Below are 57,671 nucleotides of genomic sequence, written 5' to 3' on the forward strand. Positions count from 1 at the left end.
GGCTACACAGGTGCGCACGGGGTAGGGTGCTTTAAAATAAGTAATATACAGCTGGTTGAACGTGTTGAACTGCGTCATGCTGCTCAAATAAACAGTAACGCTAAAAACTCTTTCTTTATCGCTGTTAGCGCTGCGAAGCACCTGATCTAGATTGGTAAACAGTTGAAGTACTTCTTGCTCAAATGATGGTGGAAGCTGGCCTGCCTGGTCTAGGCCTAATAGGCCGGATGTATAAACGATGCCTTGTTGCAGTACAAAATCGCTATAGGGCTTTACTGGCTCTTTTGTGCTCGTTTGCGCGGCTAGCTGCATGCTTATTAAGCTGCAACATAATGCCAGACAGGTTATTAAAATGTTAGTTTTCATCGGAATAAATCATTTTAAAAGGTAAGGAAGCTTACATGTTTGTTCATTTCTTTTAAGGTTGGCAAACATGTAGCTTCCATTTTATTATTTTCACAAACCATACTCGCTTATCAGAAAAGCCATCGCGGTCATAGCTACCGCTCCTAAAGTTACTTCCCGATAGTTGAGCTTATCGAGGGTATCCAACTCACTGTGGTGAATATGAAATAGCCGATGGGATGCGCAATCTAAACTCAGCAATACCTTCGATAAATCTTTCATGGCGGCAATGTCTACACCTCTATGCTGTGCAAGGATGCGCCCCATGCCATATTGCGATAATAGCGGACTATAAGCCTTGATCTGATTCACGGCTTGTGGGTCGCCATCAATGCGAAATCCAACCGGTTGAAAACCTCCAGCGTCAGACTCGATGGATGCAAGGTGTTTCTCCTTGTTTTCTCTTACCGCAGATGCATATTTACTGCCGCCATGTGCGCCAGACTCTTCGTTCATATAGAAGATAAAGCGAATGCTTCGTTTGGGTTTGGACGCCAGGGTCTTAAATAAGCGCAAGGCCTCGATGGTCTGCGCAATGCCCGTTGCATCATCGCTGGCACCTTCACCCACATCCCACGAATCAATATGTGCGCCGATGGTGATAAATTCATCTGGGAATTCTTTTCCGGTTATTTCGGCAATGACATTGTTTGAAACGATTTCGGGCAAGGTGCTGCAGTGCATCTCTAAAGAGAATCGGAGCGTGGGATCGTCTTTAAGCGTTTGACTCAGCAGGTCGGCGCTGCGCGTGCCGAGTGCGGCAGCAGGAATCTTATTGATCCCGTCTGCATACTGCATGGCACCGGTATGTGGAGCATCATCTTTGGCAAGTGTAAGTGAGCGTACCAAAGCCCCTATAGCCCCTTTTTTGGCGGCTTCAATGGCGCCTATGGAGCGCTGATCAACAGCTTCCAGATAGGCATCAAATGGATCGATTTTAGTGGCATCCATGGCGCGGTTGTAGAAAACGAATTTGCCTTTTACTTTATCTGCCGGTAAGGCCGACAATTCCGCCCATGATTTCACTTCAACAACTTCGGCACTTAGCGTGCCCTTGGTGGCCACTGATCCACCAAAGGCGAGTACCTGCATCGGCTGCATATGGTCAGCCGTTTGGAAAAAAGCTTTCTCTTTTGGGCCTCTTTTCCATACGGGTATCTTGACGGCTTGTAAATACACGGTGTCGGGCTTCAATGCTTCCAGCTGCAATTTGATCCAGTGCACTGCTGCTTCTGCCTGTGGCGACCCGGAAATTCGGTGGCCGATCTGTTTGGTTAGATGGTGCAAATGTGCGGGTATGGGCGCATTTGTTAGCGACTCATCGAAAAAATGTGCAATGGTAGCTTTTTTATCTTCGGGCGTCGTTTGGGCTGAAAGATTCTTGAAAAGAAGAAAAACAGCGGCGACGCAAATCCAGTACTTCATGTGTTTCATAGATGTTTTGTTTTACTGTCCCTTACCTGTTGGGTCGATTGTATAGTTGATGGGATACCAGTGGTAACCATTTCCTTCCTTTTTGATGTGCCCGATCCCGGGATAGGAGAGATGGTCTGCCGCGATCCAGTATTTGTTTTGGGCAGCATCGGTAAAGGCCTTTTTGCGTGTCATTGCGGCCTGGTCGGGATCGATGTCGTACACAATTCTTACGTCTGGATTGGGGAATTGTACCGCGGCTGAATGCAAGAGATCACCCCAGAACACGATTTTTTCGTTTTTGCTCACCAGCTGATAAAAGGTATGTCCCGGCGTATGTCCTTGAGCAGCCAGCGGTGTCAGACCTGGAAATAGCTCTTTACCGAACGTAAAGGTTTTGACTTTTCCTGCCTTCACATAAGGAAGGATTTTTTCACGGGCTTGTTCGAAATATACTTTCTTATCTGCCGGTGCTTTTTTATAACTTTCGTCGCCTAACCAAAAATCCAATTCGGTTTTGCTAACATATACCGTGGCATTGGGGAAAACCATTTTGTCGCCATCCATCAATCCGCCTGTATGATCGGTATGGATATGTGTCACCAGAATGACATCGATTTTCTTCGGGTCATAGCCCGCTTTCAAAAGGTTGCGGGGCAGATGGCCTAAGGATGGCCCGTATAAGTCGGAGGTTCCGGCATCTACCATCATCAGTTTGTTATCTAATTTAAATAAATAGGCGTTTACGGATGCTTCGTTTTCATCGGTTTGAAAGTTCTCGGAAGTAAGATGATCAATTTCTTCATCTGTGGTATTTATTAATAGGTCTTTAAGAACCTGATTAACACTGCCGTCTGAGAGTGCAGTGATTTTAACATCACCCAATACCATCTCGTAGTTGCTAGGCTGCGCTAAGTACGAGAGGATTTGCTGTGCGGACAGCTCAGCATGGATGCCTACAAAGAGGCTGAACAGGGTGCCGAATAAAATATTTGAACGTGTAATTTTCATTGTTAATGTTTTTTAAATTAAAAAGTCGAATGCTGCGCGCAAGCATGAGCCTACAAAGCTAGGGGCATAGGGACTGATAAACAAGTACGTACTTGATTGTAGCATAGGTACAAAAAAGTACCTATGGCTATAAAATAACAAATTGTTTTACCTTTGTATATAAATAACTAACAAGCTATGTACGAGCGTAAGATTCCAAAAAATATAGATTGTGGTGTGGCAGCAACCATGGATATTATTGGCGGGAAGTGGAAGCCCTGCCTTATTTTTAATATCATGAACGGGCATAGGCGGCCCAGCCAACTACAACGGCTTAATCCGCTGGCCACCAGAAAAGTGCTCAACCAGCAATTAAAAGAGTTGGAAGAGCGGGATGTCATCAGGCGGGTAGTGTATCCCGAATTGCCGCCGAAGGTAGAGTATTTTCTAACGGATTTTGGAGAATCATTGATTCCTGTAATTAAAGTGATCGATCAATGGGGCGAAGAATTGTTACAACGTCAGTTGGTGGAAGCGCGCTGATACAAGCATTTGTTCACCGTTCATTACGATCATTTCATCGCCTGTTAAGGCAGTTCTAGCGAAATCTCGCGCCTTGTTTACCCTGTCTACTTATTTTTGGTGCCAGCCATTAAAGACAACGGGCAGCCTACATAAAAATCTCTTGGGTATGAAAAATTCAGAAAAAGCTAATCCGAAAAAGCACATCGTTGTGGTAGGTGGTGGTTTTGCCGGATTGAACTTCGCAAAAAAAATCGCTAATAACAACTTCTATGATGTTACTGTTTTAGATAAGAACAACTATAATTACTTCACTCCGTTACTTTATCAGGTAGCAACCGGTTATCTTGAGCCATCGAGTATTAGTTATCCCTTTCGAAAATTATTCAGAAATAAAGGTGTAAAATTCAGACTGGCGGAAGTGGAGAAGGTGGATACGGATAAATGCCTATTGTATCTTAACAACGGTGAAATAGCTTACGATTATGTAGTGTTTGCTGCCGGGGCCAAAACAAATTTTTTTGGCAATGAGGACGTGAAGAGAAGGGCCTTATCCCTTAAAGGGATGGATGATGCTATTTCCATGCGCAACGAATTGATTAGAACAATGGAGAAAGCTGCCATTGAAACGGATTTGGAGGAACGTAAGCGACTTTTAACTATCGTAATTGTAGGAGGAGGAGCAACGGGTGTGGAGATTGCCGGTGTATTGGCAGAAATGAAAAAATTTATAATAGAGAAGGATTACCCTGAGTTTAAAGGGGCAGAGGGTGATATCCATGTTGTAGATGGAAATACCAGTTTGTTAGCACCAATGAGCGAGAAAACGCATAAAGCAGCTTACAGTACACTCAGAAAATTGGGCGTAAAAGTGAAGCTACTCACGCATGTTTCGAACTATCAGGACGATAAGATAACGTTTTCTGATGGGGCTTTTGTTGAGGCGAAAACAGTGATATGGTGCGCAGGTGTTACGGCCAATATTGTTGATGGGATTCCTAAAAGTAGCTTAGGCATTGGAAACCGTATGAAAACAAACCAATTTAATCAGGTGCTCGGTCTTGATAATGTATATGCCGTGGGCGATATTAGCGTGCAGGAAACCGATCCGGTTTATCCTAAAGGGCATCCGCAGCTGGCCCAACCGGCTATTCAACAGGGAGGGCACCTTGCAAAGAATCTTAAGGCAATGGCACAAGGGAAGGCGCTCACGCCATTCAAATATTTTGATAAGGGGGATATGGCTATTATTGGACGGAATTATGCTGTTGCAGACCTCTTTAAACATAAACTTCACTTTGGAGGCTTTTTGGGATTAATGAGCTGGTTGTTTATTCATATCGTATCGTTAGTCAATTACAATAATAAGATTAAGACATTTTATGATTGGGTAGTTGCCTATTTAACGCGTGACCAGCATTTGAGAATGATTTTTACAGAAACAGAAAAGAAGGGACAAAGAAGGGATATGAAAAATGATAGTGAGGGTATGCCCGTATAAAAGCAAGAAATGAAGGTGGTTGTTGGATAAATTGTAAAATGGTTCTTCAATGGATGGAAGCTTAATTGTCATCTACGTGTTATAACAAATATTCAAGAAAATTTTAAGTATTTGGTAATAAGTAATTCATACCCTGTTTGCTGTTACTTACCTTATTGTAAGTTGTTGACTATACGTTGTTTATAATGTTTTTTTGTAGAAAAAATAGAACGATGAAACCATCATGATTTTACAAACCACCTAGTGGGATGAATGATCAGATAGTTTCATCACCATTAACAAACAAATTTATAAGGATGAAAAAAAACATTTTGATTACAGGTGGTTCGTCAGGCATAGGTGAAGGGCTTGCCCGTTATTTTCATAGCAAAGGATGGCAAGTGTTAATTACCGGTCGTAATATGGAACGTTTAGCGGCCCTGAAAAATGAGCTGCCTCAGCTGAATACAATAAGGTACGATAGTTTGAAACAGGGGCAGGAGCAAGAGATTGTTGATTTCATTCGAAAGGAATGGGATAGTAAATTAGATGTGCTGGTGAACAATGCAGGGCATGTGGCTTTGACACCATTAGAGGGAGTTGATGAAGAGTCTTTGGAAGAAATGTACCGCGTGCACCTAATAGCGCCGACGATGCTTACTGCTGGCTGTCTTGGTTTTCTCGAAAAAACAAAAGGGCAGATAGTTAACGTCAGTAGCAGTCATGGTATTAAAGCCTTTCCGCAGCTAAGCGCTTACGGTTCTGCAAAAGCAGGTTTGAATATGCTGACAAAGATATGGGCCCTTGAGTTGGCTCCCTTGGGAATTCGTGTTAATTCGATCGCTCCGGGGCCGACGGATACACCAGTGCTGGCACATGCTGGGTTATCTGAGGAAATTATAGCGGCAATACATAGAGAAGAGGTGGAGTTGGTGCCGTTACGCAGAAGGGGAAGTGTAGAAGACATGGTTGCTAATGCGGCACTATTAATTGACTCGGGGTCAACTTGGGTGACAGGTGTTGTGCTTCCAATTGATGGCGGGGTGTCTGTGAATTAGCAATTCAGGCTAAGTTCTTTAAAAAAGAGCTTTGCCTGTTCAATGCTTTATCCAATACCGGTAATTCAAATTGTCCTTATTAAAAGGAAGGCCTGCCATCGTATTGGTTTCTGTCGATTTTTCATTCTAATAGCGGAGTTGAAAAATGTACAAATAGAAGCGTCATCCGTCCATTTTACTGATAGGGTCTATAGCCGACTTTTGTAGAAATTAAATTCAGAAAAAAGATGAAAACAGTTAATTATTCAAAAGGCAAAGTGGCATTAATAGTAGCGGTCGTTTTAGCTAATCTAGCCGTGGTGGCTCCGCAAGCATTTGCACAAGAAAAGAAAGTTAAAAATGTAGTGATCGTTCATGGTGCATTTGCAGATGGGTCGGGATGGAAAAGTGTGTACGATATCTTATCTGCTAAGGGTTATAATGTTAGCATTGTGCAGAACCCATTGACATCCTTAAGTGATGATGTTGAAGCTACAAAACGGATGTTAGACAGGCAGGATGGACCCGTGGTGTTGGTTGGTCATTCCTGGGGTGGTACGGTAATTACGGAAGCAGGTAATCACAGTAAAGTAGCGGCTTTGGTATATGTGGCGGCGCACCAACCAGATCAGGGTGAAAATACGATACAGTGGGCACAGTCTCTACCTACGCTTCCGGAGAATGGTATTCTTCCTCCGGATGACAGGGGTTACGTTTATTATGATAAAGCAAAATTTCATGCCGGCTTCGCGGCTGATGTTCCTGCAGAGGAGGCAGCCTTTATGTTCGCATCGCAACAACCAATAAAGGGGGCTGGTTTTGTGGAGACGATTACCAAAGCTGCCTGGAGAACGAAGCCGTCTTATGGTATCGTAGCAACCGAAGATAAAAGTATTAACCCTGATATTGAACGGAACTTATACAAACGTTCGGGTACAAAAACGGTTGAAGTGAAAGGTAGCCATGTGGTTTTTATGACACATCCGGACGAAGTTGCTGGTGTAATCATCGCTGCGGCAGAAAATAAATAGGTACAGCCCAATCGTTATCATATTGTTAAGCCTGGATTTACTCATTGAGTAAATCCAGGCTTTTTTATATTTCAGCTAAGTGGCTAAGTGTGGCTACTTGCTAGCTGGCTGCCGCGCTCATTAATCGGTAACATAGGCGACTGCTGAATAGGCTGCTTTTGCAAATTGCCTTCCCCATATCGCAGTACATTCCTGTACAGCAAAGGGGAAAGGCTGGCTTTGTTTTTAAAGTATTTGCTGAAGTGGTATTCATCATGGAAGCCAAGATTAAAAGCAATTTCTTTTATAGGTTTTTCGGTTAGATAAAGCTCTCTTCTCGCCTCGAGCAGTATTCGTTCACCTATTAGCGCTGTGATGGTTTTGTTGCAGTGTGTTTTAACAATTCTACCCAATGTTTTTACCGAGACATTCAGTAGTGCGGCATATTCACTTGGGTTGTGGAATTTTTTATAGTGCTCATCAATGGCTTTCTTTAATTTCCGGAGAATTTTGGCTTGATGGGTGGTGTCGAGTGATTCTGAAAACGGCGCATGCGCATGGCTTTTTAGTGTAGCACGTGCCGCTTGAATGATAAGGATTTTGAGGTAGGCCACCAATAAGTCAAACTGACCGGTAGCTTCTGTAATGATGGCTAGCTCGATTTGTTGGAATAAGTTGTCGAACAGGGGAAGATCTTTATCGTTGATGTGAATAAAGGAACTTCGCTTGTCGCGGCTAAAAATAATATGATCGCACGAGACTTCGCTTTGCTGTTTTATGGTATAAAAGAAATCGGGATGAAAGTTCATTACGATGCCGTTTAATTTCTCGTCTTTTAGAGAGAAAGGGTATTCTGGCTCGAAGAATAACAAGGTGTTTTTTTTGATTGGAAAAGTTGCAAACTCTGCTTGCAGATCGCCACTTCCTTCTTGGATCCAAACAACGGAAAATTGATTTAACCTTTGGGCTTTTTCTAAACAATGGTCCAGCGGAAAACGTGAAAATCGAAAGCTGATGCTTTGATCGATCGGACTGGTAAGAAACAATGGGTATTTCATGGATGTCTTTTTTTGAAGGCGTTAGTTAAGTTAAACCGTAATTAGGGGGATACGGCTAGTTGTTGATTCATAATAAAAGTGGTGCGTTCTACGTTATCGATAGGGAGAGCCTCGGCGAATGGACTATCAAAACACTCAAGTGTATAGTTAGGAACTACTTGGCGCTCTTTTGAGGTGATTTCTACTGTTTCAATACACAATAGTGTACCATTTATGTTACTACCGTACCAAAAGGTATTGGGTTGCTGGCGCCATGTGACGAGCTTGTATAACTCGCTATTTTCCCTTGGCTTTTGCGCTAATTTGTTTTGAAGGGCAAGTTTATTGCCGAATAATACGGCAATCGTGTTTGCTCTTTCATTCACTATCATGGTAATGACACGGAGACTGTCATTTTGAAAAGATAAGTCACGAATGTGACCCGTATAATTACTGGTACAGGCGTTTGCCAATAAAAGGATAGATCCGTATAGCGTGGTGTATTTCATAGCTTTTCAGATGATTGTTTAGTAGAAAGGTTAAATACAAAATCGTTTTGTTCGACCGTCTTATGGCAGTCAATACATTCAGTGGCTAAGATGAGTACATCTCCGTAAGGCTTTAGTTGAGGGCCGTCGAACCGGGCAAATCCCCACCCACCTGTACTGCTATACTTTCTCTTGTCCTTTACCATGTATTGTAGGTTAATGAATTTTCCTGGGCGTACTTGGCCCTCTTTATCTTCCAGTTTTTGCCACATGGCCTTTACAATAACGGAACCTTTTGGCCATGGATTGATGTTTTTATTTTGGATTGCCTGTGACGCAATCGGATTTGCATAGAGTATGCGTATGGTGCCATTGTCAAATCGAGAGGTTGCACTCATTACCTGCCATGTTTTGTATGCAGGCATATGTGCTATACCATTTGGAGAAACTCTTCTACTAACCGCTTTACTTTTTATCCACGAATTGTATTGCGATAGAGTGGTTTCTAGTGCGGTAGAATCTGCGAGCTGCTTAATGATTAAACCATCAATATAGGTTTTGAGTATTTGTCTATCGGCCGTTGTTATGATCGCTTTCGAGTGAGTCTGCAGATAAGATATAGGCGGCATCCTGCCGGCTCTAATAACGTTATATACATCCCATAATTTGGCTTTTCTCGCTGTAGGACTCAAGCTCTCCCACGCTGAGAAGTTTAGGTGTCGCCGCCCTTCTTCTACATCTTTTCTAACGGCTATTGAAATGATAGGCAGTCGGTCAAACCAAGCCAATTTGGTGTCGTTTGAATGACAATCGTAACAGGCTTTTCTGAGTATGTTGTCAACCTCTTTTGGGGCTTTTATTTCGCCTACGGTTGAGCCATTATTAATGCCGTGGCCGCCATAACCCGCAAATAAGAGGGCAGCCAGTGCTGTGACTAAGGCGATGAAAAACATGAAATTTCGTTTTGACATGGTAATCGTATTTACTTTTTATCAAAAGTACTTTTAGTGGGTTTTCAAAGGTGGGATTTTAGGTGAATGGGTTGAATGTAACGTTCAAATTGATGAAAATAGGGATAAGCAAAATTACATTAAGACGTATTCACCGACGAATACGTCTTGTTCGACGAAAAGTCGATTGATGGATCTAAAAAGACGGGATATTTGGCTAAGCGACTGATTGTCGGAAATCTAAATTGTAAAATTATGAAGAAAACAATTGATGTTACATTACTCACCTTAGCAGGCCTATACGTATGCTCGATACCTTTCTGCCTGTATCATTTATATGTGGTGGGCATTACCAGTGGGAGTGGGCTGGAGGTGTTCATATACTACAAGCATTTGCTGTTTATATTTTTATTCCTGCTGTTTGATCGATATGGAATGAGATCGAATGCTATCATTGATGTATCTTAATGATTGCAATTAGTATAATAAATATTATTTTTGATAAAAATCTACTTAATATTCAATATGAGCTACAGTAGACAAGCAACGTTAAGTTGTGAAAATAACAGTGATGCTACCTGTTCTGTGGAGGCGGCACTCTCCATTATCAGTGGAAAATGGAAACTGAAAATATATAAAATATTACGACAGGGAGAGCCTCTTCGTTTTTCGATGATTGCCAAAGGCTTGGGTGATGTTTCTGAAAAATCATTGACCTTTCAATTGCGGGAGATGGAAAGCGATGGCATCATTGTTCGAAAGGTGTATCCTGAGGTGCCTCCTCGCGTAGAATATGGGTTAACCGACTTGGGTAAGTCTCTTCATATTGTTTTTGAATCGCTTGATGTTTGGGGAAAAGCTTATATCAAAGCGAATAAATTGGAGGTTTAAAGATGTTTTTTTAGCTCTGCGCCGCTATGGGCGAAAAGGGAACGGGTTTGAGGAAGGTCTGACAGTGCGTTAAATAAACCGAAATCATGTATTACACCGTTGTAGGTAACAGTTGTTACGGGAACGCCTGCTTTGTCTAATTTTCGTCCGAAGGCTTCGGCCTCAGCTCGTAAAGGATCATTCTCTGCTATTTGTATAAATGTTCTGGGTAATCCGGAGAGCTGGTCTAAACTAGCACTAAGGGGCGAAAAATACATTTCACTTTTATCTTCCTCGCAGCGCGCATATTGATCTGCCGCCCAATTTCGTAAAGCGGAAGCAAAGCGATGAATAATATCTGGCAGTACTGTGGAAAGTTCTCGAGAAACGCCACTTGTGATTGGGCATATTAACACCAGCAAACGGAACTTTATTTTATTTGCTGCGGTGGCCATCATGGCAATGGCCACAGCCATATTTCCACCTGCACTGTTGCCAACTAAGCCAATCCGGTCGGCAAAAATGTTGAGCTCCTGCGCGTGTTGCGAAATCCATATGCATGCCGCGTATATTTCTGCCAAGGCTTGGGGGTATTTAGATTCTGGGGAAGGTGTATAATTGATAGAGATACCGGTGTACTGCGATTCTACTACTAAGTCTCGTATCATGCGTTTATGCGATTCAAAGTTGCCGAACACCCAGCCGCCCCCGCAAATAAATATAAAGGCAGGCAAAGTTCCCTCCAGGTATTTGGGCCTTACGATTTCCAGGGAAAGGGTAAAACCATCGGCGTTGATGTGTCTGGTATAAACGGTGATTCCCGATAAATCTGTTTCAACAGCATTTTGTGTTTCGAAGAATTTTTTTCGGGCATCGCTGATATTTAATTTATTCAAGTTCACCTTGGAGATGTCAATGGTTTCCAAGAAATCCCTGGTTTTTTGCGAGAGTTTTTCCCAATTGTTGAACGCTTCTGATTCGCTGGCTTTTCTGTTTGCTGCTGATGTTTTTTTCATGCTAAAACTTTTCTCATCATGATTTAATAAAGAAGGTCTTCTAGAGCAGCTCCGCATTTTTCTAGCAGCGTGCTTACGTCACCTTTTTATCATGATAATTCGCTCACAGTTGCCAAAAGTAGTGCCAACGTGTAATCGTCAATCAGCCAATATATTAGGTTTTTTGCTTGCTCGTAAATTTACGATTTTTTACGAAAAATCGTAAATTCATGTCGCAAAATGGAAGTCGCTTCTGTTTATAATTTATATGTTTTAGATAAACCAAGGCGTTTTATTTTGCTATAAACGGTGGTAGCTGGCATCCCTAATAATTTAGCGGCTCCACCCGGCCCGGCAACTTTGCCATTGCACCGCTTCAAAATACCCATCAAATGCTGCTTTTCACTCTCTTTCAATGAATAGCCATTATTATAGGTAGCTGATGAGACATCTTCGTTAACTGATGCCACTGGTATATTCTCGGGTAAATTTATTTCTTTGATGATTTTTCCGCTTGTCATGAGCATGGAGCGCTCTATATAATGTTCGAGCTCTCTGACGTTCCCCGGCCAGTTATAATGCACTAATTTTTGCATAACATCTTGCGACAGACCACTTATTTCTTTGCCAATTCTCCTGTTATATTTCTGAATAAAATGTTGTACGAGCATAGTCATGTCTTGTTTCCTGTCTCGAAGGGCAGGGGCTATTATCGGAAAAACATTTAACCGATAAAATAAATCTGCCCGAAAAGTTCCTGCACTAACTTCTTGCTGAAGATTTCTGTTGGTGGCGGCGATGATCCGTACATTCACCTTGATAGGAGAACTGCCACCAACGCGTTCAAATTCTCGTTCTTGTAAGACACGTAATAATTTAACCTGAAGTTCTAAAGGCATTTCGCCCACCTCATCAAGAAACAGCGTTCCTTGGTGAGCCAGTTCAAATTTTCCTATTTTGCGTTCAAAAGCGCCAGTGAAACTGCCTTTTTCATGGCCGAATAACTCACTTTCAATTAGATTTGCGGGCATAGCAGCACAGTTGATTTTTACCAATAACTTGTTTTTTCGGGTGGAATGATTGTGTATGGCTCTGGCGAGCAATTCTTTTCCTGTGCCGGTTTCTCCAGATATTAGTACGGTACTGTCTGATTGGGATACTTGATCTATCAGTTGAAAAACATTTTGCATCAATGGCGAATCGCCTATAATTTCACTATACTCATAATGCTTCTTAATCTCTTCATGGAGCAGTAAATTCTCTTCCTCCAGTTTTCTTTTATAACTTTCAATTTGTTGAAATTGCTTCGCTATTTTCTCGCTAGATATTAAGTTTGAAACCGCTACTGCAATTTGTGACGAAATGCCTCGTATCATGTTGAGCTTTTCGGGCGGAAAGCTATTTTCACGATCGCTGAACAGGAGTAGAAATCCCATGTATTTCCCTTCCACTTTAATCGCCAATACGCCGATTTCCTTAATGCCACTTTCATAGTTCATGGCTACAAATGCGGGCATTGATTGATCATGTCGGATTTCTTCTGTTTCGAAAATTTCGAGTTGTCCTGATACTATTGGTTTTTGGAAAAGCGGGCATTTCATCGAGAAATGATTATTTTTAACCGTTTCGTCAAATTTGGGATGATTAAAATTTCGAGAATGTGGATCTAAGATGAAGGGACTCGTTGTTTCACCCCCTTCGTCGATTAAACCGATGACGGAGTGCGCGAAATAAAAAATCTTCTTGAGGTTTTCATTAATAAGCTGAAGAAAATCTTCGCTGGTCTTAATCGCCGCAAATTGATTGCTCAATTCCAGCAATTGTTGCTGCTCTTGTTCTCTTTTCTTAAGCGTTTCATAAGCTTTTACATTTTTTAGTGCTATGGTGAGGTAGGGAGCAAGCATGTTAAATCGTTCGGTGGTTTGCGCTAGATCTGTTTGCGTTGAAAATAGCGTGAATAGCACAGCGGAGACGTCTTTTTCTATCGGGATGGGAAAACAACCAACCGTTGTTGATCTGCTGTTTTCTGTTTCCGTAGCTAAAAAGGGCCGGAGCTCTTCTGTCAAATCGTTTGTGCCAATATAACAGGGCACTCCTTTTAATGCTACTTCTAAGAGGAGTTGCCCTTGGATATTTTCCCACCGGTCCTCGCTGATGATGGATGCGTTTACTTGATCGCCCTGCTGAAACTTGTCGATCGTTAATAAAGAATACTGTTTTTCAGTATTTTTAACAAGTACGATGGTGGCTTCCTTAAAGGCTATTACATTTGTTAAACCATTAAAGATGAAATCGAAAAAATCAACGCTATTTCGAATGGAAGCTAAACTTTGACCTAAAGTGATGAGCGACTGGCGTTGTTGCTCTTTTGCCTCTAATAAATCTTGTGTAATAAGCGAATGGGTGGCCAGCGATAAGAAGAAACTTAATGCGACCTTGAAAAAGGAATCTAGCTTCAGAAAAATTTCTTTTTCGGAAAATAATATCAGTTTTCCAACAAATTTTCCGTCGGTCTGTAAGGTGATTGTTAATGCTTGTTTAATACCTGTTTCAGCGCAGAAGCTAAGATGTGCTGCTGTATGTATTTCTTTAATGGGAAGCTGCTTAATGTCGTAAATATCTATTGGATCTTCGTCGTCAATTGATTGCGTATCGATAAGAGACGGAAGGCAGGTTGCCAGCCATTCTTTGAAAGCGGGATGCTCTTTTCGCTTAGCCTCGAAATAGCTAAAATAAAGGCCGGTTTGGTTAAGGGCATTCAAGGGAACCAACAGCGCAATATCATCATAGTTCCAGATTTTTCGTAAATTTTCTAGTAATACATTTAAAAAATCTCCACGAGATCGAATGGTGGAAAGGGCTATCCGAAGATCTCTTGCAATTTTTCGCTCATTGTTGATTCGGAATTGCTCCTCTTGGGTCTTAAGGGATAGTAATTTATCTACGATCGATGCCTCGAATGGTTCAAGTGCTTCGAGGTTCATGCTATTTGCTTTATGTGAGAATAAAGACAATACACCGATCACATTGCTATCGTAGATAAGGGGAAGATGGCAGCTGTTAGTGACTATGCCGTTTTCTGCGCGAATGATATCAGTTTGCGGCGCCCTGGTAGCGAGTGCCCGTTCCATGATCGTTCCCTCCAAATTGGAACCTGAACAACGGAAGGCAAGAACGTTCGCGGAGGTGTCTTGGACCACTCGGGTGTCCAAAAAAGAACAATAGCGAGCGCGATCAAGATCAATTATGAATATGGCGGCATGTTCAGCGCCCATAAAGGGAAGAAAGTGCCTTATTAACCAGTCTTTTAGTTCGCTTTTTGTATAAGCGGTTGTCAAGGTGGCTTGCAATCTGCGCTCTTGCATACGCGCCTCAATGATACGCTTTAATGATTTGGTTTCTTGAATCTTTGAGAAGGTCAATTGGAGGTATAAAGATATGGGCTTGCATAGCGCTAATAAATCTGTTTCGCTGATAACACTGTTTGGTGATCGATCGAAAAATATAGCAACTTCTTGATTCACTTCTTGAGTAGGAATACCTACAATTTCAGTAACTCCTAGTAGATTAAATATAACGGCAACACCATTTTCTTTATTAATATCAGGGCCGTTAATCGGAAGGAGGAGTGGTTCTCCTGCCTCAACCACGGTGTTGAAATAGTTGTCAAAATAATCGCATGGCGTCTCCCGATAGAATGCCGACTGCTCCTCCGACGCAGATAGAAGGTGATCTATAGAATAGGTGATTTTATCCTTATTCAATTGACAAAGTAAAATACTTTTCGTTCCTAAAATCGACATCAGTTTTTGTCTCAAAATCGACAGTACTTCTTCAACTGATTTAGCTTTGCTCAGCGAAAGGCATAACTTTTCAAGTATGTCTTCTTGGCCAAACAATATCCGTGTTGGATAATCTACTTCGAAACTATTTTTCATCTATTAATAATTTTTTCGTCAGATGGAGCTTGCCGTCCATTATAATTTTAAACTTGCTCAACATAACGCAATAATTGCCTTTTGTTTAAGGGCTGATCGTTCAATAATACTTGGAACCTTGGTCCTTATTTTATTATAAACCTTAAACGAACGAAATGTAAAAGGTACTCATAAGGAATATAAAATTTATTGACGCGAAGAATGTGAAGCGGATTACTTGTTTTCAACGTAGAGAGGCAATGGAATAAAAGAGGTTGGGCCGTAAATCAAAAAGGCCTTTCCTAAGCGTAAGGAAAGGCCAAATATAAAAGAAGGGCTATTTGGATGCTTGAGGGCTATTCAGCTAATGCTTTTTTTATGACGGCTGCTGCTTGCAATAAGGCGGTTTGAATAGCAGGAACTTCTGCAATTGGATTCAGTAAGCCGTAATCATGAATCAAACCCTGATAGCGTGTTAACGTAACAGGGACACCTGCTTCATCGAGCTTTCTGGCATAGGCCTCACCTTCGTCTCTTAACACATCATTTTCGGCTGTCTGTACCAATGCTGGTGGAAGCCCTTTCAATTGTTCGAGACTGGCCTGCAAAGGGCTTGCATAGATTTCCTTTCGTCTATTTTGCTCAGGTAAATAGTTATCCCAGAACCATATCATCATGTTACGAGTAAGAAAGCGCTCACTGGCCATCTGATGGTAAGATTCGGTATCGAAATCAGCGTCCGTTACTGGCCATAAAAGTACTTGGAGTTTCAGCAATGGGCCATTTTTGTCTTTTGCCATCAGCGCAACGGAGGCGGCCATATTGCCGCCCACACTATTGCCAACAATAGCTAAATTTTTGCCATTTACGCCTATCTCATTCCCTTTTTCAGCAACCCACTTTGTGGTTGCATATAGTTGATTAATTGCAGTGGGATACTTGGCTTCTGGAGACGGTGTGTAGTCAGGGAATACAGCTACGGCACCACTTCCTACTGCTAAGTCACGTACTAAGCGCTTATGGGTGAGATAGTCACCTAAAACCCATCCACCACCATGTACAAAGATAAAGACCGGTGCATTGTTTTTTACGCCAGCCGGTTTCACAATGTGAATGGTAATGGTTTGGCCGTCTTGCGTAATTTCTTTTTGTGATTCTTCAATGCCGTCGTAATTGACGCTTACGGAGTTTTGCGCGTCTACGAGTACCTTCCTCGCATCGCTTGGTGGAAGTTTTTCAATTGGCTCACCATCGCCAGCATTTAATACCTTAAGAAATCCACGCACTTCCCGGAGGATCTGTGGATCGTTTTCTGCTTTAATTGTTTGATTTGTTTGTGCCATGATAACTGAATTTAGCGTTAGACATACTATCCATGTAAAGATACTTGGGTTCATTATGGAATTTTTCATTTTTTTAAAATTTAAAAGATAACTAGAGTGGTTTATGGATGGTGTGGTTTTCGGTACATGGGCTGCCTTGATAATGAGGTGGGCTAATGCCTAATCCCTCTGCTATTATCTGGGCCAGCATCTGATCTACTTGGCAGAAATGATAAAGCTGCCGATTGATAATTTCCAGCGATTTTTCCCCAATAATACCCTGCATTGACTTGATGATATTGATACAGAGATCGCCGCGCTCCTTATTATCTAACACCTCTCTGAATAAAGTGCGAGGTTGGCTGTAGTGATCATTTTCCCCTGCGCTGTTTCTGTCATACCAGTCGGCTATGGTATTGCCTAGTTTTACTGGAGGCTCTTCGTAGTCATTTTCTATAAACAATTGATCAAAGCTGTTTGGGTAGTAATTAGCTAAGCCTTCCCCATTGCCAGTTACCGTCATCAAGCCATCGCGTTGATAGTTGTGTACTGCGAAGAGGCATTGATTGACCGGAATCTGCTCATAATTTGCGCCCAGCCGGTAGCGTTGGGCATCGGGATAGGAGAGTATTCTACCTTGTAACACTTTGTCAGGCGAGTAGCCAATACCATCTACTACATGAGCCGGTGCAAAGGCCAGTTGCTCGACTTGGGCAAAGTAATTGCTAGGATTTTTATTCAGTTCTAATACACCTACTTCTATCAAAGGAAATTCTTTTTGGCTCCAGGTTTTCGTGATGTCGAATGGATTAAAAGATGATTTGGCACATTGATCGGTTGTCATTACCTGAATAAACAAGGTCCATTTGGGGAAATTTCCGCGTTCAATGGCTTCGAATAAGTCACGTTGGGAAAAATCAGGGTCTGTACTACGCATTTGTATGGCATCCTCGTGGCTGAAGTTCTTTATGCCTTGCTGCGTCCGGAAATGAAACTTAACATATACGCGCTCATTTTTCGCGTTGATCATACTAAAGGCATGACTGCCATAGCCGTGCATGTGCCGTAAACCATAGGGCGTTCCTCTGTTGCTCATTAAAATGAGCACTTGGTGCAAACTTTCCGGATTAAAGCTGAAAAAGTCCCATATGCGGGTAGCGCTACGCAGGTTGTGGTAGGGGTCGCGTTTTTGACTATGAATAAAATCTGAAAATTTTTTAGGGTCTTTTATAAAGAAAACCGGCGTATTATTACCTACTAGATCCCAGTTGCCATCCTCTGTATAGAATTTAACTGCAAATCCTCTCGGATCTCTTTCTGAATCGGCGCTTCCTTTTTCTCCTGCAATGGTAGACATGCGCAGGATTATTTTCGTCTGTTTACCTAGCTGATTAAAAAGTTTAGCTCGTGTATATTGCGTGATATCATTCGTAACCGTAAAGGTTCCGAAAGCGGCAGAACCTTTTGCATGAACTACACGTTCCGGGATACGCTCTCTATTAAAGTGTGCCATTTTTTCGTGCAATATATAGTCTTCCAACAACAGGGGCCCGCGAGGGCCAACACTGCGGGAATCTTGTTCATACACGTAAGGAATTCCAGATGCGGACCTGAGTTTGAATAGATCTTCCATTGTATTAATTTTGCTTTTTGATACCTTTTATTTAATTACTTTTACGGCGTAAATGTTGCGATATATTTACGCACCCATATATAGCTGACGTCACAAATCACTGGCGAAGGTAATTCGCAAGTGGATGGCCTTGTTTTTTTTTCGATGAATAAGGAGTTTCAATAGCCGAATAACAAAAATGTAATCATGAGATTTATTCAAATATTAAATATATAAGCGATGTCAAAGGTGAACGATGGTATCTCAGAAAATTATATGGATGCAGAATCGATTCTGCCAGAGGATACGATGATTAGACTAAGCCAGTCACTTGCCACGATTCGTACGAAAGAAGCGTTTCAGCTTTTTTTACGAGAGAAGCTATATAGACTGGTGCCGTTTAAGGAGGGCTTTATCAGTACATTTGATCAAACTACAGAAAGCTATAAGCCTTACTTTACAAGCCATTTATTTAAACAACTGGCTTTCGACGAACAAGCTTGGGGTACTACATTGGCTGTTGGCTCAAGTGCTATAAATGAGGTAATCGATAGTCGTGGACTGCAAGGTCACGTGCTCACATCTCGAATGTTTGAGCAGCTTGTGGAGTCTGGTCATTTCTTCGAGATTTCAAAGGAACTTCTTGTATTGGTGGGGTGTAGGTTACAAGCAGGTGACCATATTGTCGGTTTTCTTTGTCTTGTGCTTAACAAGTCACAATACCATGCGAATTATGCTGAAAAATTACTCGCTCGGATTTCGGGCCATCTGTCAACAGTATTAGCAAATATTCTGGCTTTAGAACAATTAAGCAACAGGGATCGGGAACAGGCTGCTTTATTGGAAATCAGCAATGATTTTGCAGCTATAAAGGATTCGAAGGATTTTTTGGATATCGTTAACAATAAGCTAAAAAAACTTTTTAATTTTTCGCATAGCGTGTTAAGTTTGATAACTGAAGACGGCCAATATCTTTACCCATATATTTTTGATCCCAAAAATCCTAATATAAACCATCAACTCTATGATAACGCAATAAAGCTAAAGTTTCCCACAACCTATCACATTTTTAAAGAATCGTTAGAGAAAGGCACTGTTTTGGTATATAAAGTGGATGATCTGTTGATGGACGAAGATGCTCCGGTGTTTATAAAAATAAACCATGATAATAAAATGAGGGAAATGGCTGTTTTGGCATTAGGAGCTGAGGGATCTTACGTTGGCTTCATTCAGTTTTGGACACGGGTCATGGGAGCCTTTTCACCTTCTTGTTTGGAAATTATTGGTAGCGTATCGCAGCAGGTCGCAATCGCCTTATCGAACTTACTGGCAAAAGATAAAATTGCGGAGCAGCTCGCAGAGATAGAGCGTTACAAAAAGAAGCTGGAAGACCAGAATGTTTCGCTGCAGGAAGAGCTCAGCGCACAATATAAATATAGTGAAATAGTTGGGGAAGGGGGGGCAATAAACTCCGTGTTTAAAGCTATTGGGCAAGTTGCATCATCAGACAGCACCGTGCTTATTATTGGTGAAACAGGCACAGGTAAGGAGCTGATTGCAAAAGAGATTCATAATCGATCTAAGCGTAGCACTAAATTGATGGTTAAGATCAATTGCGCGGCGATACCGCTTAACTTAATAGAGAGTGAACTCTTTGGGCATGAAAAAGGTAGCTTTACAGGAGCGGGCGAAAGGAAGCTTGGCAAATTTGAACTTGCAGACGGTGGAACGCTTTTTCTGGATGAGGTAGGTGAGATGCCAATGGAAGTACAATCGAAGTTATTACGTGTTTTGCAAGAGCGGGAGATAGAACGTATAGGTGCCAATTTTCCAATAAGCATTGATGTGCGTATTATTGCGGCAACAAACAGAAATTTGCTTCAGTCGGTGGCCTCGGGAAATTTCAGGGCAGATTTATTTTATAGATTGAACGTTTTTCCAATTGTGGTACCGCCCTTGCGCGAACGGAAAGGCGATATAAGAATCCTGGTCAATCATTTTCTGGAGAAACATGGAAAAAAAATAGGTCGGAAAATTATGGGAATTTCGAAGCAAGTGCTTCATGACTTTCGTCAATATGATTGGCCAGGAAATGTGCGTGAGCTCGAGCATGTTATTGAGCGTAGTATACTAATGACTTCCCAACCGATCATTACGGAGGTTTATTTGCCAAATAGTAAAACAGATAGAATAGTTTCCTTTTTGGAGGATTTACCTCCAACATTGGCGCTTGAAAAAAACCATATCACGCAAGTGCTACAGCAGTGTGGCGGTAAAGTATCTGGATCTGGTGGCGCGGCGGAAGTGCTGGGAATGCCGCCTTCCACACTATTCAGCAAATTGAAACGGCTGGGCATAAAGCGAAATTATTCGATGTGATAAAGGCCTCGTGCAACGATAAAAAGGCAAAGTAAAATTACGAAACGGCTGAAGCTGCTATTTGCGTAATTTTATGTCGTGTTTTTACGTAAGTTCGCTGATTTACGATTTCTGTTTTTTTGTAAACAATTGATTATTAGTAGTTTATTTTTGGTATTAAGATTGAATGGGCTAATGAAATTAAAAACTCAAAAAAATGAATTGCTTAATCATAGACGACGACCAACACACAAGAAAAACGATGACTGATTTGGCCCTTCAGTCAGATATAGTGTCTTCCATTTCTAATTGTTCAAATGGCTTGGAAGCTTACGGCCACCTACAAAATAACCGTTTGGATGTATTACTCGTAGATGCAAAAGTACTCGAGCTCCCGGGGGCTGACTTAATTACCCGTTTTATTGAAGGCTTACCATCCGTTCTTGTTACATCTGCCGATTACGAACATTCAACAAAAATTTCAAGCTTAAACGTAATCGATTACGTGAAGAAACCTTTAGAGGTCGACCGCTTTATGTTGGCACTGGCAAGGGCTAGCGTAATGGTTCAGGCTCGACAGGTGCTGAAGAAAGAGGAAACAGATTTTATTTATGTGCGTGATAAGACCTGTTTCCGGCGCCTCAATATAAACGAGGTGCTTTATGTGGAGGCCATGGGTGATTATGTTAAAATTCATCTTCCGAATCACTTTTTCCTGAGTCATTCAACCTTAAAAGCTGTGGAAGACCGATTGCCCTCCGAATTGTTTATACGTATTCATCGTAAATACATCGTTGCACTTAGCAAGATTGAAATGATACAGGAGAACGCACTGATTGTTGGCGGCACGTTCCTCCCCATTGCAGAGAGACATCGGAAAATACTGAATAATAAAATAACAATCCTGTAAGAAGTGAACACTGGGGGTTATTTTGCAATGCTGCTCGCATGCTATTCAAATAGTGTCTCTGTTTCTCTAATTCGCTGGGATTTAGTGCCGTAATTAAAATATGCATGTGATTTTTTTCGAAGAATGAGCCGCGCTCGATATAATTGGTTTTCTATCGTTCTGACAGATAGATTAAGCTTTCTGGCAATTTCATTTGATTGCAAACCTTGCGAATAAAACAAGTAAAAGATCTGTCTTTGCCTTTCGGGAAGTTTATTAACTTGCTTATGTAGATGTTCCATTAAATCGTCTCGCATAAAAAGATGTTCTGCCGAGCTGTAAAAATCCAATTCCTTTAGTTTGAGTTGTATCGCTTGCTGGTCGACGAATTTTTGTTCTAAAGCCAGTCGACGTAAATAATCTATACCCGCGTTCTGGACGGCTTTATACAGGATTTTTTTTATCTCGCAATCAGGTGACAGGAAAATCTTTTTTCCCCATACATTCATAAAGACATCATGTACGATATCTTCAGCGATAGAGAAAGGTGCAAACTTGTTTGCAAATCGTAAAAGCATAGGGGCATATTTCATATAAAGCGCCTTATAGTGTTGTATTTCCTTACTTTGTGACATTTAAACGAGGTAAAACATTTAAACGCTAAGACAATCGAATATGAAAAATTGGACATTTGCTTTAAAGCTCAAAATACCTTATTCAACGGCTATCTTGCAGTATTCAACGAATGTTGGAAGTATTTGGTCCTTACTTTTTTAGCTTTGATGGATATGGAGTCGTTTTTCTTTACCGGAAAATTTCTGACAAAGACACTACGACGGTGTGGGAAGTTCGTCTTTGGTTGTGCGGAGGGATAGTAAAAGATCGTTGGGGATAAACCGGATGTTGTATTCAGTCAGTCCATGTGCTCGATTATGATGGTTTAAATCGATTGTTCTTCGATAATTAAACATGAAGCATTTTCTTTACTAATCGGATTGTTCTTTCAAAAGAGCATGTTATTTCAGGTATATCGAACTCGCGATGAGGTAACCCGTAGTATAGCAGTAGTAGATGGATGCATTTGCAAGTCACCCTAAAAAGTTTGTTAATGGTTGTTGAAAAAATTTTCATCATGTTAAAATCTTGTTTCAATATTTCTTGTTGTGTATTATCGTATGCTAACATTTTCCATATCTCATCTATATCAGCCCATTCTCAACCTTTCAAGGAAGGATTGTTAGGTATACACAAAAATACTGGCAGCAACTATGCAGATAAATGGTTAAAAGTCTCAAGTAATTGTACATTTTACCATAATAGCTCATTAGCGGTAGATGGAAGGCCTATAAATCTCCGTTTTTACTTTTGCATAGGAAAGGTAATTTGCCTAAGTTTGATAGGACCCATGGTTATCACCTTGTGGGCCAGTTTTGGATTAAGACCTTATAGTTTTCATTGTAATTATTTATGGGTAAGTTGATTAAACCTGAAGTAAACAGAAACCAAGCGACGAGTTTCTTTTTAAATGAGGCGGAGTTTAGTATTGATTACTATAAACGTGAAAGGCAGGTTATTCTGCAGCTTAGTGAAGACATTACCCAAATTCATGAGAAGGCCGATTTAATGACGCTACTGTCTTTACGAATTAAAAGTTTTTTCTATTATGTCCACGCGATTGTGACGATCATTGATGAGTCGGATCATGTTTATAGACCATTTATATTAGACCCGGTATCTTCGCCCTTAAAGGATCACCCCGACTATCCAGTTTTAATCAAAACTGGTTTTGAATTGGACGAGCCGTTCATAACGAAGGTTATGGCAGCTGATGGTCCTGTCTCTTTTCGGTTAGACGAGCTTATATTGCAACCGAAAAGCCCATCCTTTTTACGTGTAAATTACGAGTGCGGTATGAAGGCAATACTGATGACACCGCTAAAAAGCAATGCAAGAACAGTCGCCTTTTTACATGTTTACTCTGATAGTGAAGACAGCTTTACACCGGCATTTAGAAGTCTTATCAAGGGAATTGCCCCTCAGATTTCAAATGCTGTTTCTAACGTCATTAGAAATGAACTAATTGTGCAGAAAGAGGAAAACAATAAGATTTTATTAGATGCCAGTTATGATCTTTCGGGAGTAAGGAGTCGTGAAGATCTAGCGGTTGCTATCGACAATTCCTTAAAAAGATTGAAGGCAATGAGCGGCTATGTCATTCGGAAAGTCAATGACGATAGGCAAACGATGAGTGCTTATATTTACGATAACACTATTTGTATACAGGAAAATGAAGATTTATCGGACATCTTGAACTTCAAGTTTCCGATTGACGATGGTTTGCAAAATCGCGTGCTGGCAAGTCCTATTCCAATACTTATCAATGTTGATTCGGAAATTGAGCGCGGTGTTAGGGCGGAATATCTCTCTTTCTGGAAGCGAATTGGGTTTCGGAAAATGGTAGGTGTTGCGCTTCGTAATGGAGATTCAGCTCTTGGCATTTTATGGTTAGGGATTGATGACATAAATTTAACCTTATTAAAGGGAATATGCTCGCAGATATCTATAGCAATGGCCAATATTATGGTAAACGATGAGCTTGTTAGAAAACAGGAGGAACAGCAATTGCTGCTTGACTTCTGCGACGACATAGCAGGTGTACGCACAAAGTCCGATTTGCGGGTTGCGATATTCAATGTTTTTGAAAAGTTGCTGAACACTAAACTGGCGATGCTCAATTTACTCGAAGACGATGGCATAACATTCCGGCATTACATGTGGGATGAGACCCTTTTCGAAAAGGTGAAGACGAGCTTTGATGAACGGATGGAAGCTAGGCTTGACATTCATGAAAACTATACCACTAAAGTATTAAATAGCGGAGATGTGGTGATTTTTAGCGTGGAGGAGGAATTAAGGCTCGATGCCAATAATCCTTATGCGCTGTTGTGGGAAAAAGTTGGATTTAAGTATGCATATGCGACGGCGCTGCGCGTGGGAAATACAGATATAGGTACCTTATGGTTGTTGAGTGATTATATCAATCCCGAACTAGTGAAGGGCATCTGCGCCCAAATCTCTGTTGCATGTGCCAATATCAGGGCAAATGAGCGAATTCTAGCCTATAAACGGATTCTGGAAACAGAAAATGAATTGCTCAAGGAGCAAATGAGAACCATCTATAATTTCGAGGAAATCATTGGTACTGGCGATGCCATGCAAAAAGTGTATGAACTGATGAGCATGGTTGCTGAATCACATTCGACCGTTCTCTTGACTGGCGAAACAGGAACAGGAAAGGAGCTTATTGCCCGCGCCATCCATAATGCCTCGTCTCGTAAAAGTAAAGTGATGGTAAAAGTAAACTGTGCGGCACTGCCCGCAAACCTGATAGAAAGTGAACTTTTTGGTCATGAGAAAGGCGCCTTTACCGGTGCCTTAGAAAGGCGTATTGGAAAATTCGAAATGGCAAATAATAGCACCTTATTTCTTGACGAGATAGGCGAAATGACATTGGATGCACAGGTCAAATTATTACGTGTGCTTCAAGAGAAAGAACTCGAAAGAATAGGTGGCACAACTACTATTAAAGTAAACGTCCGTATTATAGCAGCAACCAACCGTAACCTAGCAAATGAGGTTAACGAAGGCCGCTTCCGTTCTGATCTTTTTTATCGTCTCAATGTATTCCCCATTCATTTGCCTCCGCTTCGCGATCGAAGGCCAGACATCGTTTTGCTGGCACAGTTTTTTTTAGATCGTTACAATAAAAACACAGGGAAGAATATAAAAGCACTTTCAGCAAAAGTTGTGAAGGAACTGAATGGTTATAGTTGGCCCGGAAATGTGCGAGAATTGGAACATGTAATTGAACGCAGTGTTTTGATGGCAACCGATTCGGTGATCAGAGAAATTTATTTACCGGTAAAGAATACGGAAACAGCGGGTGAAGCTAATATGGCTAATAGAACCTTAGAGCAAGTTGAAAGGGCTTACATAATAGATACTCTCAAACGCTGTGCCGGCAAACTTGCTGGACCTGGTGGTGCTGCAGCATACCTCGATGTTCCATCTACCACGCTCCACTCCAAACTGAAAAAACTTCGTATCGAAAAGAAGGATTATTTTTAATCCTTAGGCAGCTTCTCCCTTTTACTAGGTGCACAAAATGCTGTTCAATGTTAATTGAACAGCATTTTTTCCATACTGCACCTTTCTCCTCTCAAGTATTACTCCTCAAAATTACGAAAAGTGCTAAAGACACGATATTACGAGCATTTTTACGAGTAATGGCGATATATCGTGGCTTTTTCTAATCTGTTTTATTTTCAATGTATTGATTTTCAAGTTTTTAGTTGAATGGCACGTCACTTGTCTTAATGGTTGTGGTATTAACATTAAATGAAATTTTATGAAAATCGTAGTAATTGGAGGCTCAGGCCTTATTGGTAGCAAGTTGGTACACAATCTTCGAATGCTTGGTCACGAAGTGTTTGCAGCTTCACCCGCAACGGGTGTTAACACCATTACAGGTGAAGGCTTGGCGCAAGCCCTTGAAAATACTCAGATCGTTGTAGATGTGGCCAACTCTCCATCTTTTGAAGACAAAGCGGTGTTGGAGTTTTTTGAAACCTCCGGACGCAATCTGCTGGCTGCCGAGAAAGCTGCCGGTGTTGGACATCACGTGGCATTATCGGTGGTAGGGACCGAGCTTCTTTCGGAGAGTGGTTATTTCCGAGGTAAAATTGCGCAAGAGAAATTAATTCGTGAGTCGGGCATGCCTTATACAATTGTGCATTCAACTCAATTTTTCGAATTCTTGGGCGGGATAGCCAATTCGGCCTCAGACGGAGGTGAAGTACGTTTACCTACTGCTTTTGTTCAGCCAATTTCTTCTGATGATGTAGCGGCTGCATTGACAGAAGTGACACTAAATAATCCTGTTAATGGTATCGTAGAGATTGCAGGACCTGAGCGCTTTCGTATGCCAGATCTCATGCAAGAATATTTCACGATTACGAATGACGCACGTAAGGTAGTAGGTGATCGTCAAGCGCGTTATTTTGGGGCACTATTAACAGATGAAATGCTTTTGCCGGCCGGCGTGGCTCATGTAGGCAGCAGCAGGATAATAAGTTGGTTGGAGAGTCAACGCAAAACAGAAAAAGCTTCGTAGAATATTGATTTGACTTCGTAACGAAGATGACGGGTGTCAGCTCCTGGAGGAGGCTGTAAGGGGTGTGCACTTTCCACCCGTTCGTGCACGAGACAAACCCACGTCGGCATGGAGTTACCATGAAATACCGATCAGTTACACTGGGAAACGGAGGCAGAGAATATTAACTTAATAAATTTAGGACAATGAGAATAATAGATTATATTATACAGAAAGGCTATTTGTGGTCGCAAATAACAAAGCTTCTCGAAAACCTTTATAAGGTGGATGCAGAGCAAGACAGCGTAGTATGTGCCGCCTACGGAAGCGAATTATTGGACGATACACGGATGGTAGATCAACCTTTAGAAAAAAGTGTTACACACCAAATTACCATGGGTGACTTTGCTCAACTTGGTCAAATTCCTTACCTATTGGTTCCCTTTCACGGAGAAGCGGAAGCAACGAAAACGAAGAAGAAATACAACGTTTTGAATTCGAAAATTCTAGTGGTGAATCCTGCTCAAGATGAGTTAGAACGTGCTATTGCATCAGAAGTTCCTTTTCCTTGGAACCAATTCAAGTTATATGCACTCTCTCAGGATATCGAGACTAATTAAATCGTCTTTCATTGGTAATCAGGATTTTTCAGTGGTTAAGGTACGCGCATCTTCATTCGATGGTTTAATGGATCCATTGCTCGGTTTCGAACATTTTAAAATGAGTACACAGGCATTTCGTCCACGTCCATATGCAGGTATGTCAATTATAACGTATCTTTTTAATGATTCGGCACCTTATCACATCCTGGATACGGCAGGAACCGACCTTATTCTTCAACCCGAATGTTTAAGTTGGACACAGGCGGCTAAAGGACTGGTTCGTACGGCATCTCCTAAACCTGAAGGGCTTTTTTCGCACGGTTTACAGATACTGATCGATATACCTGGAAAGCATAAACAACTGAACCCAAAAGCGATCGCCCACATGGAGGCGCATTCCATTCCAGAAAGAGTTGACCATGGTGTTAACATGAGGGTGTTAATAGGCCATGATGGGGATGGTATATCGCCAATTGATTCGCAGCAGGCATTTACGTTTTTGCATATCACGATCGCGAACGGTGAAAATTTTGTCTGCGATCTGCCTACCGGTTGGAATGCCACGGCTCATCTATTAAGCGGTGCCGTACGGATGCAAACCAATATTGGCATTAGCTATCTCAGTGCTGGGGTAACGGTAGCTTTAGGAGAGTCTTCTTTTATAGAACGTTTATCTTTTATTGCACACGCACAAAGCGAACTCTTGTTTTTCAGTGGTTTGCCGATCCAGGAGCAAACGTGCAATTCCGGAACCATGTTTATGTCATCAACGGAGGATTTAGGAAGGGCTATTGCGGATTACGAAGAGGGAAAAATGGGCTTTATAACCCTAATAGAAGGAAGATGGCAAGTTATCCCGCCGGTGTAAGAAGTGTGGTCGACTGAAATTATCCAACATAATTAATTGATAGTATCAAAATAAAGTGTTTACCCCGGGCAGCGATTGCCCAACAATTCGATATATATTTTAAACAATTAAAACAGACAAAAATGAACGAGTATTTAGTAGTTGTCCACAGAGACATCACCAGCAAGAACCCGAAACCTACTGCAGAACAAATGCAAATGGCAATGAAACCTTATCAGGAATGGATCGCTTCTATTGCGGCACAAGATAAGTTGGTTGCCCCTCCTAAACGTTGGGATGTAGGCGGAAGAGTAATTAAAGGCATGAAATCGATGGCAAAGGTAAGCGAAGGTCCATTAGCGACCGATAGTCTTTCAATTGGTGGCCTCTTTTTAGTGAAAGCCGATGATTACAAGGAAGCGGTTAAACTTGCAAAAGCTTGTCCGATAATCCAATACGGCGCTATTGTAGAGGTGCGTGAGGCTATTCCTCCGGTACAGTAAATTCAGAAGGGGCTGTCTAAAAGTCATTCGTCAACGTCACCTCGAGTGAAGCATTCTCCACTCAGCTGGGTTTTGGACGAAATGATGGTCAATGCTACTTTTTAGGCAGCTCCTTTCAATAGGCGAAATTTAACAGATAATAGATATGAATTGGCTTATTAAAACATTAACAAGTTCTGTCGGTAAAAAATTTACAATGGCATTTACTGGTTTATTTCTGATCAGTTTTCTCATTGTTCATGCCAGCATAAATGCGCTTATATTTTACAACGACGGAGGAGAGATTTTTACTATAGGGGCACATTTTATGGCAACAAATCTCATTATTAGAACGATCGAAATTGTATTGGTAGTAGGTTTACTGTTACATATCATTCAGGCCTTATTGCTTTGGCGCTCAAACCGTGCCGCTAGGCCAATAAGATATGCAGTTATTAAACATCCTCCTCAAAGTACCTGGTATAGTCGAAGTATGACCCTATTGGGTACATTGATTCTACTGTTCTTGGTTATCCATACATCAAATTTTTGGATTCCAAATCGCACACACCAATTTTTGTATGGGGAAGAGTTACCGCTCTACGACATGATGATTGAGAAGTTTAGTGACCCGATAGAGGTGGTGATCTACCTTTTGGGAGCTTTCTCCTTGTTTTGGCATCTATTACATGGCTTTGCAAGTGCTTTCCAAAGCCTCGGTTTAGACCATAACAAATACAAGGGATTGATCCGGTTTACGGGTAAGGCTTTTTCTGTGATTATCTGCTTGACTTTTGCCATGATGCCCATATCTATCTATTTGAAATGGATCAGATAAGAAGTTTCTTGCTTCGTGGGGGAGTAAAGGGAAGTCCGGGCAAATAAAGTGGTACATGGAACAATAAAACATTAGTGATCGATGATGGAGTACATAAAAAAATATATTGTAAAAGAAGAACACACGGATTGGCAAGGTAATATGGAAGGTTTATATTACCCTTATTACCTAGAAGATTGCCGTCATGCTTATATTAAGGAAATTCTGTGTTTCGATTTCGAGGAAGAAGCACGAAATGGGATAAGTATGGTGTTATCCAACTATCGTATACAGATCCTGCGATCATTAAAAGGAGGGAGTAACCTTTCTGTCAGCTGTACGGTTTTTAGAGATAAAAGTGCATCTACACTTCTTCATTTTAAGCAGATGATTACTTTGCGGGGAAAAATTGTAACACTCGGATTGTTCTCCAGCACTTGTACGCCTTCAAATGGGGGGAGGTCGTTTTTGCCTCCATCGCTGAACCGTTTGTTAAGCAGGGTTCCGTTGTTGGAAACTCTGTCCAATTTTTAATTCTCAATTGTCAAAATAAAAATTTAAAACAAGTAAAAATGGAAACCAGAATCAATGCATTCGAAAAAGGAAAAAAAGCAATGGGCGCACTATTTACATTAAGTGGTTACTTGAAAAAATCTGCTATTGAACGCGAGCTATTAGAGCTCGTAGATTTCAGAGTTTCGCAGATAAACGGTTGCGCTTATTGTCTTGACATGCACTCTAAGGAGTTGCGGGCGATTGGTGAAACAGAACAGCGGCTTTATGGTTTAAGCGCTTGGAGAGAATGCCCCTATTATAGCGCTCGCGAAAGGGCCGCATTGGAGTGGGCAGAAGCATTAACGAAGGTGCAGGTGACCGATGAAATTTACCGCATAGCAAAGGAGCAATTTTCTGACGAAGAACTAGTGGATTTGACGTTGGGCGTCACCACCATCAACACATGGAATCGTTTTAATCTAGCGTTCGAGAACACGCCTGGTACTTATCAAATAGGTGCATTTGGCTAACATTTAAATGAACATGTTTTTGCTCCATATACCCCTGGACTGCCTAGCGAAGCCGTTTGGTAGACTGCTTAAGCTTGTTCTATGTTGCTAGGAGTTCCCGAATCCCCGTCGTGCACGGGGATTCTATTATTCTTTCAAAAAGTTCACAAAATAATGGATATTATAAATAACAAACATCATGAGTAAATTTCACACCTTTACATCACCCGACAATCTAGCGGTGATTATCAATTTAAAAAAGATTACGGCAATCGTAGAAACGCACGAAGGAAAATCAACTATCTTTTTGGATAACGGGCATAATATCTCAGTAAATGAAGATTTAAATAGCATCCGATTTGATTTAGATAGTAATAAGCAATAATATTATTTTGCTAAAGATGCCGTGTCGTAGGTGTTTTAAGCTGATGCATAAGGCTAGCGTACTGTAATTGGTCGGAAAAATGAGTAGAAAAGCTCTAACGAACCTTACAACAAAGTCGATTTGGACGTCGCAACAAAACGAAATTCAACCTTTTTATAGACCTTTGTATTATATTTATAAATGAAGACAGTATGTGGACAACTAAAAATATGCCTGATTTATCAGGTAAGATAGCCGTTGTAACTGGCGCTAATACAGGTATTGGCTTTGAAACAGCAAAAGCGTTATATGAAGCGGGTGCGACGGTCACGATTGCAGCTCGAGACGAGCGAAAAATTAAAGAAGCAATTGAGCGGATTAAAACTGCTGGAAAGGGACGTGGCTCGCTTGAAGTAGGAATTCTTAATTTGGCGAGTCTAACGAGTGTCAAGCATTTTGCTAATAGGTTCATCTCCCAACATAAGAGCTTGGATTTATTGATTAACAACGCAGGTGTGATGATTCCTCCAGCTTCCAAGACTGAGGACGGATTTGAATTGCAATTCGGCGTTAATTTTCTTGGACATTTTGCGTTAACCGGGCTTTTTTTTACATTATTGAAAAGGGCCGATCACGCGCGTGTTGTTACACTTTCAAGCGGTGCAGCTACGCTAGCGGAAGGTATTGATTTTGAAAATTTAAGATTGGAAAAACCTTATGACGAATGGCGAGAATATGCTGTTAGCAAATTAGCGGATATCCTTTTCACTAAGGAATTCGATCGCCGATTGCAGGCTAATGGTAGCAATATCCTATCCGTGGCTGCACATCCGGGCGTTACGCGTACAGATCTGCAACGCCATATTCCGGCCGATGACCTAGATGTGCAGTTTGCCCGTTTTGATACTGTTATGGACCCTTGGCAAGGAGCCTTGCCCTCTTTGTTTGCGGCCACCGACGCCTCTGTAAAAGGTAGTGATTTTTATGGGCCGGATGGCGAAAACGAATATGCTGGTTATCCGGCACTTTCAAAGCATTCCACAGGCTATATGCATGATAAGGTTTTAGCCACCAACTTATGGGAATATGCTGAGAAGGAGACGGGCGTTCACTACTTTCAATAATTTTGAATTATTAAATTGGAATCAGTTTGCGAGTTACTAATATTCACTCTTGTCATTTAGGTCCGGAAATTTCGCCGGAACAATTTATTTCTGATCATTTCTTCCTTTGTTTACTACGTGGCTCGATGGTAGCTTACGATGGTCAAAAAACTTATACCGTGCAACCGGGCAATTATTGCATCGCTCGGAAAAATCATTTGCTGCGGTATACCAAATACAAGGATAACGATCGCTTTGAAAAAGTTATCATTACCTTCGATGAGCCTTTTTTAAAGCGGTTTTTGGAACGTCATCCAACAGATTCTTTAACGCTAACTAATGACGACTCCTTTCTTTTTGTGAAAGAAGAGACTTTTATTGCAAATTTTATTCAATCGTTGAAGCCTTATTACAACAGTGATGAGGCGATTGACGAAGCCTTCGCCGATATCAAACGCGAAGAACTGCTGCTGATTCTACTACGCGCTGACCCTAGCTTGGCAGCCGTTTTTTTTAACTTTGGCGCTCCTGCTAAAATCGATCTGGAAGAGTTTATGAACCGGAACTTCCGTTTCAATATCAGTTTGGAGCGTTTTGCTTTTCTTACGGGTAGAAGCCTTTCGTCCTTTAAAAGGGACTTTTACAAGATATTTAATGATACACCTCGCAATTGGCTGAGAAAAAAACGTTTGGACGAAGCACACTTTCAGCTCAGTAAAAAACACCTTAAATCAAGCGAAGTTTATTTGGAAGTTGGTTTCGAAGATTTATCGCATTTTTCTTTCGCCTTTAAAAAGCAGTTTGGCTATAACCCAAGCGAGCTTATGTCTAGCGAATAATTTTGCACACGATCAACGTCAATATCAAAGTTGCGTAAGTTTGCGTGTCATCATAGTGCCTATATGGCCGGTCTGCCACTAAAGTAAATTTTCGTAAAATTTATTTAATACATCCTTTTTTACTCAACGTGAACTATTTCTCGGTTATCGCATTTTACCTCTTAACTCTTTAGCTTCTGATAACGTATTCACAAATATAAGTAAGGATGCGACCGCTTAACCAGGCAAATACGTAATTCGTCCATGCGGAAACCATGCTCATCGAAATTTTTATAAAAACGACGGATAGTGGTTTAAATTTGAATAGCGTCTAATCTACCTTGATAGATGTAGGGTTCAGATTGTATATAATAGCCTGCGTTTCATCAAGGGGATGGCGAGTAAATATTAGACTTAATTGTGAAACAGGTGATTTGTCCTATAAATCAGGTTAAAAGGGGGATAAAGTAGCTGGTTTAACTGTTATTTTTGCCCATAGTTTAATGATAAAAGTTATGACAACGAAAATCCCCATTTGGGAGTTAAAAAATCACTTATCGGGCATACGCATTGACCGGATGAGTGATACCTTTCTTAACGATCTTTTTGAGGATATATCGAAGTTGCACCGGAACGATCATTTCCTTTTGATTAAGCTGGAGAGGGGGCGGGCCGAACTTTTGGTTGATTTTAAAAAGACTTTGCTTGGCGCGGGAAAAATGTTTTTTCTACAACCTGGACAGGTGTTGCAAATGGTTCATTTTCAGGAAATTGATGGTTGGGTGCTATACCTGGACAATAAATTAATTGACGATCATGTGCGGCTGACGATCGAAGATTCCTTATTCAGAGGGCCACTACTTTCGCTTACGGAGTCCGACTCGGAATGGTTCAACAGCTACCTGGATATTCTTTTGAAAACCTACCATGATCGGAATTATTCAAGTTTGCATAGGCATATCGTAAGTGCTATGGTTGCGCCGATTGTTTATAAGGCAGCCTCCATATTTCAGGCCAATGCTAGTAATTTAATCGATCAACATTCACAGCGGAGCGTGGAACTTACCAAGATTTTCAAGCGCTTGGTTAGAAGTCATTTTAAACAGTTGAAGCGACCTAAAGATTATGCGTATTTAATGCATATTTCGATCAGCTACTTAAATGATACCGTTAAATCGGTCACAGGTTTTACACTTTCGTACTTTATTCAGCAGGAAATGCTTCGAGAAGCGCAGCGACTGCTCTGTTACACGGATTTGAGTGTAAAGGAAATTTCTTCCTCTATGGGCTATGAAGATTATAAATATTTCAACCGTATTTTCGGGAAACTTACGAAAACTTCTCCGGGACGTTTCCGAAAGGAGTTTAAATTGACGAAGATGGCGTAGGGTATTCACTTACAATATATAGAATTTATGAAAAAAATTTTACGGATAATCATTCGTAGAGGGCATCTTTTGCCAAAATTTTCCGAGATACCCACGCGCATAGATTTCAAAAGGCTAATAGATTAAATGATTAATATCAATAAAATGACAAAAAGAATAACCGTGGAATCAATAGCACGACAGCTAAGCATTATTATCTTGTGCACCATGCTATGCTTGCAGGTCGTGGCTCAATCTGCCACTACCAGTACGCTAAGCTTAAGTTTGGCCGATGCCATTTCTCGTGCCAAGGAGTCTAACAAGTTGATCGGCGTAGCACGACAGGAACAGCTGGCCGCTGCGGTGGATCTCGCGCAAGCGAAAAGCGAGGTTCTCCCGCAATTAAATACTGGTTTAGGATATCAACGTTATACGGAGTTGACTTTGTACGAGGGCTTATTCGGTGATGCTAGTCATCAAACTAAACCTCCAAATGCAAATGCCGGTAATTTGAATGTGGAATCTTCTTTCAATCTTTATGCAGGGGGAAGGCAAAAAGCGATTATCCATGGCTTTAAGCTAAGAAATGAACTTGCCGCAATCGCCACAGAAGAAACAGAGGCGAATATCGGCCTACAGACAGCACTTAGCTATTTAGACATGGTAAAGTTCTATTATCAGCAGCAGATAATAGCCGATCAGGTAGATAGATTACGCATTCTTTCGAAAAATATCAAGGCTTTGTACACGAATGGTAAGGTGACGAGGAGCGACTTGCTACGCGCAGATGTCATGCTGTCTAACGCAGAGGTAAATCAGCAAGCAAGCATAAATGATTATGCTATCAGTAATCAGCGGTTAAATGTACTGTTAGGTGTAGATGAACAGACACTTATTTTACCGATTGATACTAATGCGCTCGTTATTGCGGATAGCATACGTATTAACGGATTGATACAGGAACGAGCGCATATATATAGCTTGTTAAAGGTCGACAAAAACATAGATATTCAGCAGCGGCAGATAGAACAGCTCAAATCTTTCAATTTACCATCAGTTTCTTTGTTTGCGGGCTACGGATTTAATTATCCAAACAATTTTGTGTTCCCCCCACGGGATCAAACCGTCGGCGTTGGCACTGCAGGCATTAAGCTGAGTTATAACATTTCCTCGGTTTATCAGAATAAGAACCGTATACGTGCCGCCCGGGTGCGAACCGATGGGTTGAAACAACAAAAGGAATGGTTGCAGGAGAGTGTAGGCCAAGAAATCACGGCATTGGCTATAAAGCATAGGGAGGCTTTAAACAGAATGGCCGTAGTTAAAACATCCATCGAACAAACCAAAATAAACTACCATATACAGAATACAAAATACCTAAATCAACTAAGCTTACTGACTGATTTATTGGAGGCCGACAATTTGTATCAAGAGGCTCGGTTTAGTTACATACGAACGAATATCAACGCTTTAGCAATCTACTATCGTCTATTATTTGTAACCGGAAAATTTTATCAAAATGGAATCTAAACAAAACACATTTAGCGGATTTGCCAATAAGCTTATTTTTGGTATCGCCTTACTTGCCATGGGCATTGCTGTATTTTACTTTTTGCGCTACATGGCTTATATAAATAGCTATGAAGATACCAATGATGCGCAAGTTGAATCCTACATCAATCCGGTATCTGCCCGGGTTGGTGGTTTTATCAACCGCGTTTTTTTTGAGGAGCATCAAAAGATAAAACGTGGAGATACCTTGCTAGTATTAGACAATCGAGAGTACTTCCAGAAAGTAAAGGAGGCAGAAGCTTTACTGGAGGATACCGAGGCTCAACTTGGCATTCTCGCCGCAGGTATTAATAGTGCTAAAACGGCTACCTTAGTTACTAAAGATCAAATAAATGCGGCCAAAGCCAAGCTCTGGCAACAAGAGCAAGAGGTTGGACGTTTCAAAAACCTGCTGAAAGCGGAAGCCGTAACCATGTCGGATTTTGAGGTGGTGCAAACGAAATATAATGTGTTGCAAAGTGATTATAGTGCAGCAAATAATAGCCTGAAAACGAATAATAGTAAGATTTTGGAGCTCGAAGCAAGATACAAATCTTTAGTGGCGGTCAGGAAAAGGGCTGAAGCAATGCTGGATCTCGCCAAACTTAACTTAAGTTACACAGTAATTACCTCTCCTTACAGCGGGTTTACCGGTAGAAAAGCAATACTGGAGGGGCAACAGATACAGCCTGGACAGCCCTTGCTTTCGGTGGTGAATAGCAACCTTAAATGGGTGATTGCTAATTTTAAGGAGACACAAGTGGAAGGGATGTTTATGGGACAAGCTGTACAGATCGAGGCCGATGCTTTCCCAGATGAAAGCTTCCATGGTCGGATTGACGCCATAGCCGCCTCCACAGGTTCCAAATTCTCTTTGTTACCAACGGATAATTCGACAGGTAATTTTGTCAAGATTGTACAACGTATCCCAGTAAAAATCACTTTTGAAGAAGGTGAGGCAGATAAACTGAAGGCGGGCATGAACGTGAAAGTGATTGTCAAAAAAAGAGATTAATATGGGACCGGCTAATTTCTTTAAGGATTGGACATTGACAAGGCTCAACTTGTTAAGAGGGCTTCTGGTTTTAATTATGTTTGCCGCTATTGCGCAGTTCGCGTCTTTCGCACTGATTCAAGGACATGTGGTAGCTTATTATGGCGCGCAACCAGAGGATGTTTCGTTTGTTTGGTTGATTGCCTATGTAGGTATATCAATGGCGTTACCTGTGCAGTTTAAAGTGGCTTCTGCTTTTAATGTTAGAACGTATCTTTTAACTTCATTTTTATTAAGCCTGCTCTTAAATTTGGGGTCCATTTGTACGCACAATTTATGGCTATTCGCTGCACTTCGGTTTTGTACAGGAATAACTACTTGCCTAATTGTTGGACGCACGCTGATGTTGCTCTTTACCACCTTGCCTGAAGCAAAGAGAATTTTGGTAGGAACCTCTCTTTTCTTTTCCCTGATTTTGATTGGTGGGCCGCTCGTTAGCTGGGGAGCCTCTTGGGTGGTGGAGCGGATGGACTGGACGGCATTTTATTATATTCTGATCGGTTTACAAGTGTTGGCCATTGGCCTTATACTACTGGTTTTTAAGTGGGACACACCTAGCACAACAGCCCCTTCGGCCGACTGGATAGGTGCCTTGCTCTTTGCCGTTGCTGCAGTGGCATTTACCTTTGCGATGATTTATGGACCTCGGTATTACTGGTTGGAGGATGGCGCGGTTAAAATAGCGGCAACGGTAACTCTTGTTTTTATCCTATTGTTTATACTACGTCAGTCTGTCGTACCATTTCCGCTCATTGATTTGTCAGCCTTCAAATATGGCAAATTTATTTTGGGTTTAGTGCTGCTTCTTTTTTTCTACGGAGTGAAGGATAGCCTAAACTTAATTTACGGATATGCAATTTTGGTAAAGGGTTGGAGTGCGCAAGATGTGGTGAGATCTACCTCCTTCAATGTGGTAGGTGTTATCGTAGCGACCTTGTTCTCTGTGTTGCTTATTTTACGGAATAAAAGAAATTTGTTGCCATTAATAATAGCCGGCTTTGTGCTACTATTTGTATATAATTTTTACTTTTCTAGTCTGATTTCCAATGACTTGTCTGCCTTTAACCTGTCGATCCCTATCTTTATGCATGGACTTGCAAGTGGACTGTTATTTGTACCGTTGTGTACCTTTTGCCTTGCGGCTTTACCTCCGCAAAATATGTTAACTGGTATCGTGATTTGTACCTATGCACGTTTCATTTCTTCCCTGAATTCGATTGCAGGTTTTTTTACCCTTCAGCTCTTTTTTAATCAGAAACACAAAGATGTTTTTGTAGCAGATCTTAACTTATTTAACCAGCGGTTTGTGGAACGTAAAGGTTTTTTTGACAGTTTTCTCTTGGCAAAGGGCTATTCGCTTACCGACGCGAGCAGCTTATCGAATATGTTGGTGGCGAAATCGCTGGCGATACAATCGCAGCTGGCTACCACTCGCAGTATTTTTCTCCTTTTTTCTGTGATGATTGGACTAATGGTCGCTTTTCTACTTATATACCTCCTATGGAGCAAGATACATTGGTTGCTTACACAACCCTTCTTTTCCGGGAAAAAGTAAATGGGGTGGTGGTTATAATGGTTTGGACGTTGGGACAAAGTTAAATTGGCCTTTGAAACAAAACAGCATGGTGTTTTATTATTGAGTTTTGTACTAAACAATTGAATATAGAAAATGGGAAATCAAACAGTATTGGTAACAGGTGGGACAGGTTTTGTTGCTATACATACGCTGTTACAGTTGCTGCAACAAGGTTATCAGGTCAGAACGACACTTCGATCGTTGGCCAGAAAAAGTGATGTTATTGGCGCCTTGAGAAGTGGAGGGATCAATAACTTCGAGAAATTGTCTTTTTATAAAGCAGACTTAAACGACGATGGAGGATGGAAAGATGCAGTAGCAGGTTGCGATTATGTGTTACATATGGCTTCGCCTTTCCCTGCCAAAGAGCCTGAAGATGAAAATGAACTAATTATACCGGCAAGAGATGGCGCGTTGCGGGTATTGAAGGCGGCTCGGGATGCGGGCGTGAAGCGGGTGGTGTTGACCTCCTCTTTCGCAGCGATCGGTTATAGTTTAGATACTAAAAATCACGTGTTCACCGAAGAGGATTGGACCGACCCGAACATCGTAATTCCGCCATATATCAAATCAAAGACGGTGGCCGAAAGAGCGGCATGGGCTTTTATCGAAAACGAAGGGGGCGATCTGGAGCTCACAGTAATTAACCCGGTTGGCATCTTCGGTCCGATATTAGGGGGTATTTCTTCGGCGTCGGTAAACGTGGTGATTAAGGGGGTTATTAATGGAACGACCAATCAGAGCCCTCCGTTTACGATGGGAGTGGTAGATGTGCGTGATGTGTCGGATATCCATATTAAAGCCATGTTGCATCCTAATGCCAAAGGAGAGCGCTTCCTAGCAACATCTGATGGTATTATGAGCTTTTATGATGTGGCACAACTGATAAAAAAAGAACGTGCACACCTCGCTGCTAATATTGCTGCTATGACTAATACTGATAAGGCTTTTTACAGAACGTTAAGCAATCAAAAGGCTAGATCTGTTTTAGGCTGGCAGCCGCGTACAAAAGAAGAAGCCATACTTGCCAGTGTGGATACTTTGTAATTGTCGGTATGTTTACAGAACCTAGTAACCTGGGTTCTGTACTATTTTATTATTGGCAGCAATAACTGTGTAGGGAATCGGGTTCATGTACATCTTCCGCAAAAATACATGGGGATGATTGCTCAGCGGAAGCCGCTCATAGACCCATTGACCTGAGTTATCACTTGGTTTATTGTTCTGAATTTTCATGCCGTGTAAAGGCCTATTCATTACATCGAAGGCAATGCGCCAGCGAATCAGATCATAAAAACGCTTATTCTCAAAGCAGAGTTCTACGCGTCGTTCGTTTCGAATCAATTCACGCATTTGATCTTGCGTGAGTGTTCTGCCACCGTAGGCTTCCTCAATATTCGGCAGGCCCCTTTTCATTCGGAGCTCATTTATGACTGGGTAGACTTCGTTCGGGCCATAAGCTTCATTTTGCGCTTCGGCAAAGTTCAACAGCACCTCGGCGTACCGAATAAAAACATAGTTAATACCATAGCTCGACGCTGCCGGCTCATGATCAGGATCCATGCGTTTTTTAAAATAGTAACCCGTTCGAGTTACATCCGACTGTGCCAGTTCAATTTCGTTAAGGGAAGGATTCACCCGATCGATGCGTGTATAAATCGTGTCGGTTCGGCTCATCCAGTTCATTTTATAAGGTGCACCATCGTACACGATAAAGTCATAAAATCTTGGCTCTCGATTGATATATGGCTGCGTGGGATCGTAACCAGACCGCGGGTCATCTATTGGCAGGCCATTAGCCATTTTGAATACATCAACGAGTTCTTGCGTAGGACAAAAGTTTCCCCAGGTATAATATTTGCCGAGTATATAGGTAGGTCCTCCTTTCTGTGCAAAGTCGCTTTCTAAATTCGGTACATTGGCTTTTAGTTGCCTATCCCAGATGATTTCCGAATTGTATTCGGTAGCTTCCGACCAAAATAAGCTCATATTATCGAACAATTTATAGGTACCGCTGTATAGATTAATGAATTTTCGGTTAGTTTCTGCTGCAATTTCCCAACGGTGCTGATCGAAATTACCAAATCCCACCAATGTCGTTTGCTCCGGAGTGGCGCCTGTTCCTTCGGCGGCAGCAGGAATGCTGTTGTTAAAACCAGGACTTGCTGCATATAATTCAATCCAGCCAGCCAAGGCCAGCGCGGCTCCCAGTGTAGCCCTTCCAGCATCGCCATCGCCGTTGTTATACTTAACAGCCAAATGGCCGTTATCAACAATGCTTTTTAACTCACTGACGATAAAATCGAAAGTTTCCTCAAAGGTGCCCCGTTTTTGATAAAGCAATTCGTCAGGCATCTCTTTACGGTCCAATGGTTCACGAAGCAGTACCAGTCCGCCGGTGTGCTGCCATAGGCTCGCATAGAAAAAAGCCCTTAAAAAACGCACTTCGTCGCGTCTTTTATTATACCAAGTTGCAGCATAATTATTCTTGTTAAGCTCAGTTTGTTGCAGAAACTCATTACAGCGACGTACTTTGTTGTAGGTGTACACCCAGCCTGTGAAATCGTTAGCGACAGCATCTTGAACCATCGGATAGCCATCCTCAATTTCGGGTGTTACAATACCTTGTTTCCATTGCCATGAAAGCCAGTAAGGCCCGCCATCGTTATCGTCGGTGTAATTATCCAACGGATCCGGCGTATTCGGCCTGCTTAGCTGGTTGTAGATGCCATTCAAATAAACATCTGCATTCGCTTCGTTGGCCCACTGTGTTTGCTCGGTAAGTGTGTTTGTTGAAGTTGTATCCAAAAACTTCTCACACGAAATATGTAAGCTTGTTGAGGCAATTATTACCAAAAGAATAAATGGATTGCTTTTCATAATCTTTGATCTAAAAGGAGACATTCATGCCGAAAGTGTACGTTTTTTGAAGAGGGTATGACTCCTCGCGTAATTCGTAGTTAATTTCAGGATCCATAAAACCCAAACCACTCCAGGTAAAGACATTGTCGCCCGAGAGGTAAAACCGAAGAACTGAAATACCGGCTTTCTGGCTGAGCTTACTTGGTAGTGTATAGCCAATAACGAGATTTTTTAATCGTAAGTAATTGGTGTTCCGCATCCAGAACGAACTGGAGTAAGGTCCAAATCCATTTGCATATTGCAGATTCGTTGTGTTTTTCTGAGCGGGTGCTTGGGTGATGCGTGGATAGATAGCATCTTGCCTGTCGGGCCGCCAATAATTATTAAAATACTCGTAAGATACATTTGCATTATTTAATCTAAAAGGTATTGTTTGATATCCTTGGATATTGATGCTGGCTTGTGCGGCACCTTGGAAAAATGCGCTGAAATCAATTCCTTTTAGCGTTGCCCCTAGGGTAAAGCCATAGGTAATACGAGGATAAGGAGCATAGCCGGAAACTGTTTCATCCCACGAATCTATTTTACCATCTGGCTCACCGTTTGGGCCATTTAAATCGGTATATTTTACGTCACCGGGATATAAGGAGGCTCCGAATTGATTGATGTGATAGCCATCGTTGGCATCTATTTTGCCGTCGCCATTTACATCGTCGGCCGTTGAGAACAATCCTAATGCTTGGTAACCAAAAGGTGTAAGCCAGGGTCTGCCAGTGCGGCGTCTATTGATGCTGTTGTAGGTGTCAAGCGATTCATAAATTTGATCCATTCTGTTTTTAGCATAACTGAAGTTTGCATTAAGTTGTAATGCAAGGCCGTTGGCAAATTGATACTTGCTCCCGACTTCAAATTCTACGCCGCGGTTTGTCATGATTCCGGCATTTTCTTCGGCAAGGCCGAGGCCGTATTCGACTGGAACAGTAACATTTGGTGAAAGCAGCATGCCACTACGCTTCTGTTGGAATATATCTGCTGTTACTGAAATTAAACCATTTAAAAATGTGGCATCGAAACCAATATTGCTATTTCTGCTCACCTCCCAGGTAATATTGGGATTTGGCTCGAGGTTCATGACCGAACCTTGCACAATGCTGTTGCCGAAGAGGTAAGCATTGCTTATAAGATTGTAGGCAGATAGGTATTGGAAAGCGTTTGAGGTTAGGTTGCCCGCTTTCCCCCAAGAACCACGGACCTTTAAATCGTTTAACCAAGTAATGCTGTTTTTTAGAAAGCCTTCTTCAGATATTCGCCAACCGGCCGAGAAAGCGGGAAAAAAGGCCCAGCGGCGTTCCGGTGCAAAAAAAGAATGACCATCGTACCGCCCCGAGGCTTCCAATAAATATTTTTGACTGTAAGCGTAGGTAAAGCGATATACCAAGCCTGTTTGCGTTGTTCGTGAACTGGAGCCTCCATTGTCAAATTCAACTTTGTCTGAAGGACCTAAATTCAACTCATCGAGATCTAGTTCAAAGCCTCTGCGTGAAGCCATTATCCATCGATTTCTGATGTCGCGCGCCTCAAACACGGCTAAACCGCTTACTTCATGCTTTCCAAACGCTCGATGGTAGTTTAAATAAAATTGACCAGTGTACCGGTCATTTTTATCGTCTTGTTGTCGTAAGGAGGTTATCTCTTGGCCATTCACCGTGCGGGTAAAACTGTAGGGGGCTGTGTCGGTATTAAGTATATAATAGTAGTAAGGTTTGGTCCATGTTTTTCTGTATAGAAAATTAGGGTCGTAGCCTAAAACGGCTTTTGCAGTCAGGCCCTCGATAAAAGGAAGTTTTTGTTCCAGTCCAACGCTTAATAACAAGGTGTTGTTATTGAAACGGTCATAAGATCCGCTGTTCAATTCTCCTAATGGGCTTTTGCCGCTCGATTCACCCCAAAGGCCATTGTTGTAGTACAGACTTTGTGTAGGAATGTAACTAATTCCTATAGGAGCCGGGCCAGCATTTCTATTTTCTACTGTCCCGTTCATCGACAGAAATAACCGCGTGTATTTTAGCAGCTGTAAATCGATTTTGCTGTTTATGCTGTAGCGCTTATAGTAAAGATTGTCGTATATTCCCTTTTGGTCAAAATAACCCATTCCTACATAATAGTTGGTTTGGGCAGTGCCGCCACTTATTTGTGCGCTGTAACTTTGGATAGCTGTGTTAAGATTGACCATTTCGTCAACGTAATTGCTATTAGGATAGACATTAGGATTAGCTGCATGCAACTGCGGATAATCGGCAATGAGTTGTTCGGAAAATGGGAGAGCGCCTCCTGCGGGAACCTGGTTACTATTATCGTTTAAGTAAGCCTCATTTCGAAGTTTCATGTAGTTTTCGGCATTAAGCATATTGGGGATAACCGTTGGCCGCTGTATTCCAAAGTATGAATTCAACGTTACTTTTGCTTTTCCCTCCTTACCACTTTTGGTCGTGATCAGAATGACACCATTAGCGCCACCAAGTCCATAAGGGGCAATGGCCGCAGCGTCTTTTAAAATGCTTACCGACTCAATGTCGTTGTTATTGACTTGGTTTATATTATTGCGAATTATACCATCGATGACAATCAATGGACTTTTATTACCGGTTGTTCCGACCCCTCTTATGTAAATGGTTGGGTTGTCTTCTCCGGGCTTACCGCTGATGGGACGTATGCTTACTCCGCTTAGCCGCCCAGCCATGGTATTGGAAATGTTGGCCGTACTGGATTTATTCAATTCGGCACCGGGAATATGACTGACGGACGCTAGCTTAACGCTTTTTTTTTGCTCGCCGTAGGCAACAACGATAATTTCGTCTAAACTTTGGATATTCTCATTTAGGATAATTGTTAGCGGTGTGCGACCTTCAAAATTGATTTCCTTAGGTAAGTAGCCGACATATGATACGCGTAAAATACCCTTTGAAGGAGCCTTTAAAAAAAAACGACCCTGTTCATCTGTTGATGTTGTTATGGAGGAGGTCTTTAAGAATATACTTGCTCCGGTAATACGGTTTCCAAGTGTATCTTGCACCCAACCTGTGATGATTTCATCATTGCTGAGGGACGATGATGGCGGTTGATTGAGCAGGGTTTCTCGCTCCGGATTGTTGTCGGTTATAATAATGTGCTTTTTTTGGATGATATACTTTAATTTAGTTTGTTTTCTGAGCTCCTCAAGCACTTGATAAATGGTAGCATCTTTTTTTTCAATAGTGACTCTGATGTTTACATTAATATCTGCTGATTGATAAAAAAAGAGAAACTCCGATTGTTTTTCAATCTCACGCAAAACTCTTTCAAGCTGTGTAGCTTTAAATGATAAATTAAGGCTTTTTGTTTGTGCATATTCGTTCGCTTCCCGCGCTCTGGATGGTGAGATTATGCCAAGTAACGCAATGATAAAAAAGATGCGCGTACAACGCACTTGAAGAAAACGCAAGGGGACAGGCGATTTATGCATAAATTAATCGGTTATCTAAAATTGGCTACAGAAAGGAACGTCTTGCTATTTTTTTATTTTCTGCTATGAAAGTACGCTATTCATTCGATTGTTATCTTATTATCTGTAAAAGTGTATTTTATTGGAATGGATATATTAATGATGTCTAATATATCGGTAATAGATTGCTCTTTTCTAAAAGTACCTGTGAATTTCTTTTTATCCAATGCCTGATTTTCTAGATTGAAGCTAAATCCGTAGATATGTGCCAATCTCCCTAAAATTTCGCTTAAGGTTTTGTCTTCAAAGTAGTAGTAACCTTCAATCCATGATGCAAATCGCTTGGAATCAACCCTCTGTATGGTCTGCGATTTTGTTCTTCGGTTGTAAATCAATTGCTCATTTGCTTTCAAAACCATTTTTTTACGAATCCCTTTGGTAGCCATGCTAATGGCACCTTCTAAAAGCGTTGTGGTATAGTACGCATCGTTCGGATAGGCTTGTATATTAAATTTAGTGCCTAAGACTTGTATGTTTTGCAGCTTTGTTTTTACCGTAAAAGGTTTCTTTTCATTTTGTGAAACATCGAATAGGGCCTCTCCCTCTAAATGGACGATACGCTGTTCTTTGTTAAAGTCGGCAGACAAAGAAAAGGTACTGTTGGGACCTAACATAACGCTGGTTCCATCGGGAAGTAAAAGCAGATCGGCTTTCGTGCTATCACCTGTGACATAAACTGATGAAGAAGTGTTGTCTGGCTCGGAAAAAAACAAAAGGTAACTTATAGTGCCTAATACAAATAATACAACGGCCGCTGCATATTTTAGAAATGGATAGCTAGGCGATCTTCTTGCTAACGTGTTTCTTTTTTTAATAAGCAGACGTTCCCAACTTGCTTCGATATCGATTTCCTTACTCTTAATGCCGGCGTCTTTTAAGAGTTTGTATTCAAAAAATAATTGTTTATTTTGGTCGCTAGCATTTACCCATTCATAAAATGTCCGTTCCGCCTCGGTACTTAATGTGTCGTGATGGTATTGTTCGAACAATTCATATGGAGTTTCATTCATATTTTTTCCTGTTTAAGCTGTAACGAACAGGTTTTAAAAACTACTCACTAAAAATGTTAATTTTTAAAACTTTCATATTTTAAAGAAAATAAAAAGGTAAATAAAGGCCGCTGGAATTTTCTTTCTAAGAATAAGTAAGGTTCTATATAATTGATTTTCTACTGTACGTACGGATAAATTTAGGTCTTTTGCAATTTCGCTGGCCTTCATTTGCTCCAGATAAGACATTCGAAATATCTGCTGTTTTTTTTCTGAAAGTTCTTCAATGTACTTTAAAATAAGCGCCATTAAATCGTTCTGCATAAATATACTTTCAGACGATTTAAAAAAATCAAGTTCATCTAATTTTAGTTGAATAGCATGATGGTCTACAAATCGTCTTTCCAATTTCAATCTTCTCAGGTGATCTATACAGGCATTTCGAACGGCTGCATATAAGATCTTTTTCACTTCAGGTTCCGGTAGTCGGAAAATTTGTTTGTCCCATAGCCGCATGAACACATCGTGAACGATATCTTCCACAAAATGCTCGTCGATAAATTTTTTGGCAAAACATAATAACATAGGTGCATATTTTAGATAAAGCACCTTGTAATGTTCTGTTTCTTTGCTCTTCAACATGAAGCGTGTTTAACTTGAAATGAAAGCATGAAAATGTTGGTCGATTACGGTTTGTAAGCTTAGAACAAAGTTATCACTTCGGAGCAATTTTTACTAAAAAAGTAAGAAAAAACTATCAGCTTGGTCATTGTCTTAAAATAGCGGATTTGCAAGCTGCCAATTGTTTGCTATACCACCTGCAATGCAAATCACTGCGAGCTAAATTTAAACTGCAGTCTTGCTAGCCCATGCGTACTTTAAAATACTTCATCGATCGATTTCGGTTAAACACCGACGATAGTTACGCATTGAACGAATACTATCAATTCTCCTGCCGCTATGTGCTTAAATTTATCCTATAAAAGATATACACCATGTTGAAGAAAAATGATATTGCGCCAGCTTTCAATCTATATGCGACACCGGATCAAAAAATTAAACTCAATAATTTTACGGGTCAAAATATAGTGTTAGCATTTTATCCAGCGGATTGGAGTCTCATTTGTAGCGATCAAATGGCCCTGTACAACGAAATGTTAAAGTACTTTAAAGAATACGATGCACAACTATTAGGTATATCCGTTGATAGTAAGTGGTGTCATTTAGCTTTTTCACAATCTAGAAATCTCCATTTTCCATTGCTTTCAGATTTTGAGCCCAAGGGAGAGGTTGCAAAGAAATACGGTGTTTATAACGAAGACAAAGGTGTAGCGGAACGCGCGCTTTTCGTTATCAATAAACAGGGTATTATTGAATGGAGCTATTTGTCACCTATGGCGGTAAACCCGGGTGCCGATGGCATATTGGAAACGTTGGAGTCTATTTCGCTTAAATCCATATAAAAAATATGTCAATAAAAATAAGTATTGATCATAAAGATCATATAAAAGGCAATAAAAATGCCCAGTTAGAAATCGTTGAGTTTGGCGACTATCAGTGTCCTTACTGTGCCGCTGCACATCCAATAGTACATGATATCTTACACTTTTTTGGCAATCAGGTAAAGTTTGCTTTTAGGAATTTTCCATTGGCCAAAATTCACGCTTATGCCCATCCTGCTGCACTGGCAGCCGAAGCAGCGGCATTGCAGGGAATGTTCTGGGAGATGCACGATGCTATTTTTGATAACCAAGGATCTTTGAGTGGGGATTTATTTTTACAAATAGCCGCGAAACTCGAGTTGGATCATGAACGCTTTATAAATGATCTTCATTTAGACAACCTCGCACAAAAAATTGAAGATGATTTTGAAACCGGAATGCGTAGTGGCGTGAATGGTACACCCACCTTTTTTGTCGACGGTGAAAAGTTTCATGGAGATGCTACCGATTTATTCGAGCTATTAAAAGAAAATTTTAAATAGGTCTTTCAAAATAAAGAGTTCTGGTCAAAACAAATGTTTTAAGCAAAGCTACGCTTGCTTAAAACATTTGTCTATTACTTAGGCCTAGCAGTAATGAGCAATCCTTTCTCAATACATTGGTTTGCTTAATGTTCAATATTGATTTAACACAGTCGGAAATGAATAATGGAAATAGTAAGGCAATTTTGCTGAAAAAATTAACAATGAGAGAGCATCAAGAAATTTTTCAACTTTCGAAGTTTGGTTTGCTATCCAGTGATTTTTTACAAGAGTTGAAATTAGATGAAAATAAATCTATAGCATTTACACAACGACTTTTATGGCTTAGTAAAGGGCATTACAGCGTTCGGCCCCAAAATCAACCGAAGAAAGTCATTGGTTATACCTTGTTTTACAAATCAGGCAAGTCTTATTATGACGGTCTCTGTCTCTTGCCTGAATATTATTTTCCAAGTGTAATTGATCAAATATATGAACAGCTGCTTGAATTAGCTAAATTTTGTTGTGGTGTAGAGATTGTTAATAAAAGAAGATTTATTTTTTCAGGTAAGTACAAGATGCATATCGGACCAGAAGAATAGTTTGAGTTGGGAATTTCCTGCCTACCGACGGTGGGCAGGCTGAAAGACCAATGGCGCAGCCTGAATATTGATTGGGTCGTCTTCAACGTAATTGTGCTGACACTAAATTTAATTCCATCTATTCAAACGATTTTTCTTATTTTTAGATTTTACCAAGAATAGCTATGGCTACTCAAAACCTGTATTTTGTTGCGATCATACCTCCGCAAAACATAAGAGAGGAAGCTACTGTCATTAAACGCGATTTTGCCGAACACTACAACAGCCATAAAGCGCTGCGTGTAATACCACATATTACGCTGAAAGCCCCCTTTAAATTGTACGCCTCAGCGCATACGCAGTTGCTTAATTGGTTTGGCGAAATCCCTACGTCTATTGATCCTTTCTTGGTCGAGCTGAAGAATTTCGGTGCATTTGCCAATAAAGACAAGCCCGTGATTTTTATAAATCCGGTTGTAAATGATTATTTGATACAATTACAGTCGACCATTATTCATGACTTTGAAAAGCACTATCCACAAATTCGTGTTTCCTTTTTAGAACATCATTTTAAGCCCCATATGACAGTCGCTTATCGCGATCTGGAACTGGATGCGTATGAGCGGGCTTGGGAAGTATATAAAGACAAAGAATATGAGGCTGCATTTGAAGTTAGCGACTTCTGCCTTTTACAGCACGACTCAAAACAATGGAATCTTATCGCGTCCAGGAAACTCAAAGCCGATGCGTCTTTTATCCCAAAATCTTTTTAGCTTTTTGGTGTTATCCAAAATTACCGCCAAAAGCCAATACTTTTTTTAGAATCAACGTCGCTTAATAAGTTGTGAGTTGCCAGTTACGAGTTGGATGTTCGTTGCGGTTACCGCGCTAGTAATTTATTTTCTGTTTGATACGATCGATTAACTGGTTAAATGTTGGATCGTTCGGACGCAATTGATCGAGCCTTTCTGCCCACCGTAGGGCGTCTTTCAATGCAGGGTCACCATTGCTTAATACCATGTCAAACGTATTGCTGGCCTCGTAGAGGTAAACACAGATCTCAGCGGTATAGATTTTTTGTGCGAGAGCTTTGTCTTCGGTAGTAAGTTCAGCGCTATCGATTTCTCCGCTTAAATAGGGTTGCATGACTGCGGTATGGCGTCGTTTGTCTTCTGCCTGTATGCTGTCTGTTGATATGTTCATAATGTTGGCTACATAGTCATAACCTGCTTTTTTAGCTACTGTTGCATCCTTTGCCTTTTGCGCGTAAAATAATTGATATCGGTAGAGACTTTGCTGCTGTTTGGAATTTAGCTGCTGTTTTAGGATCTCCATTTGCTTAAAAATAAGTGGTATATCTACCGTTCTTTCGTCTTCCATGGCTCGGTAAAATGCGTCTGCTGATAAATTAAAGAGTAGAGGAGCTAATTTTTCTTGCCTTGCCTGGTCTACTGAAGGATAGGATTTTAGCAATAAATCAAAAGCAGCCCCTTTGGCGTGGTTGAGGTTGTTGCTGATGAAATCAATGTTGGCAGGTTTTTCGCGCTCGGTACTGGCCTGAGCGTTGAGATAAGCATCAAAGGCCAAGCTGTTGTCAAGGCCTAAATCTTTTTTCTGTATGATATAGGTTTTTAGAAAAGTTAAATCCCGATTGCCTGCTTGAAATTGCTTATCCAAATTGGCTAATACCTGCTCGCGGTTTTTCGCTACGGCCTCATGGCATAGTTGCGAGTTGTGAGTTACGAGCTGCGAGTGCTGGAAATATTAATGGGTAATGCAATAATCAGCTACGGCACGCTTGCTCGACCGACCTCATAAGATGAGCGAAAAAAAAGTTTTGAGTGGGAAGGAGAAATAATATGAAGGAGCGAAGCGGCTACATATTATAGTGGAGGGAAAAACTTTTTAGCGAAGATTATGCAGTCTTGACTTTTGATCCTTTTTGTTAAGAAAAAGGATGATATAAACTACTGTAATAAAGCCTTCCATGACCCCTCAAAGAACTGTATACCATCTGCTGCATTGGAGATGAGGGGAGATAGGAATAAACCAATATAGAGGAGGGTATTTGCGAGAATAGTCTTCATCATTCAATAATTATCAGGTTTAAAAATAGATGCCTCAGTATCTAGCGCAATGATACGAATATAAGAAAAAATTTAGTTTCGTTGTTCGTCATTGGCTGTCTTTGTGAGCAGTTCTTAGTAGTAGCAACCAATAGGGTGAGCTTGTGGCTAAGTAATCGAGCGCTCCGCTAATTTGCATTATTTTATAACTCCTGCTATATTTGTCTGCATCAACTTAATCCCTGGTATACTAGAACCAATTCTATGAATCTCAAAAATGAAGGGCATTTGTTAGGGGCAGTGGCGAGTGGCGATGAAGGAGCCTTTCGTCAACTTTTTGACGCATATCACAACAAATTGGCTTTATTTATCTATAGGCTAACGAAAGATCGCTTACTTACGGATGAGTTGGTTCAGGATGTATTTGTGAAAATCTGGAACAGAAAAGAACACTTATTGAAGATCACCAACTTTGATAGTTATTTATTTGCAATGGCTAAGAATTTAGCGTTGAATGCACTGCGCGATTTGGCAAGGCGATCGGAAAAACATAGATTGTGGGAGGTTGAATATGATGAAGCGGACCTCTCAGAGCAGCAAAAGGAATTTTTTTCTTTGGTAAATGAGGCGATTGATCATCTCCCAACACAACAACGCGAAGTATATCTATTGAGTAAATACGAAAAATACAAACATGAACAGATTGCTCAAAAAATGGATCTCAGCCAGCAAACGGTAAAAAAATATGTACAACGTGCTACACAGCACATCTTAGCGCACCTCCGAAATAAATTTGATGTATTTTTCACGCTGATTATTAGTGTGTTAATTTCTTTTCTATAAAATTCTGCTATCCTATAGCCTCTTTTTTGGGGATTTAGTGTCTTTCTTTCTGAAGGGCAACATAGGCCAATTAGTTTTGTACAACGATCATCATGGAAGACCGGTTTGAGGCTATACGATTACAATTAAAGAATTATTACCGAGGAAATATCACGCCCGAGGAGGAAATGGAATTGATGGCAACATTGAAAACCTTACCAAATGGCGTGCTTAAAGAACTTTTAGCCTCGCTTTGGGATGAAGAGAAGGGGGATGATGTGTTTTACACGCCCAGGGAAAGTGATCATGTTTTTGCGGATATTATGGCGCAAGTGAAGTCTCCAAGGCGCCTTTTGTGGGGAAGGGTAGCGGCTGTCCTTGCTTTTGTTTTTCTCGGGAGTGTTAGTTATTGGTACTTAAATAAGTCTGCAGAGCCATCTGTCCAGTCTCAGGCGATAGCAGAAAAGGATGTTACGTCTGTTATACATCCCGGCGAGGATAAGGCGGTATTCGTTTCGTCAAATGGTGAAGTGCTCAACCTGCAAGATTTGCAGGTGGGGGCATCGCTTAACCAAGATGGAGCTGAATTAAAAAAGGAGGATGATGGAACAATTGTTTATCGTATGGCTGCCTTTGATAAAACGGCCCAACAGGTAAAAAGTTGGCCAACGTTAAGAACGCCTAAAGGAGGACAGTGCCCTTTTCGCCTGCCAGACGGATCGCAGGTATGGTTAAATGCCAATAGTAGTATTTCGTTTGCGCCGGATTTTCCGCAGGGGCTCCGACAGGTTAAAGTAAAGGGGGAGGTATATTTTGAAGTAGCCAAAGATGCGCACGCTCCTTTTGAAGTATTGGTAGCGGAAACCCGGATTCAGGTACTGGGTACACGCTTTAATGTTTCTGCGTATGCGGATGATGCCGCTCTTGTAACAACCTTGTTGGATGGCATTATAAAGGTGCAACATCAAACAGATGAAAGATTGCTAAAGCCCGGACAACAGGCAAGCCTTTCTGCTAGCCGTGAGCTCGTTGTGCAGAATGCAGCGGATCCAAATGCGGCTATCGCCTGGAAAAACGGATTCTTCCAATTTAATGACAGTGACATCGCATCGATTATGCGCCAGGTTGCGCGCTGGTATGACGTGTCTGTTAAATATGAAGGGAATATTCCGTCGAAAAAATTGACAGGGTCAATACCTCGCCATGCAACGCTTAAACAAATGTTGGATGTTTTGGCCTATTCTGGCGTTCATTTTAGTGTGCACGGGCGGGAAATTACTGTCAAAGGCTCTAGCTAATAGCGTTACCGATATATAAATTTAAACTGACAAAGGGGAGGTTACATGTAAAAAGAAACACCTAATTATTGATGATGAAACGTTACAAATACCGGAAAGTGCTCGCTACACTTCCCGGCGCGATGGTCGTTTCCAAATGAGTTAACCAAGTTCACAACCATTATTTACAAATCTAATGAATTATAATCGAAAGATTGGAATCGGGCACCCTTATGGCCTGAAGAAGACTTTATGCGTCATGAAAATAACAACTTTATTATTATTACTCGCTTTAAGCAGTGTAAGCGCAAAAAGTTATAGCCAACTGATCAGTCTTAAGGCCGCGAAGAGCAGCTTAACAACATTGCTTAGGCAGGTTGAGTCGCAGTCAGCCTATCGTTTTGTGTATGATAGATCGGAGTTGGAAGGTATGGACGTTTCGTCAATAAGCCTGAAAAATATACCCATTGCTAAAGTGATGGATCGTTTAACACAAGACGTTCCGATAGATTATGAAATTTTCGGAACAACCGTTGTATTACGCGCAAAGGCTAAACCCCATACTGTTATACAACAGGAAGATCGTGACCTGAGAGGGCTCGTGCTTGATGAGGCGGGTTTACCGCTTGCAGGTGCGAGTGTGGTACTGCAGGGAAGTAAACGAAGTGCTTCCACGGATACAGATGGCAAATTTTTGATTCGAATACCATCAGAAATACCGGCAGTTTTGACAATTAGCTATATAGGCTATATGAGCAAGGATGTCAGTGTAGGCCAGCTGAACGACTTGCGGATTGCCTTAAGCCCGGATCTGGCGCAGCTAGACCAGGTAGTGGTAATTGGCTATGGAACCGCAAAGAAAACGAATCTCACCGGGGCAGTGTCAACAGTTGATTTAAAACGAAATGAAAATGCGCCCGTAACCAATGCCTCCCAGCTATTGCAGGGCGTGGAAGGTGTCTATGTAAACCAACCGGGTGGCCAGCCGGGGCGTGATGTGGCAACGGTGCGGGTGCGGGGGCAAGGAACATTGAATAATAACAACCCCTTGGTTTTGGTAAACGGTGTTGAGTTTCCGATGGATAACGTCAATCCGGCCGATATTGCCAGTGTAACGGTATTGAAAGACGCGGCATCTGCAGCGATTTATGGATCAAGAGCGGCCAATGGCGTTATTTTGATTACAACCAAAAGCGGTGCTGCGGGAGCTTTTCAAATAAACTATGCTAATTATTTTGGTTTTCAGGAAGCAAATTACCTGCCTGATTTCGTGAAAGACCCGATCCAATTTATGCGTCTCCGCAACCAAGCTCAAATCAATGAAGGTCGTGCTGTAGTAGACTATTCGGATGAGTTGATAGAGGAGTATCAAGCTGGTATGAAAAGCGATCCCCTGACTTATCCGAATAACGATTGGTTTAAAATTATATTCGGCAAGGGCGCGGTGCAGAATCATGGCTTTCAGTTTTCTGGAGGAACCGACAAGCTTACTCATTTGCTTTCGCTCAATTATCTTTCTCAAAAGGGGGCGGTGATGGGAACAGACGCGAAACGCTATTCCTTGAATTACAGTACACAGGCCCAGCTTACCAACCGTATTAAAGTGGGAGGGGTGGTGAATATCAATTACAAGGATTTCAATGAACCAACGGCAGGTGTTGGTAATTTAATGGAAATGACATTTAAAGCGCAGGCTTTTCATCCAACCTATCTGGCGGATGGTCGTTATGCCAATACCTTCATTCGTACGCCTGGCCATAATATCTATCGGCATCCCCTGGTATTGGCTAATGAGGGAGAAAATAATACGGTACAGCAAAGGGGGCTGGTGAATATATTTGCCGAGGTGCAGCTTCCGTTTGATATTACTTATAAAATCAATGGTGCCATTAATAAGGCGGATGATGAGGTGACCAAATTTGTGCCCGACGCATTTGTTTACCAGGTTAAAACGGGTGAGGCACAGCGGGTACCTTATGATGGCGGCAACCCCTCTAACCGGGGATTGCGGAAGACGAGCCTGGGCACACTGAATACCACCTTGTTCCAGACCTTGAACTGGTCGCGCAGCTTTGCAGAGAAACACCAGGTAAATGCGTTGTTAGGCTACAGTAGAGAGCATTTTTCCGATGGAAATTTCTTTGCCCAAAATGAGGGGTATCTGGGTAACGATTTGTATGAGCTGAATGCGGGTTCTTCAAATCCGCTGGTAGGTGGTACCTCAACAGAAGCGAAAATGATATCATATTTTGGTCGCTTCAATTATAATTACAAGGAGAAATACCTGCTTGAAGCAAATTTCAGGTACGATGGGTCTTCCCGTTTTGCTAAAGGCAATCAATGGGGATTCTTTCCTTCCTTCTCTGCGGGATGGCGGCTTAACACAGAGCCTTTTTTAAAGGATACTGATTGGTTGAATGAACTGAAACTGCGTGCTTCCTATGGGCAGCTGGGTAACGAGCGGATCGAGCTTTTTCGTTATGTGAATCTGATTGCGCTGGGCGCTGATTATCCTTTTGGATCAACAGTGTCTTCCGGTGCGGCGGTGTTAAATTATAATGATCCTAATATAACCTGGGAAACGACTACCATGGCGAATATCGGCGTGGATGCAGCATTGTTTGACAACAAGTTGTCGGTTACGGTAGAAGCTTTCCGTAAGCGTACATCCGATATTTTACAGACAGTGATACTTCCTCAGCAGGTAGGTTCATTGGGAGGGCCAATACAGAATATCGGTACCGTAGATAATAACGGAGTGGAGCTGGTATTGGGTTACCAGCATAAATTGGGGGATGTAGGGATGCAGCTCAACGGTAGTGTTACTTATGTTAAAAATAAGGTGGTAGACCTTGGGGGGCAGGTCATCTATAGTGGAAGACGGATCATTAGGGAAGGATCACCAATCAATTCCTACTACCTTATTCATGCCAATGGTATTTTCCAGACGGAGGAAGAAATTGCTAACAGCCCTTTTCAAACAAATAATACGAAACCGGGGTACCTGAAATATGAAGACGCAAATGGAGATGGGTTCATTTCTGAATCGGATCGTAAAATTTCCGGATCGAATATTCCGAAGCTGACGTATCAGTTCAATCTGAATTTCAATTATCGCAACTTCTCCTTGAATAGCTTTTTTCAGGGAGTAGGAAGTGTGTATACCTACGCGGAGAATATTGGAGCAATGCCCTTCTGGTTCGGTACTTCGGTACCTAGAAAATGGGTGACGGATGCTTGGACACCAGAAAATAGAGATGCATCGCTGCCGATACTGACCACCTTTGAAGGGAGCCAGACTGAAAATTTTAGGAGCTCCGACTTTTGGTTGAGGAATGTGGCCTATCTAAGGCTCAAAAATTTGCAGTTTGCTTATGATTTTCCTACTGAATGGGTAAATAAGTTGGGGCTTAGTAAGTTTAGAATATTTGTAAACGCTCAAAACCTATTTACTTTTAGCGGAATGAAGGATTTTGATCCGGAGAAAAATCTGGACGGCTCTACCTTTTATGAATACCCTACAGTAAAAACCTATACGGCAGGCCTTAACTTAACTTTTTAAAGAAAAGCGTTATGAAATCTATATATCAATTAATAATGGGGCTATGGACCTGCTTCTTTTGGGTGGCTTGCTCAAATGACCTTACCATTAACCCCAGTGATCAGTACAGTGAAAATACTTTTTGGAAGAGCAGTGAAGAGGCAATGGCTGCGCTAACGGGTTGTTACCGCGTCTTGCAGGATGGGGCCGGTAGTACCTGGTTCCTGGAAACAGACATGATTACGCCGAATGGATTGGCCTATAATGAGTCAAATGGTACAGACGCCATTGCGCGTGGTGTGCACAATTCATTGACCGGGTTGATCGTAAGTAGGTGGGAGGTTGCTTATCGGGGTATTGGCAGAACGAACACTTTTTTGAGTAAGATATCGGATGTGGCGATGGATGAACAATTGAAAAGCAGAACGCTTGGTGAGGCTAAATTTCTGCGGGGACTATATTACTTCTATTTAGTGGATTGTTTTGGTGGTGTGCCTTTGATTGTCTCAGCACCTGACCCTGAAACGCAATCACAACAACCGAGAAATACCAAGGAAGAAGTGGTTGCACAAATGCTACAAGATCTGGCAGAGGCTGCAGAAGTGCTCCCGGCAACATATACTGCTGCCGCAGATCAGGGCAGGGCTACCCGGGGTGCTGCTTTGGCCTTACGCGCCCGTATCTTATTGTATAATGAACGTTGGAGAGAAGCGGCAGAAGAAGCGAAGAAGGTGATGGACTTAGGTGTGTATAGCTTGTTTGATAATTACAGGGCGCTGTTTATGCTTGAGAATGAAGAAAATCAGGAAGTTATTTTTAATGTGTCGTATCAGCTTCCGCGCTTTCCCAATAATTTTGATCATGATATTTTTATGTTGAACCGGCCAGCTCCGACGAAAGATCTAGTAGATGCCTATCTGATGAAAGATGGTGAGCCAATTACGACATCTACGCAGTTTAATCCCGCTCGTCCTTATGAAAATAGGGATCCGCGGCTCTTGCAAACGGTCAATTGTATCGGTTACCCCTATAATGGACAGATTACTACACCGGGCAGGGTGGTAACAACCGGATTTGGACTTAAGAAATATACTTCCTATCCAGATAATGAGACAATTGCCATTGTGAGTCCAAATAGTTCACAGATTAATCCTATCTTGATTCGTTATGCGGAGGTGCTGCTAACTTATGCGGAGGCGCAAAATGAAGCAAGTGGTCCGGATGCCTCGGTATACACTGCTTTGAATAGCCTTCGGCAGCGGCCATCCGTTGCCATGCCAACAGTTGAGGCAGGCTTAGATCAGGAAGGGATGCGTGAGGTGATCCGACGTGAAAGGCGTGTTGAATTGGCCTTCGAGGGGATCTACTATTCGGATATTAAGCGTTGGCGGATCGCAGAGAAAGTTAACAATGGGCCGGTGTATAATCATGAAGGCGCAGTGGTGAGCCAAAGAACGTTTGATGCTGGCCGCGATTATTTATGGCCCATACCGGCCGATCAGGTACAGCTGAATCCAACGCTTGAACAGAATCCTAACTGGTATTAAACAAATAAATTTTAGCAAGATGAAGTTACACACAGGTATTTATGTAATAGGACTGGTTTTTTTATTTATAACTGCCAGGGCACAAGGCCCTGCTAAAGGTGATAAGCCCAATGTTATTTTGATATATTCGGACGATCAAGGCTGGGCAGACCTTGGTTCTTATGGCGCCACGGATTTGCTGACCCCTACTTTGGATAGCTTAGCGTTGAGGGGCACGCGCTTTACGCAGTTTTATGCTGCCTCGCCGATCTGTTCACCCTCCAGGGCATCGATGCTCACCGGGCGTTATCCCCAACGGGCAGGCCTACCAGAGATGGCTTCTTCAAAGGAAGGGGTAGAGGGGATGCCTGCAGAGCAGTATACCATGGGCGAATTGTTCCAAGATGCCGGTTATGCTACGGCGCATATCGGTAAATGGCATGTGGGTTATACACCCCAAACCATGCCAAA

General features: G+C 41.5%; 50 protein-coding genes (1 of these 50 running past the window's edge). 33 read left to right on the plus strand and 17 right to left on the minus strand.

What is annotated here, in order from left to right; genetic code table 11:
• From BMY50_RS26965 to BMY50_RS26975, 3 genes are all read right to left on the minus strand, one after another.
• Nucleotides 1-366: RidA family protein (locus tag BMY50_RS26965; protein WP_139202344.1), on the minus strand; the 366-nt coding region annotated here is incomplete at its 3' end.
• Between the two features lie 90 nt (nt 367-456).
• Nucleotides 457-1,839: a M20/M25/M40 family metallo-hydrolase gene (locus tag BMY50_RS26970; RefSeq protein WP_093332776.1), complete on the minus strand. Its 1,383-nt coding sequence runs from the start codon at nt 1,837-1,839 to the stop codon at nt 457-459.
• A 12-nt stretch (nt 1,840-1,851) separates the two neighbouring features.
• Nucleotides 1,852-2,709 carry an MBL fold metallo-hydrolase gene (locus tag BMY50_RS26975; protein WP_238383905.1) on the minus strand — a complete coding sequence of 286 codons (858 nt, stop codon included), beginning with the start codon at nt 2,707-2,709 and terminating at the stop codon, nt 1,852-1,854.
• A gap of 297 nt (nt 2,710-3,006) precedes the next feature.
• Between BMY50_RS26975 and BMY50_RS26980 the strand changes: the two genes are divergently transcribed.
• From BMY50_RS26980 to BMY50_RS26995, 4 genes are all read left to right on the plus strand, one after another.
• Nucleotides 3,007-3,351: a winged helix-turn-helix transcriptional regulator gene (locus tag BMY50_RS26980; RefSeq protein ID WP_093332782.1), complete on the plus strand. Its 345-nt coding sequence runs from the start codon at nt 3,007-3,009 to the stop codon at nt 3,349-3,351.
• Nucleotides 3,352-3,499: 148 nt separating this feature from the next.
• Nucleotides 3,500-4,831, plus strand: coding sequence for an NAD(P)/FAD-dependent oxidoreductase (locus BMY50_RS26985; RefSeq protein ID WP_093332785.1), 1,332 nt, complete (start codon nt 3,500-3,502; stop codon nt 4,829-4,831).
• Between the two features lie 296 nt (nt 4,832-5,127).
• Entirely contained in the window at nt 5,128-5,868 is a 741-nt protein-coding gene (locus tag BMY50_RS26990; RefSeq protein ID WP_162276687.1) for an SDR family NAD(P)-dependent oxidoreductase, read from the plus strand.
• A 227-nt stretch (nt 5,869-6,095) separates the two neighbouring features.
• Nucleotides 6,096-6,878, plus strand: coding sequence for an alpha/beta hydrolase (locus BMY50_RS26995; RefSeq protein ID WP_093332791.1), 783 nt, complete (start codon nt 6,096-6,098; stop codon nt 6,876-6,878).
• Between the two features lie 83 nt (nt 6,879-6,961).
• Here BMY50_RS26995 and BMY50_RS27000 read toward each other — a convergent pair whose 3' ends face one another.
• Genes BMY50_RS27000 through BMY50_RS27010 form a run of 3 tightly spaced genes read right to left on the minus strand, consistent with a single transcriptional unit; the run spans nt 6,962 to nt 9,353 of the window.
• A complete protein-coding gene (locus BMY50_RS27000) occupies nt 6,962-7,915 on the minus strand; it encodes an AraC family transcriptional regulator (protein WP_093332793.1) in 954 nt (317 codons plus the stop codon).
• A gap of 41 nt (nt 7,916-7,956) precedes the next feature.
• Nucleotides 7,957-8,403, minus strand: a complete 447-nt coding sequence (locus tag BMY50_RS27005) for a hypothetical protein (protein WP_093332795.1) — start codon at nt 8,401-8,403, stop codon at nt 7,957-7,959.
• Complete coding sequence (locus BMY50_RS27010; protein WP_093332798.1) at nt 8,400-9,353, minus strand: heme-binding domain-containing protein; 954 nt, start codon at nt 9,351-9,353, stop codon at nt 8,400-8,402. The genes BMY50_RS27005 and BMY50_RS27010 overlap by 4 nt, the downstream gene beginning before the upstream one ends.
• Before the next feature lie 234 nt (nt 9,354-9,587).
• Between BMY50_RS27010 and BMY50_RS28020 the strand changes: the two genes are divergently transcribed.
• Both BMY50_RS28020 and BMY50_RS27015 read left to right on the plus strand, forming a co-directional pair.
• Nucleotides 9,588-9,800 (plus strand): hypothetical protein, encoded by a 213-nt coding sequence (locus BMY50_RS28020; protein WP_139202345.1) that lies wholly within the window; start codon nt 9,588-9,590, stop codon nt 9,798-9,800.
• A gap of 57 nt (nt 9,801-9,857) precedes the next feature.
• Nucleotides 9,858-10,223 carry a winged helix-turn-helix transcriptional regulator gene (locus BMY50_RS27015; RefSeq protein ID WP_093332800.1) on the plus strand — a complete coding sequence of 122 codons (366 nt, stop codon included), beginning with the start codon at nt 9,858-9,860 and terminating at the stop codon, nt 10,221-10,223.
• On the opposite strand, the gene BMY50_RS27020 is transcribed toward BMY50_RS27015, so the two are convergent.
• The 4 genes from BMY50_RS27020 to BMY50_RS27035 form a co-directional block, all read right to left on the minus strand.
• Nucleotides 10,220-11,218 carry an alpha/beta hydrolase gene (locus BMY50_RS27020; RefSeq protein WP_162276688.1) on the minus strand — a complete coding sequence of 333 codons (999 nt, stop codon included), beginning with the start codon at nt 11,216-11,218 and terminating at the stop codon, nt 10,220-10,222. The genes BMY50_RS27015 and BMY50_RS27020 overlap by 4 nt on opposite strands.
• A gap of 236 nt (nt 11,219-11,454) precedes the next feature.
• Nucleotides 11,455-15,135 carry a sigma-54-dependent Fis family transcriptional regulator gene (locus BMY50_RS27025; protein ID WP_093332805.1) on the minus strand — a complete coding sequence of 1,227 codons (3,681 nt, stop codon included), beginning with the start codon at nt 15,133-15,135 and terminating at the stop codon, nt 11,455-11,457.
• Nucleotides 15,136-15,470: 335 nt separating this feature from the next.
• On the minus strand, nt 15,471-16,457 hold the full coding sequence (locus tag BMY50_RS27030; RefSeq protein WP_093332808.1) for an alpha/beta hydrolase: 987 nt from the start codon (nt 16,455-16,457) through the stop codon (nt 15,471-15,473).
• Nucleotides 16,458-16,548: 91 nt separating this feature from the next.
• Entirely contained in the window at nt 16,549-18,069 is a 1,521-nt protein-coding gene (locus BMY50_RS27035; RefSeq protein ID WP_093332811.1) for a catalase, read from the minus strand.
• Between the two features lie 219 nt (nt 18,070-18,288).
• Between BMY50_RS27035 and BMY50_RS27040 the strand changes: the two genes are divergently transcribed.
• Both BMY50_RS27040 and BMY50_RS27045 read left to right on the plus strand, forming a co-directional pair.
• Nucleotides 18,289-20,427 carry a sigma-54-dependent Fis family transcriptional regulator gene (locus BMY50_RS27040; RefSeq protein WP_093332813.1) on the plus strand — a complete coding sequence of 713 codons (2,139 nt, stop codon included), beginning with the start codon at nt 18,289-18,291 and terminating at the stop codon, nt 20,425-20,427.
• 196 nt (nt 20,428-20,623) lie between these two features.
• A complete protein-coding gene (locus BMY50_RS27045) occupies nt 20,624-21,316 on the plus strand; it encodes a LytR/AlgR family response regulator transcription factor (RefSeq protein ID WP_093332816.1) in 693 nt (230 codons plus the stop codon).
• 41 nt (nt 21,317-21,357) lie between these two features.
• Here BMY50_RS27045 and BMY50_RS27050 read toward each other — a convergent pair whose 3' ends face one another.
• Nucleotides 21,358-21,930, minus strand: a complete 573-nt coding sequence (locus tag BMY50_RS27050) for an RNA polymerase sigma-70 factor (protein ID WP_093332820.1) — start codon at nt 21,928-21,930, stop codon at nt 21,358-21,360.
• Nucleotides 21,931-22,762: 832 nt separating this feature from the next.
• On the opposite strand from BMY50_RS27050, the gene BMY50_RS27060 reads away from it, so the two are divergent.
• The 16 genes from BMY50_RS27060 to BMY50_RS27135 all read left to right on the plus strand — a co-directional run bounded on the left by BMY50_RS27060 (nt 22,763) and on the right by BMY50_RS27135 (nt 39,079).
• Entirely contained in the window at nt 22,763-25,423 is a 2,661-nt protein-coding gene (locus BMY50_RS27060) for a sigma-54-dependent Fis family transcriptional regulator (RefSeq protein WP_093332824.1), read from the plus strand.
• Between the two features lie 280 nt (nt 25,424-25,703).
• Nucleotides 25,704-26,468, plus strand: a complete 765-nt coding sequence (locus BMY50_RS27065) for an SDR family oxidoreductase (protein WP_093332826.1) — start codon at nt 25,704-25,706, stop codon at nt 26,466-26,468.
• Between the two features lie 185 nt (nt 26,469-26,653).
• Nucleotides 26,654-27,067 carry a hypothetical protein gene (locus BMY50_RS27070; RefSeq protein WP_093332828.1) on the plus strand — a complete coding sequence of 138 codons (414 nt, stop codon included), beginning with the start codon at nt 26,654-26,656 and terminating at the stop codon, nt 27,065-27,067.
• Complete coding sequence (locus tag BMY50_RS27075; protein WP_093332830.1) at nt 27,036-27,917, plus strand: pirin family protein; 882 nt, start codon at nt 27,036-27,038, stop codon at nt 27,915-27,917. Before BMY50_RS27070 ends, BMY50_RS27075 begins: the two co-directional genes overlap by 32 nt.
• A gap of 122 nt (nt 27,918-28,039) precedes the next feature.
• A complete protein-coding gene (locus tag BMY50_RS27080) occupies nt 28,040-28,399 on the plus strand; it encodes a YciI family protein (RefSeq protein ID WP_093332833.1) in 360 nt (119 codons plus the stop codon).
• A gap of 145 nt (nt 28,400-28,544) precedes the next feature.
• Complete coding sequence (locus tag BMY50_RS27085; RefSeq protein ID WP_093332835.1) at nt 28,545-29,216, plus strand: succinate dehydrogenase cytochrome b subunit; 672 nt, start codon at nt 28,545-28,547, stop codon at nt 29,214-29,216.
• A gap of 81 nt (nt 29,217-29,297) precedes the next feature.
• Nucleotides 29,298-29,729 (plus strand): hotdog family protein, encoded by a 432-nt coding sequence (locus BMY50_RS27090; protein ID WP_238383906.1) that lies wholly within the window; start codon nt 29,298-29,300, stop codon nt 29,727-29,729.
• A 38-nt stretch (nt 29,730-29,767) separates the two neighbouring features.
• Nucleotides 29,768-30,220: a carboxymuconolactone decarboxylase family protein gene (locus BMY50_RS27095; RefSeq protein WP_093332837.1), complete on the plus strand. Its 453-nt coding sequence runs from the start codon at nt 29,768-29,770 to the stop codon at nt 30,218-30,220.
• 178 nt (nt 30,221-30,398) lie between these two features.
• Nucleotides 30,399-30,584 (plus strand): hypothetical protein, encoded by a 186-nt coding sequence (locus tag BMY50_RS27100; protein WP_093332839.1) that lies wholly within the window; start codon nt 30,399-30,401, stop codon nt 30,582-30,584.
• A gap of 191 nt (nt 30,585-30,775) precedes the next feature.
• Entirely contained in the window at nt 30,776-31,687 is a 912-nt protein-coding gene (locus BMY50_RS27105) for an oxidoreductase (protein ID WP_093332841.1), read from the plus strand.
• A 26-nt stretch (nt 31,688-31,713) separates the two neighbouring features.
• Complete coding sequence (locus BMY50_RS27110; protein ID WP_093332843.1) at nt 31,714-32,505, plus strand: helix-turn-helix domain-containing protein; 792 nt, start codon at nt 31,714-31,716, stop codon at nt 32,503-32,505.
• 494 nt (nt 32,506-32,999) lie between these two features.
• Nucleotides 33,000-33,872 carry a helix-turn-helix domain-containing protein gene (locus BMY50_RS27115; RefSeq protein ID WP_162276690.1) on the plus strand — a complete coding sequence of 291 codons (873 nt, stop codon included), beginning with the start codon at nt 33,000-33,002 and terminating at the stop codon, nt 33,870-33,872.
• A gap of 144 nt (nt 33,873-34,016) precedes the next feature.
• The gene (locus tag BMY50_RS27120) at nt 34,017-35,381 is read left to right on the plus strand and encodes a TolC family protein (RefSeq protein ID WP_162276691.1); all 1,365 of its coding nucleotides are present in this window, start codon (nt 34,017-34,019) and stop codon (nt 35,379-35,381) included.
• Nucleotides 35,371-36,417, plus strand: a complete 1,047-nt coding sequence (locus tag BMY50_RS27125; RefSeq protein ID WP_093332849.1) for an HlyD family secretion protein — start codon at nt 35,371-35,373, stop codon at nt 36,415-36,417. Before BMY50_RS27120 ends, BMY50_RS27125 begins: the two co-directional genes overlap by 11 nt.
• Before the next feature lies 1 nt (nt 36,418).
• Nucleotides 36,419-38,011 (plus strand): MFS transporter, encoded by a 1,593-nt coding sequence (locus tag BMY50_RS27130; RefSeq protein WP_093332852.1) that lies wholly within the window; start codon nt 36,419-36,421, stop codon nt 38,009-38,011.
• A 114-nt stretch (nt 38,012-38,125) separates the two neighbouring features.
• Nucleotides 38,126-39,079 (plus strand): SDR family oxidoreductase, encoded by a 954-nt coding sequence (locus BMY50_RS27135; RefSeq protein ID WP_093332855.1) that lies wholly within the window; start codon nt 38,126-38,128, stop codon nt 39,077-39,079.
• Between the two features lie 21 nt (nt 39,080-39,100).
• On the opposite strand, the gene BMY50_RS27140 is transcribed toward BMY50_RS27135, so the two are convergent.
• From BMY50_RS27140 to BMY50_RS27155, 4 genes are all read right to left on the minus strand, one after another.
• Nucleotides 39,101-40,912, minus strand: a complete 1,812-nt coding sequence (locus tag BMY50_RS27140) for a RagB/SusD family nutrient uptake outer membrane protein (RefSeq protein WP_093332858.1) — start codon at nt 40,910-40,912, stop codon at nt 39,101-39,103.
• 10 nt (nt 40,913-40,922) lie between these two features.
• Entirely contained in the window at nt 40,923-44,396 is a 3,474-nt protein-coding gene (locus BMY50_RS27145) for a TonB-dependent receptor (RefSeq protein WP_093332860.1), read from the minus strand.
• A gap of 80 nt (nt 44,397-44,476) precedes the next feature.
• A complete protein-coding gene (locus BMY50_RS27150; RefSeq protein ID WP_093332863.1) occupies nt 44,477-45,445 on the minus strand; it encodes a FecR family protein in 969 nt (322 codons plus the stop codon).
• A 72-nt stretch (nt 45,446-45,517) separates the two neighbouring features.
• Entirely contained in the window at nt 45,518-46,066 is a 549-nt protein-coding gene (locus BMY50_RS27155; RefSeq protein WP_093332866.1) for an RNA polymerase sigma-70 factor, read from the minus strand.
• A 353-nt stretch (nt 46,067-46,419) separates the two neighbouring features.
• Here BMY50_RS27155 and BMY50_RS27160 point away from each other — a divergent pair, with 353 nt between their 5' ends.
• The 4 genes from BMY50_RS27160 to BMY50_RS27175 all read left to right on the plus strand — a co-directional run bounded on the left by BMY50_RS27160 (nt 46,420) and on the right by BMY50_RS27175 (nt 48,741).
• Nucleotides 46,420-46,887, plus strand: a complete 468-nt coding sequence (locus BMY50_RS27160) for a redoxin domain-containing protein (RefSeq protein ID WP_093332869.1) — start codon at nt 46,420-46,422, stop codon at nt 46,885-46,887.
• Nucleotides 46,888-46,892: 5 nt separating this feature from the next.
• Nucleotides 46,893-47,408: a DsbA family protein gene (locus BMY50_RS27165; RefSeq protein WP_093332871.1), complete on the plus strand. Its 516-nt coding sequence runs from the start codon at nt 46,893-46,895 to the stop codon at nt 47,406-47,408.
• A gap of 158 nt (nt 47,409-47,566) precedes the next feature.
• Nucleotides 47,567-47,989 carry a hypothetical protein gene (locus tag BMY50_RS27170; protein WP_139202346.1) on the plus strand — a complete coding sequence of 141 codons (423 nt, stop codon included), beginning with the start codon at nt 47,567-47,569 and terminating at the stop codon, nt 47,987-47,989.
• Between the two features lie 164 nt (nt 47,990-48,153).
• Entirely contained in the window at nt 48,154-48,741 is a 588-nt protein-coding gene (locus tag BMY50_RS27175; RefSeq protein WP_093332875.1) for a 2'-5' RNA ligase family protein, read from the plus strand.
• 115 nt (nt 48,742-48,856) lie between these two features.
• Here the strand turns inward: BMY50_RS27175 and BMY50_RS27180 are convergent, their stop codons facing one another.
• Together BMY50_RS27180 and BMY50_RS28645 are read right to left on the minus strand one after the other, a co-directional pair.
• On the minus strand, nt 48,857-49,645 hold the full coding sequence (locus BMY50_RS27180; RefSeq protein ID WP_093332876.1) for a hypothetical protein: 789 nt from the start codon (nt 49,643-49,645) through the stop codon (nt 48,857-48,859).
• Between the two features lie 290 nt (nt 49,646-49,935).
• Nucleotides 49,936-50,058 (minus strand): hypothetical protein, encoded by a 123-nt coding sequence (locus BMY50_RS28645; protein ID WP_262496967.1) that lies wholly within the window; start codon nt 50,056-50,058, stop codon nt 49,936-49,938.
• Nucleotides 50,059-50,298: 240 nt separating this feature from the next.
• Between BMY50_RS28645 and BMY50_RS27185 the strand changes: the two genes are divergently transcribed.
• The 5 genes from BMY50_RS27185 to BMY50_RS27205 form a co-directional block, all read left to right on the plus strand.
• Complete coding sequence (locus BMY50_RS27185; RefSeq protein WP_093332877.1) at nt 50,299-50,877, plus strand: RNA polymerase sigma factor; 579 nt, start codon at nt 50,299-50,301, stop codon at nt 50,875-50,877.
• Between the two features lie 92 nt (nt 50,878-50,969).
• The gene (locus BMY50_RS27190; RefSeq protein WP_093332880.1) at nt 50,970-52,154 is read left to right on the plus strand and encodes a FecR domain-containing protein; all 1,185 of its coding nucleotides are present in this window, start codon (nt 50,970-50,972) and stop codon (nt 52,152-52,154) included.
• Nucleotides 52,155-52,392: 238 nt separating this feature from the next.
• Nucleotides 52,393-55,695: a TonB-dependent receptor gene (locus BMY50_RS27195; protein WP_093332916.1), complete on the plus strand. Its 3,303-nt coding sequence runs from the start codon at nt 52,393-52,395 to the stop codon at nt 55,693-55,695.
• 11 nt (nt 55,696-55,706) lie between these two features.
• Entirely contained in the window at nt 55,707-57,221 is a 1,515-nt protein-coding gene (locus tag BMY50_RS27200; protein WP_093332882.1) for a RagB/SusD family nutrient uptake outer membrane protein, read from the plus strand.
• 19 nt (nt 57,222-57,240) lie between these two features.
• A protein-coding gene (locus tag BMY50_RS27205; protein WP_093332885.1) for a sulfatase family protein crosses the window boundary here: on the plus strand, nt 57,241-57,671 show its start. It continues 934 nt past the right edge of the window; only the first 431 of its 1,365 coding nucleotides appear in the window; it begins with the start codon at nt 57,241-57,243; its stop codon lies off the right edge, out of view.

The sequence above is a fragment of the Olivibacter domesticus genome (assembly GCF_900109575.1).
Classification (GTDB): Bacteria; Bacteroidota; Bacteroidia; order Sphingobacteriales; family Sphingobacteriaceae; genus Olivibacter; species Olivibacter domesticus.

Bases quoted from the DNA above. Each gene is read 5' to 3' on its own strand.
- BMY50_RS27190 (WP_093332880.1), top strand. From the start codon at position 50,970: ATGGAAGACCGGTTTGAGGCTATACGATTACAATTAAAGAATTATTAC.
- BMY50_RS27155 (WP_093332866.1), bottom strand. From the start codon at position 46,066: ATGTTGAAGAGCAAAGAAACAGAACATTACAAGGTGCTTTATCTAAAA.
- BMY50_RS27200 (WP_093332882.1), top strand. From the start codon at position 55,707: ATGAAATCTATATATCAATTAATAATGGGGCTATGGACCTGCTTCTTT.
- BMY50_RS27185 (WP_093332877.1), top strand. From the start codon at position 50,299: ATGAATCTCAAAAATGAAGGGCATTTGTTAGGGGCAGTGGCGAGTGGC.
- BMY50_RS26970 (WP_093332776.1), bottom strand. From the start codon at position 1,839: ATGAAACACATGAAGTACTGGATTTGCGTCGCCGCTGTTTTTCTTCTT.
- BMY50_RS27060 (WP_093332824.1), top strand. From the start codon at position 22,763: ATGGGTAAGTTGATTAAACCTGAAGTAAACAGAAACCAAGCGACGAGT.
- BMY50_RS26995 (WP_093332791.1), top strand. From the start codon at position 6,096: ATGAAAACAGTTAATTATTCAAAAGGCAAAGTGGCATTAATAGTAGCG.
- BMY50_RS27130 (WP_093332852.1), top strand. From the start codon at position 36,419: ATGGGACCGGCTAATTTCTTTAAGGATTGGACATTGACAAGGCTCAAC.
- BMY50_RS26975 (WP_238383905.1), bottom strand. From the start codon at position 2,709: ATGGTATTGGGTGATGTTAAAATCACTGCACTCTCAGACGGCAGTGTT.
- BMY50_RS27115 (WP_162276690.1), top strand. From the start codon at position 33,000: ATGACAACGAAAATCCCCATTTGGGAGTTAAAAAATCACTTATCGGGC.
- BMY50_RS27030 (WP_093332808.1), bottom strand. From the start codon at position 16,457: ATGGCACAAACAAATCAAACAATTAAAGCAGAAAACGATCCACAGATC.
- BMY50_RS27085 (WP_093332835.1), top strand. From the start codon at position 28,545: ATGAATTGGCTTATTAAAACATTAACAAGTTCTGTCGGTAAAAAATTT.
- BMY50_RS27070 (WP_093332828.1), top strand. From the start codon at position 26,654: ATGAGAATAATAGATTATATTATACAGAAAGGCTATTTGTGGTCGCAA.
- BMY50_RS27020 (WP_162276688.1), bottom strand. From the start codon at position 11,218: ATGAAAAAAACATCAGCAGCAAACAGAAAAGCCAGCGAATCAGAAGCG.
- BMY50_RS27000 (WP_093332793.1), bottom strand. From the start codon at position 7,915: ATGAAATACCCATTGTTTCTTACCAGTCCGATCGATCAAAGCATCAGC.
- BMY50_RS28645 (WP_262496967.1), bottom strand. From the start codon at position 50,058: ATGATGAAGACTATTCTCGCAAATACCCTCCTCTATATTGGTTTATTC.
- BMY50_RS27140 (WP_093332858.1), bottom strand. From the start codon at position 40,912: ATGAAAAGCAATCCATTTATTCTTTTGGTAATAATTGCCTCAACAAGC.
- BMY50_RS27170 (WP_139202346.1), top strand. From the start codon at position 47,567: ATGAATAATGGAAATAGTAAGGCAATTTTGCTGAAAAAATTAACAATG.
- BMY50_RS27160 (WP_093332869.1), top strand. From the start codon at position 46,420: ATGTTGAAGAAAAATGATATTGCGCCAGCTTTCAATCTATATGCGACA.
- BMY50_RS27065 (WP_093332826.1), top strand. From the start codon at position 25,704: ATGAAAATCGTAGTAATTGGAGGCTCAGGCCTTATTGGTAGCAAGTTG.
- BMY50_RS27025 (WP_093332805.1), bottom strand. From the start codon at position 15,135: ATGAAAAATAGTTTCGAAGTAGATTATCCAACACGGATATTGTTTGGC.
- BMY50_RS26990 (WP_162276687.1), top strand. From the start codon at position 5,128: ATGAAAAAAAACATTTTGATTACAGGTGGTTCGTCAGGCATAGGTGAA.
- BMY50_RS28020 (WP_139202345.1), top strand. From the start codon at position 9,588: ATGAAGAAAACAATTGATGTTACATTACTCACCTTAGCAGGCCTATAC.
- BMY50_RS27075 (WP_093332830.1), top strand. From the start codon at position 27,036: ATGCACTCTCTCAGGATATCGAGACTAATTAAATCGTCTTTCATTGGT.
- BMY50_RS27090 (WP_238383906.1), top strand. From the start codon at position 29,298: ATGATGGAGTACATAAAAAAATATATTGTAAAAGAAGAACACACGGAT.
- BMY50_RS27010 (WP_093332798.1), bottom strand. From the start codon at position 9,353: ATGTCAAAACGAAATTTCATGTTTTTCATCGCCTTAGTCACAGCACTG.
- BMY50_RS27080 (WP_093332833.1), top strand. From the start codon at position 28,040: ATGAACGAGTATTTAGTAGTTGTCCACAGAGACATCACCAGCAAGAAC.
- BMY50_RS27015 (WP_093332800.1), top strand. From the start codon at position 9,858: ATGAGCTACAGTAGACAAGCAACGTTAAGTTGTGAAAATAACAGTGAT.
- BMY50_RS26985 (WP_093332785.1), top strand. From the start codon at position 3,500: ATGAAAAATTCAGAAAAAGCTAATCCGAAAAAGCACATCGTTGTGGTA.
- BMY50_RS27120 (WP_162276691.1), top strand. From the start codon at position 34,017: ATGACAAAAAGAATAACCGTGGAATCAATAGCACGACAGCTAAGCATT.
- BMY50_RS27095 (WP_093332837.1), top strand. From the start codon at position 29,768: ATGGAAACCAGAATCAATGCATTCGAAAAAGGAAAAAAAGCAATGGGC.
- BMY50_RS27040 (WP_093332813.1), top strand. From the start codon at position 18,289: ATGTCAAAGGTGAACGATGGTATCTCAGAAAATTATATGGATGCAGAA.
- BMY50_RS27035 (WP_093332811.1), bottom strand. From the start codon at position 18,069: ATGGAAGATCTATTCAAACTCAGGTCCGCATCTGGAATTCCTTACGTG.
- BMY50_RS27165 (WP_093332871.1), top strand. From the start codon at position 46,893: ATGTCAATAAAAATAAGTATTGATCATAAAGATCATATAAAAGGCAAT.
- BMY50_RS27150 (WP_093332863.1), bottom strand. From the start codon at position 45,445: ATGAATGAAACTCCATATGAATTGTTCGAACAATACCATCACGACACA.
- BMY50_RS27125 (WP_093332849.1), top strand. From the start codon at position 35,371: ATGGAATCTAAACAAAACACATTTAGCGGATTTGCCAATAAGCTTATT.
- BMY50_RS27175 (WP_093332875.1), top strand. From the start codon at position 48,154: ATGGCTACTCAAAACCTGTATTTTGTTGCGATCATACCTCCGCAAAAC.
- BMY50_RS27135 (WP_093332855.1), top strand. From the start codon at position 38,126: ATGGGAAATCAAACAGTATTGGTAACAGGTGGGACAGGTTTTGTTGCT.
- BMY50_RS27145 (WP_093332860.1), bottom strand. From the start codon at position 44,396: ATGCATAAATCGCCTGTCCCCTTGCGTTTTCTTCAAGTGCGTTGTACG.
- BMY50_RS27195 (WP_093332916.1), top strand. From the start codon at position 52,393: ATGAAAATAACAACTTTATTATTATTACTCGCTTTAAGCAGTGTAAGC.
- BMY50_RS27045 (WP_093332816.1), top strand. From the start codon at position 20,624: ATGAATTGCTTAATCATAGACGACGACCAACACACAAGAAAAACGATG.
- BMY50_RS27005 (WP_093332795.1), bottom strand. From the start codon at position 8,403: ATGAAATACACCACGCTATACGGATCTATCCTTTTATTGGCAAACGCC.
- BMY50_RS26980 (WP_093332782.1), top strand. From the start codon at position 3,007: ATGTACGAGCGTAAGATTCCAAAAAATATAGATTGTGGTGTGGCAGCA.
- BMY50_RS27100 (WP_093332839.1), top strand. From the start codon at position 30,399: ATGAGTAAATTTCACACCTTTACATCACCCGACAATCTAGCGGTGATT.
- BMY50_RS27105 (WP_093332841.1), top strand. From the start codon at position 30,776: ATGTGGACAACTAAAAATATGCCTGATTTATCAGGTAAGATAGCCGTT.
- BMY50_RS27050 (WP_093332820.1), bottom strand. From the start codon at position 21,930: ATGTCACAAAGTAAGGAAATACAACACTATAAGGCGCTTTATATGAAA.